Annotated in this window: 56 protein-coding genes (1 of these 56 cut by a window edge); 17 read left to right on the top strand and 39 right to left on the bottom strand. The window is 58.4% G+C overall.

The annotated features are described in order from the left end of the window. The 4 genes in view from PM04_RS14400 to PM04_RS14390 are tightly spaced (at most 31 nt apart) and all read right to left on the bottom strand, a layout consistent with a single transcriptional unit that may run on beyond the window. Positions 1–1000: the 5' portion of a VWA domain-containing protein gene (locus PM04_RS14400; protein ID WP_038008136.1), read on the bottom strand. Its footprint begins 188 nt before the window's first position; only the first 1000 of its 1188 coding nucleotides appear in the window; its start codon is at positions 998–1000; its stop codon lies beyond the left edge, outside the window. Between the two features lie 6 nt (positions 1001–1006). After that, the gene (locus PM04_RS17915) at positions 1007–1177 is read right to left on the bottom strand and encodes an apolipoprotein acyltransferase (protein ID WP_116903954.1); all 171 of its coding nucleotides are present in this window, start codon (positions 1175–1177) and stop codon (positions 1007–1009) included. Between the two features lie 31 nt (positions 1178–1208). Further along, positions 1209–2558: a DUF2927 domain-containing protein gene (locus tag PM04_RS14395; RefSeq protein ID WP_234702885.1), complete on the bottom strand. Its 1350-nt coding sequence runs from the start codon at positions 2556–2558 to the stop codon at positions 1209–1211. A gap of 14 nt (positions 2559–2572) precedes the next feature. Beyond that, on the bottom strand, positions 2573–3034 hold the full coding sequence (locus PM04_RS14390; RefSeq protein ID WP_081946129.1) for a GNAT family N-acetyltransferase: 462 nt from the start codon (positions 3032–3034) through the stop codon (positions 2573–2575). A 141-nt stretch (positions 3035–3175) separates the two neighbouring features. On the opposite strand from PM04_RS14390, the gene PM04_RS14385 reads away from it, so the two are divergent. The 5 genes from PM04_RS14385 (at position 3176) to PM04_RS14365 (ending at position 7307) form a co-directional block, all read left to right on the top strand. Continuing rightward, complete coding sequence (locus PM04_RS14385) at positions 3176–3871, top strand: M48 family metalloprotease (protein ID WP_038008134.1); 696 nt, start codon at positions 3176–3178, stop codon at positions 3869–3871. 161 nt (positions 3872–4032) lie between these two features. Then, positions 4033–4635 carry a LysE family translocator gene (locus PM04_RS14380; RefSeq protein ID WP_038008132.1) on the top strand — a complete coding sequence of 201 codons (603 nt, stop codon included), beginning with the start codon at positions 4033–4035 and terminating at the stop codon, positions 4633–4635. Next, positions 4635–5513 (top strand): PfkB family carbohydrate kinase, encoded by an 879-nt coding sequence (locus tag PM04_RS14375; RefSeq protein ID WP_038008295.1) that lies wholly within the window; start codon positions 4635–4637, stop codon positions 5511–5513. Before PM04_RS14380 ends, PM04_RS14375 begins: the two co-directional genes overlap by 1 nt. A gap of 69 nt (positions 5514–5582) precedes the next feature. Next, positions 5583–6488, top strand: coding sequence for a pseudouridine-5'-phosphate glycosidase (locus tag PM04_RS14370; RefSeq protein WP_369793321.1), 906 nt, complete (start codon positions 5583–5585; stop codon positions 6486–6488). A gap of 75 nt (positions 6489–6563) precedes the next feature. After that, a complete protein-coding gene (locus PM04_RS14365; protein ID WP_038008128.1) occupies positions 6564–7307 on the top strand; it encodes a DUF502 domain-containing protein in 744 nt (247 codons plus the stop codon). A gap of 21 nt (positions 7308–7328) precedes the next feature. On the opposite strand, the gene thyX is transcribed toward PM04_RS14365, so the two are convergent. Further along, the gene (gene thyX, locus PM04_RS14360) at positions 7329–8252 is read right to left on the bottom strand and encodes an FAD-dependent thymidylate synthase (protein ID WP_038008126.1); all 924 of its coding nucleotides are present in this window, start codon (positions 8250–8252) and stop codon (positions 7329–7331) included. Between the two features lie 246 nt (positions 8253–8498). Here thyX and PM04_RS14355 point away from each other — a divergent pair, with 246 nt between their 5' ends. The 3 genes from PM04_RS14355 (at position 8499) to PM04_RS14345 (ending at position 9953) form a co-directional block, all read left to right on the top strand. Further along, positions 8499–8927: a VOC family protein gene (locus PM04_RS14355; RefSeq protein WP_038008124.1), complete on the top strand. Its 429-nt coding sequence runs from the start codon at positions 8499–8501 to the stop codon at positions 8925–8927. Further along, a complete protein-coding gene (locus PM04_RS14350; RefSeq protein WP_369793320.1) occupies positions 8894–9664 on the top strand; it encodes a DUF1194 domain-containing protein in 771 nt (256 codons plus the stop codon). Before PM04_RS14355 ends, PM04_RS14350 begins: the two co-directional genes overlap by 34 nt. 88 nt (positions 9665–9752) lie before the next feature. Next, entirely contained in the window at positions 9753–9953 is a 201-nt protein-coding gene (locus tag PM04_RS14345) for a hypothetical protein (protein WP_038008122.1), read from the top strand. 6 nt (positions 9954–9959) lie between these two features. Here the strand turns inward: PM04_RS14345 and PM04_RS14340 are convergent, their stop codons facing one another. The 6 genes from PM04_RS14340 to PM04_RS17465 all read right to left on the bottom strand — a co-directional run bounded on the left by PM04_RS14340 (position 9960) and on the right by PM04_RS17465 (position 14923). Next, on the bottom strand, positions 9960–10325 hold the full coding sequence (locus PM04_RS14340) for an Mth938-like domain-containing protein (protein WP_038008115.1): 366 nt from the start codon (positions 10323–10325) through the stop codon (positions 9960–9962). Then, entirely contained in the window at positions 10325–11071 is a 747-nt protein-coding gene (locus PM04_RS14335; RefSeq protein ID WP_038008113.1) for a sulfite exporter TauE/SafE family protein, read from the bottom strand. The genes PM04_RS14340 and PM04_RS14335 overlap by 1 nt, the downstream gene beginning before the upstream one ends. Continuing rightward, entirely contained in the window at positions 11064–12032 is a 969-nt protein-coding gene (secF, locus tag PM04_RS14330; RefSeq protein WP_038008111.1) for a protein translocase subunit SecF, read from the bottom strand. The genes PM04_RS14335 and secF overlap by 8 nt, the downstream gene beginning before the upstream one ends. Before the next feature lies 1 nt (position 12033). Next, on the bottom strand, positions 12034–13695 hold the full coding sequence (gene secD, locus PM04_RS14325) for a protein translocase subunit SecD (RefSeq protein ID WP_038008110.1): 1662 nt from the start codon (positions 13693–13695) through the stop codon (positions 12034–12036). A gap of 4 nt (positions 13696–13699) precedes the next feature. After that, positions 13700–14020 (bottom strand): preprotein translocase subunit YajC, encoded by a 321-nt coding sequence (gene yajC / locus PM04_RS14320; RefSeq protein ID WP_038008109.1) that lies wholly within the window; start codon positions 14018–14020, stop codon positions 13700–13702. A 96-nt stretch (positions 14021–14116) separates the two neighbouring features. Next, positions 14117–14923 (bottom strand): NYN domain-containing protein, encoded by an 807-nt coding sequence (locus tag PM04_RS17465; RefSeq protein ID WP_161785712.1) that lies wholly within the window; start codon positions 14921–14923, stop codon positions 14117–14119. Positions 14924–15023: 100 nt separating this feature from the next. Here PM04_RS17465 and serS point away from each other — a divergent pair, with 100 nt between their 5' ends. Then, the gene (gene serS, locus PM04_RS14310) at positions 15024–16316 is read left to right on the top strand and encodes a serine--tRNA ligase (protein ID WP_038008108.1); all 1293 of its coding nucleotides are present in this window, start codon (positions 15024–15026) and stop codon (positions 16314–16316) included. A gap of 9 nt (positions 16317–16325) precedes the next feature. Here serS and PM04_RS14305 read toward each other — a convergent pair whose 3' ends face one another. Further along, positions 16326–16949, bottom strand: coding sequence for a glutathione S-transferase (locus tag PM04_RS14305; RefSeq protein ID WP_038008107.1), 624 nt, complete (start codon positions 16947–16949; stop codon positions 16326–16328). A 2-nt stretch (positions 16950–16951) separates the two neighbouring features. After that, positions 16952–18388, bottom strand: a complete 1437-nt coding sequence (gene xylB, locus PM04_RS14300; RefSeq protein ID WP_038008106.1) for a xylulokinase — start codon at positions 18386–18388, stop codon at positions 16952–16954. 386 nt (positions 18389–18774) lie between these two features. Here xylB and PM04_RS14295 point away from each other — a divergent pair, with 386 nt between their 5' ends. Genes PM04_RS14295 through PM04_RS14280 form a run of 4 tightly spaced genes read left to right on the top strand, consistent with a single transcriptional unit; the run spans position 18775 to position 24793 of the window. Further along, complete coding sequence (locus tag PM04_RS14295) at positions 18775–20865, top strand: hydantoinase/oxoprolinase family protein (protein WP_038008103.1); 2091 nt, start codon at positions 18775–18777, stop codon at positions 20863–20865. Beyond that, positions 20862–22541 carry a hydantoinase B/oxoprolinase family protein gene (locus PM04_RS14290; RefSeq protein ID WP_038008101.1) on the top strand — a complete coding sequence of 560 codons (1680 nt, stop codon included), beginning with the start codon at positions 20862–20864 and terminating at the stop codon, positions 22539–22541. The genes PM04_RS14295 and PM04_RS14290 overlap by 4 nt, the downstream gene beginning before the upstream one ends. Continuing rightward, entirely contained in the window at positions 22538–23749 is a 1212-nt protein-coding gene (locus PM04_RS14285) for an FAD-binding oxidoreductase (RefSeq protein ID WP_038008100.1), read from the top strand. The genes PM04_RS14290 and PM04_RS14285 overlap by 4 nt, the downstream gene beginning before the upstream one ends. Positions 23750–23800: 51 nt before the next feature. Next, on the top strand, positions 23801–24793 hold the full coding sequence (locus tag PM04_RS14280) for an aldo/keto reductase (RefSeq protein WP_038008099.1): 993 nt from the start codon (positions 23801–23803) through the stop codon (positions 24791–24793). On the opposite strand, the gene PM04_RS14275 is transcribed toward PM04_RS14280, so the two are convergent. Further along, positions 24790–25815, bottom strand: coding sequence for an endonuclease/exonuclease/phosphatase family protein (locus PM04_RS14275; protein ID WP_369793319.1), 1026 nt, complete (start codon positions 25813–25815; stop codon positions 24790–24792). The two genes, PM04_RS14280 and PM04_RS14275, sit on opposite strands and share 4 nt — an antisense overlap. On the opposite strand from PM04_RS14275, the gene ggt reads away from it, so the two are divergent. Further along, entirely contained in the window at positions 25814–27607 is a 1794-nt protein-coding gene (ggt, locus tag PM04_RS14270; RefSeq protein WP_038008098.1) for a gamma-glutamyltransferase, read from the top strand. The two genes, PM04_RS14275 and ggt, sit on opposite strands and share 2 nt — an antisense overlap. 6 nt (positions 27608–27613) lie before the next feature. Here the strand turns inward: ggt and PM04_RS14265 are convergent, their stop codons facing one another. After that, entirely contained in the window at positions 27614–28456 is an 843-nt protein-coding gene (locus tag PM04_RS14265; protein WP_234702884.1) for an isoprenylcysteine carboxylmethyltransferase family protein, read from the bottom strand. A 28-nt stretch (positions 28457–28484) separates the two neighbouring features. After that, complete coding sequence (locus PM04_RS18015) at positions 28485–28649, bottom strand: hypothetical protein (RefSeq protein WP_161785711.1); 165 nt, start codon at positions 28647–28649, stop codon at positions 28485–28487. 269 nt (positions 28650–28918) lie between these two features. Here PM04_RS18015 and PM04_RS14260 point away from each other — a divergent pair, with 269 nt between their 5' ends. Next, positions 28919–29389: a Dps family protein gene (locus PM04_RS14260; RefSeq protein WP_038008095.1), complete on the top strand. Its 471-nt coding sequence runs from the start codon at positions 28919–28921 to the stop codon at positions 29387–29389. 59 nt (positions 29390–29448) lie between these two features. On the opposite strand, the gene PM04_RS14255 is transcribed toward PM04_RS14260, so the two are convergent. Together PM04_RS14255 and PM04_RS14250 are read right to left on the bottom strand one after the other, a co-directional pair. Further along, on the bottom strand, positions 29449–30246 hold the full coding sequence (locus PM04_RS14255; RefSeq protein ID WP_038008094.1) for a xanthine dehydrogenase family protein subunit M: 798 nt from the start codon (positions 30244–30246) through the stop codon (positions 29449–29451). A gap of 28 nt (positions 30247–30274) precedes the next feature. Then, a complete protein-coding gene (locus PM04_RS14250) occupies positions 30275–30772 on the bottom strand; it encodes a (2Fe-2S)-binding protein (RefSeq protein WP_038008093.1) in 498 nt (165 codons plus the stop codon). A 193-nt stretch (positions 30773–30965) separates the two neighbouring features. On the opposite strand from PM04_RS14250, the gene PM04_RS14245 reads away from it, so the two are divergent. Continuing rightward, positions 30966–33401 carry an FAD-dependent oxidoreductase gene (locus PM04_RS14245; RefSeq protein ID WP_038008092.1) on the top strand — a complete coding sequence of 812 codons (2436 nt, stop codon included), beginning with the start codon at positions 30966–30968 and terminating at the stop codon, positions 33399–33401. A 92-nt stretch (positions 33402–33493) separates the two neighbouring features. Here the strand turns inward: PM04_RS14245 and PM04_RS14240 are convergent, their stop codons facing one another. From PM04_RS14240 to PM04_RS17455, 8 genes are all read right to left on the bottom strand, one after another. Then, positions 33494–34303: a hypothetical protein gene (locus PM04_RS14240; RefSeq protein ID WP_152594047.1), complete on the bottom strand. Its 810-nt coding sequence runs from the start codon at positions 34301–34303 to the stop codon at positions 33494–33496. Then, positions 34300–34569: a hypothetical protein gene (locus PM04_RS14235; protein WP_152594046.1), complete on the bottom strand. Its 270-nt coding sequence runs from the start codon at positions 34567–34569 to the stop codon at positions 34300–34302. The genes PM04_RS14240 and PM04_RS14235 overlap by 4 nt, the downstream gene beginning before the upstream one ends. Positions 34570–34770: 201 nt before the next feature. Beyond that, positions 34771–35601, bottom strand: a complete 831-nt coding sequence (locus PM04_RS14230) for a dynamin family protein (protein WP_038008084.1) — start codon at positions 35599–35601, stop codon at positions 34771–34773. Next, a complete protein-coding gene (locus PM04_RS14225) occupies positions 35598–37655 on the bottom strand; it encodes a dynamin family protein (protein WP_161785710.1) in 2058 nt (685 codons plus the stop codon). The genes PM04_RS14230 and PM04_RS14225 overlap by 4 nt, the downstream gene beginning before the upstream one ends. Positions 37656–37715: 60 nt before the next feature. Then, on the bottom strand, positions 37716–38699 hold the full coding sequence (locus PM04_RS14220; protein ID WP_038008082.1) for a hypothetical protein: 984 nt from the start codon (positions 38697–38699) through the stop codon (positions 37716–37718). Continuing rightward, positions 38696–39610: a PP2C family serine/threonine-protein phosphatase gene (locus PM04_RS14215; RefSeq protein ID WP_052068498.1), complete on the bottom strand. Its 915-nt coding sequence runs from the start codon at positions 39608–39610 to the stop codon at positions 38696–38698. The genes PM04_RS14220 and PM04_RS14215 overlap by 4 nt, the downstream gene beginning before the upstream one ends. Then, a complete protein-coding gene (locus PM04_RS17460) occupies positions 39594–40565 on the bottom strand; it encodes an FHA domain-containing protein (RefSeq protein ID WP_052068497.1) in 972 nt (323 codons plus the stop codon). The genes PM04_RS14215 and PM04_RS17460 overlap by 17 nt, the downstream gene beginning before the upstream one ends. Before the next feature lie 51 nt (positions 40566–40616). Continuing rightward, complete coding sequence (locus PM04_RS17455; RefSeq protein ID WP_081946159.1) at positions 40617–42080, bottom strand: serine/threonine-protein kinase; 1464 nt, start codon at positions 42078–42080, stop codon at positions 40617–40619. 292 nt (positions 42081–42372) lie between these two features. Here PM04_RS17455 and PM04_RS14200 point away from each other — a divergent pair, with 292 nt between their 5' ends. Next, positions 42373–43455 carry an alcohol dehydrogenase family protein gene (locus tag PM04_RS14200; RefSeq protein WP_038008080.1) on the top strand — a complete coding sequence of 361 codons (1083 nt, stop codon included), beginning with the start codon at positions 42373–42375 and terminating at the stop codon, positions 43453–43455. Positions 43456–43508: 53 nt separating this feature from the next. Here PM04_RS14200 and PM04_RS14195 read toward each other — a convergent pair whose 3' ends face one another. From PM04_RS14195 to PM04_RS14135, 13 genes are all read right to left on the bottom strand, one after another. Beyond that, positions 43509–44570 (bottom strand): hypothetical protein, encoded by a 1062-nt coding sequence (locus tag PM04_RS14195; RefSeq protein ID WP_038008079.1) that lies wholly within the window; start codon positions 44568–44570, stop codon positions 43509–43511. Continuing rightward, a complete protein-coding gene (locus tag PM04_RS14190) occupies positions 44567–46003 on the bottom strand; it encodes a PucC family protein (RefSeq protein WP_038008078.1) in 1437 nt (478 codons plus the stop codon). Before PM04_RS14190 ends, PM04_RS14195 begins: the two co-directional genes overlap by 4 nt. A 111-nt stretch (positions 46004–46114) precedes the next feature. Continuing rightward, positions 46115–46462, bottom strand: coding sequence for a light-harvesting protein (locus tag PM04_RS14185; protein WP_038008077.1), 348 nt, complete (start codon positions 46460–46462; stop codon positions 46115–46117). Between the two features lie 13 nt (positions 46463–46475). Beyond that, positions 46476–46631, bottom strand: coding sequence for a light-harvesting antenna LH1, beta subunit (gene pufB / locus PM04_RS14180; protein ID WP_038008076.1), 156 nt, complete (start codon positions 46629–46631; stop codon positions 46476–46478). 426 nt (positions 46632–47057) lie between these two features. Further along, a complete protein-coding gene (locus PM04_RS14175; protein WP_038008075.1) occupies positions 47058–48563 on the bottom strand; it encodes an aldehyde dehydrogenase (NADP(+)) in 1506 nt (501 codons plus the stop codon). A 57-nt stretch (positions 48564–48620) separates the two neighbouring features. Continuing rightward, a complete protein-coding gene (locus PM04_RS14170) occupies positions 48621–49490 on the bottom strand; it encodes an NAD(P)-dependent oxidoreductase (RefSeq protein ID WP_038008073.1) in 870 nt (289 codons plus the stop codon). Beyond that, complete coding sequence (locus tag PM04_RS14165; RefSeq protein ID WP_038008277.1) at positions 49487–50491, bottom strand: 4-hydroxythreonine-4-phosphate dehydrogenase PdxA; 1005 nt, start codon at positions 50489–50491, stop codon at positions 49487–49489. Before PM04_RS14165 ends, PM04_RS14170 begins: the two co-directional genes overlap by 4 nt. Beyond that, positions 50491–51204 carry a GntR family transcriptional regulator gene (locus PM04_RS14160; protein ID WP_052068495.1) on the bottom strand — a complete coding sequence of 238 codons (714 nt, stop codon included), beginning with the start codon at positions 51202–51204 and terminating at the stop codon, positions 50491–50493. The genes PM04_RS14165 and PM04_RS14160 overlap by 1 nt, the downstream gene beginning before the upstream one ends. Before the next feature lies 1 nt (position 51205). Then, positions 51206–52117 carry a dihydrodipicolinate synthase family protein gene (locus tag PM04_RS14155; RefSeq protein WP_038008071.1) on the bottom strand — a complete coding sequence of 304 codons (912 nt, stop codon included), beginning with the start codon at positions 52115–52117 and terminating at the stop codon, positions 51206–51208. Beyond that, positions 52114–53289, bottom strand: coding sequence for an L-rhamnonate dehydratase (locus PM04_RS14150; protein WP_038008069.1), 1176 nt, complete (start codon positions 53287–53289; stop codon positions 52114–52116). The genes PM04_RS14155 and PM04_RS14150 overlap by 4 nt, the downstream gene beginning before the upstream one ends. Positions 53290–53292: 3 nt before the next feature. Continuing rightward, positions 53293–54789: a tripartite tricarboxylate transporter permease gene (locus PM04_RS14145; RefSeq protein ID WP_038008067.1), complete on the bottom strand. Its 1497-nt coding sequence runs from the start codon at positions 54787–54789 to the stop codon at positions 53293–53295. Between the two features lie 5 nt (positions 54790–54794). After that, on the bottom strand, positions 54795–55235 hold the full coding sequence (locus PM04_RS14140) for a tripartite tricarboxylate transporter TctB family protein (RefSeq protein WP_038008066.1): 441 nt from the start codon (positions 55233–55235) through the stop codon (positions 54795–54797). 82 nt (positions 55236–55317) lie between these two features. Further along, positions 55318–56262 (bottom strand): tripartite tricarboxylate transporter substrate binding protein, encoded by a 945-nt coding sequence (locus PM04_RS14135; RefSeq protein ID WP_038008065.1) that lies wholly within the window; start codon positions 56260–56262, stop codon positions 55318–55320. Positions 56263–56569: the final 307 nt, after the last annotated feature.

Raw genomic sequence — 56569 nt, 5'->3', positions numbered from 1 at the left:
CTTCTTCGTTCCAATGCTCATTCGCACCGCCTGCATAAGCGATCTCATAGGGTGACATACTCGCGTCACCGACAAAGATGCATTTGTAGTCCGGCCCATAAGTCCGCAGGACCTCCCACGTGGGCGTGACCTCATTCCAACGGCGTCGGTTATCACGCCACACGCCCTCATAGAGGCAGTTGTGGAAATAATAGTACTCAAGATGTTTGAATTCAGCGCGCGCGGCTGAAAACAGCTCCTCCACAACACGAATATGCGGATCCATAGACCCACCAACATCCAAAAACAAAAGCACTTTGACTGCATTGCGCCGCTCGGGGCGGGTTTTGACGTCAAGGTAGCCATTCTCAGCCGTGGCGCGGATCGTCCCGTCTAGGTCCAACTCTTCTGCCGCACCGTCGCGCGCCCAGTTGCGCAGCCTCTTAAGGGCGACTTTGATATTGCGCGTGCCCAGTTCAACACTGTCATCCAAGTTCTTGAATTCGCGTTTATCCCAGACCTTAACAGCACGCTGGTGGCGGCTTTCGTTTTGGCCAATCCGCACGCCTTCAGGGTTGTAGCCATAGGCCCCAAAGGGACTGGTGCCTGCCGTCCCGATCCACTTATTGCCACCCTGATGGCGGCCCTTTTGCTCCTTCAGACGCTCTTTGAGCGTCTCCATCAGCTTGTCAAAACCACCCAGCGCCTCGATCTGAGCTTTTTCCTCTGCGCTCAGGTGCTTTTCGGCCATCTTTTCCAGCCAATCGGCTGGTAGGTTCACCGCCTCGAGGACGGCCCCCATATCTAGCGCCTCTAACCCCTCAAAGGTCGCCGCAAAGGCGCGGTCGAATTTATCAAGGTTACGCTCATCCTTCACCATCACAGCGCGAGCAAAGAAATAGAAAGCCTCAACATCATAGGTCACGAGACCCGCGCTAAGACCTTCTAAAAATGTCAAAAACTCCCGCATCGAGACCGGCACATTATGCGTACGTAGCTGGTCGAAAAAGCGCAGGAACATCGCGGATTACCCTTCGATAACGCGGCCAATAATGATCGTGGCGAACATCCCGATCATAAAGCCGAGCACGGCCCAGACAGCCGCATATTGCGCGATATCATATCGGTTTCCACCCTTCTTTCGGGCGAAAAAACCGCCAATCAGGGCACCAAGGAGCGTCGTTGCGGAATAGAGCATGAAAGCCTCGTGTTGTGGGTTAGCTCGCTACTTAGACCCCAGGGCGCAGAGCGGCAACCTCTGCGACGTGGCGGCGCACTTCTGCCGCAGAGCCAAAGCCATAGAGTGCCCACGCCTTGCCTTCCTCGCGGACGGCTCGTGCTTCGGAAACGCGGCCTGTTTCCTCCAACGCCTCAGCGCGCAGCAACATCAACGTCGACAAAAGAGCCGCGTTTTGGCCTTTTTGCGCGGCAGGCAAGGCCCCCTCGACCAGTCGCAGCGTCACATCCGGCTGCCCAGATGTCAGGGCAAAGACCGCGGGTTGCACGATGGCGTGGGCAGTGTGTACTTCCTCACCGTAGGCGTCTCGAAACACAAACGCCGCCTCAACGATCGCGGCTATCGCGCTTTCGGGTTGAACGCCAAGTGCAGCACGACCGAACGACAAGAGCGAATAGCCCAAGCGCGTGTCATTCCATTCTGCCGCGCGGGCCAAATCAATCGCACGCGCCGCAGCAGAAGCCCGCAGCCGCGCAGGCAGTCCTGGCTGAAGGGATCGATTGAGCGCGCGTTTCCAAGCCTCAGAGCTGTCGCTTGCGAGTTGATCTTGCTCCGGCGCGCCGCGCTTGTTCACCCGCGCGACAATCTCTGGCAGGGCGGTTGCAACTTGCTCAGCGTCCATACCCGTGGCGAGCCGACGATCATACGTCATGCGCAAAATCGCCATGTCGTAGCTGGTCAGAATGGTGTGAAGGTTATCATCATTGAACACGCTAAAGGGCAGCCGATAGAGGTCATTCAATGGCCCCAAAGCTTGTGCAATTTCTTCGTGCAGACAGTCGCGAATTTCTTGTGGGCTGACATCAGATGGCAGAAAAACCGCTGCCCGCGTCCGCGCCGTCAGCGTCCCCCAATCCGTTGAGCGCGCGCGCCGCTTGGACAGGTAGTCTTCCCAATTCTCAACATTTGGAACCACGAAACAGGCCGCTTGGGGAACGAGCCTTTGCAATTCTCGACGCGGGAGAGCCTCAATTGTGATCGAGGCGGCACGTCCTTCTTGCGCGCGAGAGATGTCGATGCCAGCCTCGCGCCGTAGGCGCACCAAAAGGTCATCCAAATCAGTGGCGAGTGTATCAGGCGCATCCCCCAGAACCGCCACGGTAACTGGACCCTCAAACCGTGTGAACACTGGCAGTACACGGCCGCTTTCGAGTTGAAAGCTCAGATCTAGAAAATCTTGCGTCAGTTGGGCATTGCCGGGCATGGGAACGGGGCGAGGCAACGCGCCATCGAACCGCTTCATCGCGGGAAGGGTGATGGCGGCAACCTCAGCCTCAAGTGCGGCGTCGGTCAAAGGCGATGCGACTGGCGCACAGGACGCAACCACAAGCGCCGCAGCCAAGACCCAACGCCCCCTCACTTCGGAGGCCTGTCGTACCGAATAAACGGTGTTTTGGTGCCAACCTGATCGTAGAGCATCCGCCCCTTGTAGTTGAACTCTTGGGTCAGCCAATAAACCCGCGGGGCCCCAGCCGCATCGGCCGCGTCATAGACCGATTGGATAAGCGCACGAGCAACGCCCTGCCCCCGCGCCTCAGGCAATGTGTAAAGGTCTTGCAGGTAACAAACCGGCTCGACCCGCCACATGTGAGGATGAAAAACATAGTGCACGAGGCCCGAAGCCTGTCCGTCCCGGAGGGCAAGGCACCCCTGAAACGTTGTGGGATCATCTGACATCAAACGTTCAAACGCTGTGTCGATCACCGCGCCCGGCAATGATGTCTCATAATAGGCAAGGTACCCCGCCCAAAGCGCGCGCCATACGGAATAATCCTCCGCCCCTATGGGACGAATAGAAAGGGGTTGAATGCCTGTCACGCTTTGCCTCAGCGGTATGATATTGTTCGCATTATATTTTTTACTGCAAGGGTCAGACTAGGGCCAGAATATGGCGCAAATAGGGCGTGGCGCGTGGCACTCCCCCTTTGCAACCGAACGCGGGTGCACCATATCAGACAGATGCTAAAGTTTTCCCCCATTCTGCTCGCGCTCATCTATGGGCTGGTGATGTATCGCTTCTCCGCGTGGCGGACGGCGAAAATGCTGGACCAGCAATCAACGGAATTGGCCGACCCAGAGATTGCGCGGCTGACCAAATCCATGGCCAAAGCGCTCGATATCCCGCGCATCCGCGTGCACATCTATGAGATTGAGCCGGTGAACGGATTGGCCGCACCAGACGGGCGGATTTTTCTGACCCGGGGGTTTTACCGCAAATTCAAGGCGGGCGAAGTCACCGCGGAAGAATTGGCCTCTGTGGTGGCGCATGAATTAGGGCACGTCGCGTTGGGGCATTCTCGCCGCCGGATGATCGACTTTTCCGGTCAAAACGCGATCCGGGTTGTGTTGGCGACGGTATTGGGGCGGATTTTGCCCTTTGGCGGCGTGTGGGTTGCCAATGCGCTAACCTCTGTTTTATCTGCCCGGCTGTCGAGGCAGGATGAATATGAGGCTGATGCCTATGCCGCCGCATTGATGGTTAAGGCAGGGCTGGGCACCGGGCCACAAAAACGACTGCTGGAAAAGTTAGAGACATTGACCGGTATGGGTGGGCGCGGCGCACCGGCTTGGTTGATGAGCCACCCAAAGACCGCGGACCGCGTGGCAGCCATTGAGGCGTTGGATGCCCGTTGGACCAAGCTGCCCGAAGGATAAACGGAAAGCGCCGCTCACGCGGCATGACATTCTTGCGCGGCCTTCGGCCCCGCGAGGTGAGTATTTTGGGAACAAAGGAGATGGCCAGGGTAGGGTTTATCAACGCTCGACAATATGGTGCCATTTTGGTGTTGTGCGCTGATTGGTGAGGGAGAGCCGCTTTGAGTTTTGAACATGTTATTCTGTTTAATTTGACCCTACTGGCGGCGATCCTGTCCCCCGGACCAGCGTTGGTTATGGCCATTCGCACGACCCTATCAGCGGGGCGTCGTGCTGGGATCGCCATGGGATTTGGGCTGGGACTGATGGCGGCCGTTTGGACGGCTGCTGCATTGCTCGGCCTAGAGACAGTATTTGCGGCGTTTCCATGGGCCTATTGGGCGGCCAAAACGCTAGGTGCGGCGTATTTGATCTGGATTGCGATCCAGATGTGGAGAGGCGCGCGCACCCCCATTCAGACAGATTTACGTCCTGCGGGGCGGGCCTTTCGGGACGGAGTATTGCTGCAAGCGGTTAACCCCAAGTCCGCTTTGTTTGCTGCTGCCGTTCTAATTGTGATTTTTCCGCCGGGATTAAGCCTGATGGATAAGGGGCTGATTGTGCTAAACCATTTCGCGGTGGAAATTGCGTTTTATACCGGGCTGTCCATGCTTTTGAGCACGCAAGCCGCGCAACGGCGGTACATGGCGGCGAAGCTGTATCTTGATCGCGGCGCGGCGGTCGTGATGGGGGCCCTTGGATTGCGATTGGTGTTGGGCCGATGATGCCGCAAGCCGTAGACGTTTTGTGCATAGGCTCGGTTTTGTGGGACATCATCGGGCGGTCATCATCGCACATGCGCGCGGGCTCAGATGTGCCCGGACGGATCACGCGTATCCCCGGCGGTGTCGCGATGAATATTGCTATGGCTCTCAAGGCGTATGGAATGCAGCCCGCGCTTTTGTCGGCCGTCGGGCGTGATCCGGAGGGTGAGGAATTGGTCGCGGCTTGTGCGCGATTGGGCATGGTGACGACGCACCTGTACCGATCAGAGGACCTGCCAACGGACACCTATATGGCGGTCGAGGGTGGCAACGGTTTGATCGCAGCAATTGCAGACGCTCACTCACTTGAACAGGCTGGTGCCAAGATACTGCGCCCCTTGGAAAGTGGCGCGTTAGAGGGCTGGGCGGGCATCATCGCGTTAGACGGCAACCTGACCGAAGCGTTGTTGTCTGACATCGCGGTCAGTGAAACATTTGCGCGGACGGACCTGCGGATTGCGCCTGCCTCCCCCGGCAAGGCCGAACGTCTAACCCCCTTTCTACACGCAGGGCGCGCCACGCTTTACGTAAACCTAGAAGAGGCGAACCTACTTCTCCGCGAAAGTCATGGGTCCGCTGCAGAGGCCGCGCGCGCATTGGTCGGACGTGGGGTCCACCGGGTGCTGGTCACCAATGGCGGGAACGCGGCAGCATGTGGATCGCAAAGCGGGACATTCACCGCACAGCCCCGCGAAGTGATGGTCACTCGCGTGACCGGCGCAGGCGACACTTTTATGGCCGCTCATATCGCGGCGGAGGCCAAGGGTGCCGCGCCCGACGCCGCCCTTGAGCGGGCGTTGGAGGCTGCAGCTATTTACGTCTCAGGCGAGACCTACTAGGGCAATCGGGACCATCGCATCCGCGAGGTCAAACACGTGAAAAGGACCGAGATGATGTTAGACGTGCCAATGCAAATGAGCGCAGAAGTTGCAGCCGCCCACGCCCAGAACGCACCGATTGTCGCGCTTGAGAGCACCATCATCACCCACGGCATGCCCTATCCGCAAAACCTTGAAACAGCCCGCGCGGTTGAGGGCGTGGTTCGCAATGCCGGTGCGGTGCCCGCCACAATGGCCGTGCTGGATGGCACGCTGCATGTGGGGCTTGAGGATACAGACCTAGATGCGCTTGCCCAGCGGAGCGATGCGCGCAAGCTGAGCCGGGCCGATTTGGCGCACTGCCTTGCAACAGGTGAGACCGGCGCCACCACGGTTGCGGCCACTATGATCTGCGCACGCCTCGCGGGGATCGCGGTCTTTGCGACCGGGGGCATCGGCGGCGTCCACAAGGGTGCGGAAACCAGCTTTGACGTCTCAGCCGACTTGACGGAGCTGGCGCGCACGCCGGTCACTGTTGTCGCCGCCGGCGCGAAAGCAATCCTTGACGTGCCAAAAACGTTGGAGGTCCTAGAGACCCAAGGCGTTCCGGTCCTATGCTACCGCACCGATACCTTTCCAGCGTTTTGGTCCGCGACCAGCCCACTGCCCGCGCCCCTACGCGCCGAAACCCCAGCCGAGATTGCCAAGGCACATTTGATGCGCGCGGCCCTCGGGTTGCCCGGCGGACAACTCGTGGCCAATCCAATCCCGACGGAGGCCGAAATCCCGGCAGCCACCCTCGCCCCTCTCATCGCCACGGCTCAAGCCGAGGCCGACGCCGCAGGGATCAGCGCAAAGGCCGTCACCCCGTTTCTGCTGCGGCGTTTGTTTGAGCTGACAAACGGGGCCTCGCTTGAGGCGAACATTGCCCTCGTGATGAACAATGCACGCCTCGCCGCTGAAATCGCGGGCGAAATTGCGACACAGCGGCGCTAAATTCCGCGCTTCCTTGTGCGGCCCACCGCGCACCGCTACATATGCGGCTAGGACCGAGGAAAGACCGACCACCCAATGCAAATTCCCATGCCCGAAGACCCCAAACCCCCACGCGTGGGGCTGTTCGCGCGGCTTCGCAACAACTTCCTAACCGGACTCATTGTGATTGCGCCCATTGGGCTGACCGTCTGGCTGATTTGGACGGTTGTCGGTTGGATCGACGGATTTGTTTGGCCGTTTGTACCCGACGCCTACCAACCCACGCAGCTATTGAATCGTATCCTTGGATTTGAGGGCGTGGACCAGATTGAGGTGAACGTTCGCGGCGTTGGCGTGGTGGTCTTCATCATCTTTGCCATGCTTGTGGGCTGGGTGGCCAAGGGGCTGATCGGCCGGTCCCTGATTGGTTGGGCCGAAAGCCTTGTGCTAAGCGTGCCTGTTGTCCGCTCAGTCTATGGCGGTGTGAAACAGATCGCTGAGACGATTTTTGCTCAAACCGAAACCTCATTCGAGAAAGCCTGCCTTGTGGAATATCCCCGCAAAGGTATTTGGGCGATTGCCTTTATCTCGACCGATGCAAAGGCCGAGATCGCGACCAAAACGGTGGGTGAGGACAAGATCGTCTCGGTCTTTTTACCGACCACGCCGAACCCAACATCAGGGTTCCTGCTGTTCGTGCCCAAAGAGGATATTATCATCCTCGACATGTCCGTTGAGGACGCAGCAAAATTGGTGATTTCGGCAGGGTTGGTTTATCCGAATGGGGATGACCCAACCAAACCGCCAAAAAAGCGGAATGGGCGCACGCCCGAGGCCTAGGCCCCGAGCGTGCAAATCTGATTAGGCGTCGCCCCAGACGGCTTCGAACTCACGCCATTCACCTTTGGACATGCCTGAGTTTTCTTGTGTCACAACCTCGCCCGCCAGGCGGCGCTTGAGACACTCAACGCCCTTGCCCGAAAGCTGTTGCGCGCCCATGCGGTAATCCTCGAACGCGCCATATGCGAAGGGCACCCAATCGCGGACCATTTCACAAATCGCATCCGCATAGACGCGGATTTCGTATTGCGCATGAGGGTCAGCACGCAGCCGTAGGAAGTGGAACAGGTTGTGCAAATCCACCTTCCAATACCACTGCGTGTAGATGTTGGTCGGCAGGTTCATGCGCGCCAATTCGCGAGCCAGCCCGGCCTGACCATCCTGTGAGATCATCGCCTCATAGCTGTCGTAGGCCTGATTGCTATCACGCTTCAGGATTTCGAGAACCCGCGCGGCCTCTTCACCCTCAAGAACATCGCCGCGGCCTTGGTTGTTCACCACCGACTGTGCCGCCAGATGCTCAGCCGGCGGAATGTAGAACTCACGATCAAGGATCGAGTAGCGGGCTGAATATTCGTTCACATTCGCGGTCCGGTGACGGATCCACTGACGCGCAACGAACACGGGCAGTTTGACGTGCAGTTTGATCTCACACATCTCAAACGGGGTAGAGTGCCAATGCCGCATCAAATAGCGGATCAGGCCCTCATCGTTTTGAACCGATTTCGTGCCCTTGCCATAGCTGACGCGCGCGGCCTGCGTGATGGCGGCATCGTCACCCATATAGTCGATCACACGGACAAACCCGTGATCCAAAACCGGCTGCGCGGTGTACAGGTGTTTCTCCATGCCCTCGCTTACGGCCCGCAATGTGGGGCGCGGATGGCTGCGCATTTCGGCGATTTCTTCTTCGGGGGTCATCGGTCGACTGGCCTGATCATTCATGAACTGTTCTCCACGCATGTTCGCGCCCGCAACGGGCCACAAAAGCCGCGAATCGGGCTTTTACGAACGTATTCGGATTATAATCGCACGTGAACACTAGATGTGGTCAACTTTTGTCAGGATATCCACAAGATATATAAATCACAGCGGCTTTGCGCCCTGCCGCCCGCATCAGACACAGCCATTGGTTGCGTCCACAGCCCCCGGCCCTATCTTGAGCGTAGAGTTCACTCACGAAAGTTCCCCATGCCTATTACCTATCTGCACACAATGGTTCGGGTCCGCGACCTTGATGCCTCAATCGCGTTTTACAAGCTGCTCGGTCTCGAAGAGACCCGCCGCTATGAAAATGAAAAGGGCCGCTTTTCCCTGATTTTCATGTCGCCCCCCGGTCAGGAAAACGCCCATGTGGAGCTGACCTATAACTGGGATGGTGATGAGGGCCTGCCCTCGGACAGCCGCCACTTTGGCCACCTCGCGTATCGGGTCGATAATATCTATGAGACCTGCCAGCACCTGATGGACAACGGTGTCACTATCAACCGCCCTCCCCGCGATGGGCATATGGCGTTTGTCCGCTCGCCCGATAACGTCTCGATCGAACTGCTGCAAAGCGGGGATCATCTGGCCCCAGCAGAACCTTGGGCATCCATGGAAAACACAGGCCATTGGTAAGCCGCGCGGCGGCCCTTGCCCTTGCGGTATTGATACACGCGGGGGCAGCTCAGGCCGCCTGTCGGCAGGCGCTGTTGCTGGCCTTGGACGTCTCTGGCTCAGTTGATGCCGATGAATACATACTCCAGCGGGAGGGGCTGGCCGCAGCCCTGACCGCGCCCTCTGTGCGCGATGTTCTGCTGAGCACGCCGCAGTTCCCCGTCTATATCGCTGCATTTGAATGGGCGGGACAGTTCGATCAATTCACCCTGCTGGAGTGGACGCCCATCACCGATTTAGCCACGCTAGATCAGGCCGCCAAGACACTCCGCGCGCCGACCCTGCGGCCAGCCTCACGGTCCACCGCATTGGGTGCGTCTATGGCCTATGCCGCGGCGCTGTTCCGCGATGCCCCGCCCACATGTTTGCAACGCACGCTCGACATCTCAGGCGATGGAAAAAACAACGACTGGCCCGATCCTAGCAGCCAGCACCGCAAGCTGGAGGGCGTCACGATCAATGCGCTGGTCATCGGCGCAGACAACCCCGCCGCAGGGGACCAGCGGCAGGCCGAAATCGCGGAGCTGAGCAGCTATTTTCTGTCCGAAATCATTCGCGGCCCCGGTGCCTTTGTGGAAACCGCATTGGGATATTCAGCCTATCAAGCCGCGATGGAGCGCAAATTGTTGCGTGAGCTAAAGACAATGGTCTTTGGCCAAATCGCCCCCACTGCCGGACGAACCACACGAACCCGTTAAAACTTGCGGTATTTGGCGGGATTCCAGCCCCATTCCGAACACGTTTACTTCGGCATATGCGAGGGACAGATCACAAAGGAACTGCCCCATGACATATTTCCAATCTTTCCTAACCGATGAAAACGGCGCCGTAACTGTCGACTGGGTTATCTTGTGCGCGGGCCTCGTGGGGCTTGGCCTTGCGGTGATGATGGTCGTCAAGGACGGGGCTGCCGATATCAGCGGCGATATGAACACGTCGATCAAAGCCGTAGAAACGCAGACCACGCTAGACCTGTCATCATCCTGACCGCGTTTAGTCCGTCGCGGTGACTGGCAAAGCCGCCAGTGCGACGCGGCGGCCTTCCCCCAGCAGCACATTGTAGGTGCGGCACGCGGCGGGGCTGTTCATCACTTCAAGCCCCATGCCCGCGCCTTCAACGGCAGCGCGCAGGCCTGCAGGCGCATGGGCGATCTCGGACCCAGTGCCCAGGAAAATCACATCAACCGCTCCCGCCAACTGCAACAAGCTGTCCGCATCCTCTAACCCTGCCCATGTCCGGGCTGTGGTTTCCGTCGCAAGGATTGCGCCATCAATCCGATCTCCGCCAACGCGAAAAAACCCGGGCCCATAGCTGTCGATCGGTTGCGCGCTGCCATAGTGGACTTCGTTGAGTTGCATTACGTGTCTCCCCACAATGGCAGGCCCATGAGGGCCGCGCCGGCGATAATGGTATAGGCGATCCGGCGGTAGAGCCGTTCGCGATCGGGGTGGAACATAGCTGCGCCGACCTGAATCGCCAAGAGGTTGGGCACGATCAAGATTGCACCAATCAGGAACGGCGTCAGCGTGACTTCGCCCTTTGCAGTCAAAAGCCCTAATGCCATCCCGTCGTAAATCAGCAGAAACAACGTCAGCGTCGCCCGTACGACCGAGGCAGGCAGCGGCCGCGCCATGTAGAACAGGATGACAGGCGGCCCCGGCAGACCCGCCGCACCACCCAAAAAGCCCGCGCAGGCGCCGATACCGTAAACCTTGGGCGGTGTCACTTGGCCCCGGTAACGCCAGCCCGACACGAGGGCCGCGAGCATCGCAAATGTCACAAGGGACACGGCGTAGCGAAACGCTTCAGCCGGGACACTCAGTAAGACCGCCAAGCCGATGGGCAGCGTCACCGCCAGCCCTGCACACAGCCGCAACACATCGCGCGGATGCCCGTCGCGCACTGCACGCGGTACGGTCGGGAGAGGCCCGATCAGATCCATAATTGTGAGTGTAACGATCGCCCAAACCGGGGGCAAAACCATACCCGCGATAGGCAGGTAGATCAGGGCCGTGCCGAACCCGGCAAAGCCCCGCACCAAGCCCGCAAGACAGGTTGCAAAGACCAGCCACCCCAAACCCGGGGTGGCTAAAATCTCAGGCATCGATGTTACCGAACTGTGTGCCTGCGCTGCTATCGGGCTTTTTCGGGTCGCGGTTCACGCCCAGCATCAGCACCACGTTTTTGGCCACGTAGACCGAGGAATAGGTCCCGACGATAACGCCCCACAGGATCGCGAACACGAAGCCTCGGATCACGTCGCCGCCCAGAATGATCAGCGCCAAAAGTGCGACAATCGTCGTGCCACTGGTCATCAATGTCCGCGACAGCGTTTCGTTGGTGGAGCGGTTCATAACCTCCATCAGCGGGGTTTTCTTGTACTTGATCAGGTTTTCGCGAAGGCGGTCAAACAGGACTACCGTGTCATTGATCGAGTACCCCAGCACCGTCAAAAGCGCCGCAATTGTTGCCAAATCAAAGCGAATTTGCAGCAGGCTGAAAATCCCGATGGTCAGGACAACATCGTGCACCAAGGCCGCAACCGCGCCGACGGCGAACTGCCATTCAAACCGCAGCCAAATGTAGAACAACATCGCGGCCATCGCAGCCGCAAGCGCGATCAGAGCCGTCGTCACCAACTCGCCCGAGACCTTGGGACCAACGGATTCGACACTTGGGAATGTGATCTCTGGGTCAACAGTGCGCAGCACATCCTCGACCAAGGCGATGACCTCGGGCGTCACGCTTTCAGCGCCATCTTGCGCCTGAATGCGGACCATGGCCACGTTTTGATCGTCGGCGAATGTCGGATCAAACACCTCGGTGATGGACACATCGCCAAGGTTCAAGGGTTGCAGCGCATCCCGATACGCGCCGACATTCACCTCAACCCGGCTCTCGGTACGGATGGTGGTCCCGCCCAAAAAGTCGATACCGAAGTTTAGGCCCATCACCAACCACAGCACGATTGACGCGATCACCGCGATCACCGAGCCGCCAAATGTTACTTTGCGAAAGCGGAAGAAGTCGAAGTTGGTCTCTTGCGGGACAAGTCTTAGGCGCATCTTACACCTCCAGTGTTTTGGGGCGGCGACGTTCAAACCACATGACCACAAAGACGCGCGTGACGAACAGCGCAGTAAAGACGGACGTGATGATCCCGATGCCCAGCGTCACCGAGAAACCCCGCACAGGGCCAGAGCCCAGCACAAACAGGATGACTGCGATGATGAAGGTCGTCAGGTTCGCGTCCACAATAGCCGACAGAGCGCGTTCATAGCCCAGCTGAATGGCCCGCGCTGGCCCTTTGGCCGTGCGTAATTCTTCGCGGATACGCTCAAACACCAGCACGTTAGCATCCACCGCCATACCCACGGTCAGAACGATCCCGGCAATGCCAGGCAATGTCAGGGTGCCGCCAATCAGGCTGAGGATACCAACGATAAGCGCTACGTTGATCAGCAAGGCCACCGTCGCAAACACGCCAAACAGGCCGTAGCTTGCGATCATAAAGACGACAACACCTGCCATAGCGATGGTCGCAGCGATGCGGCCTGCATCGATGGAATCTTGGCCCAGTTCGGGACCAATTGTCCGTTCCTCAAGGAATGTCATTTCAGCCGGGAGAGCACCTGCACGCAGCAAGATCGACAGCTGCGTCGATTCCGTGACATCAAAGTTACCCGTAATCTGGCCAGTGCCGCCGGGAATGGCAGATTGGATGACCGGGGCTGTGACCACCTCATCATCCAGCACAATGGCAAAGGGGGAGCCGATGTTTTCAGCCGTATAGATCCCAAAGTCCCGTGCACCCGCACCGTTAAACCGGAAGGTCACAGCAGGCAGGCCATTTTGATCGAACGCGGGCTGGCTATCGACCAGATCGTCGCCCGTGACCACCGGAGTTTGCTCAAGAATATAAAAGGTGCCCGCATCATCCATGTCCGGGACTAGGATTTGACGCCCATCAAGGCGCGCATTCGCGTCAGACGTTTGGCCAACCACCGGGTGGAACGTCAGCTTGGCGGTCGTCCCGATCAGGGATTTCAGCTCCTGCGCGGAGCCGATGCCCGGCACTTGGATCAGGATGCGGTCTGCACCCTGACGCTGGATCGTGGGTTCGCGTGTCCCGGCCTCATCCACACGGCGGCGGATGATTTCGAGCGATTGTTGCATCGTCCGGTCGTCCGTCGCGGCGCGTTCCGCCTCCGACAGCTGAACGGTTAAAACGTCGCCATTGGCTGACACGTCAATGTCGCTGGACCCTACGCCTGTGAATGTGGTGATCGGTTGGGCCAAGGCCCGCACGGCGGCAACAGCGGCTTCCATGCCCTCAGGCTGGGAAATCCGCACCCTCAGTTCACTGTCGGGCCCCGGCTGGCGGCGGATCGTGCCAACGGTTGCGCGCTCCTCACGAAGGGCGTCGCGCACAGCGGGCCAGTAGCCGTCCATCCGGCTACCATAAACGTCCTCAACCTGCACTTCGGCCAGCAAATGCGCGCCGCCCCGCAGGTCCAAACCGAGGTTCATCAAGTTTGAGGGCAGCATGCTTGGCCAAAGCCCCGCATCCGCCTCAAGCTCTGGCGAGGTGATCCCCCCCTCCATCGCAGACACGGCGTCATTGTACCGCTCTACGTTCGAATAATTCGCGTTGGGCAATGCCATCAGCAGCCCGGCCGCGCAGATGCCTAGGATCAGCACCTTCTTCCAGAGGGGGATATCAAGCATCAGGTCAGGTCGCCGGTTCGGATTTTGTCAGAACCGTCACGATGGTCGAGCGCACGACACGGACTTTAACACCGTCTGCGATTTCGACTTCAACTTCGTCACCCTCTTTGACCTTGGTGACTTTGCCAATCACACCACCTTGGGTGACGATCTGGTCACCGCGGCGCAGCGCCTCGACCATGGCTTTGTGCTCTTTGAGCTTTTTCTGCTGCGGGCGGATCAGCAGGAAGTACATGATCGCAAAGATCAGAATGAGCGGTACAAAAGACGCGAAAGTGCTGCCTGCACCTCCGACGGCTTGGGCATATGCGGGGGTGACGAACATCAGAATTTCCCTGTGATTGCAGTTCAGGCTTTGACGCCTTTAAGGTTCGGCGCACGTTATAACTGGCAAGTAGGGAGCGCAAGGCGGCGGAACAAGCTATTGGCGCCCTGTCCCGGGGTTGGCGCGGCGATTAAGCCACTGTTGCCCGGTCAGATCACCGCTGAGCCGCACACCAAGCGGGCACAAGGTGTAACGATCGGCGTGCCCCGCCAAAAAACTGCGCCAGTTTGCGTTGGGCAGATCGGACGTGGTCACGCCAAGCTGATACATTTCGTGGCCAAAATTCGCGAGCGAGATGGGTTTTGTCGGTGTTTGGCCCAGAACTCCCGCAATTTTGCTATGCAAAGCATCCAGAGCCGCCTCGTTTGGCCCCATCGGCAGCCGGTGGAACTCACTACAACTGTTTTGAAAGAAATCCGAAGGCTTGCCCCCACTGACACCCAACACCCATTTGCCGTGGGTGCGCAGTCGTTGCGCCAGATGGGCAAAACCCTGATCAGCGCTCGCGATCACAAAGGTCGCGATATCGCTACTAAGCGCCAACTCCAACGCGTCCAGACACAGCGCGATGTCCGAGGCATTCTTGCTGCTGGCCATTGGCGCCAAGGTGATGCCCGGCGTCTTGCACCAACCATCAACATGGCATTCGTCAGCATAAACACGCACGGCATCGACCCGGCCCAAATGCTTGGCCCGTTCCAGAACGGGATCAATAAGCTTGGGCGGGACATTGTCCCCATCGACGAAAACCGCGACCCGCGTGGAGTGTATTTGGTTAAGCATGTTCATGCAGTCACCGTCGCGCCGCATCGCGGCAAGATCGTGACCGAGCCACGACAGTTTCACGGCATTAATACAACCCGCGCCCCGACAATTCACGCAGGTCACAACGAATGCGGACATGCCGCGCTGCATACGCCTAGCCTTACGCCCGAGCATCCATTAAAAGGCCCGCAAATCAACGCGTGCTTGCACGCCATGCCCCACCCAAGGAGCCACTTCCATGCATGACATTCGCATGATCCGAGACAACCCTCAGGCCTTTGACGCCGCTTTGATGCGCCGGGGTGGCTCTGCGATGTCATCAGAAATCCTTGCGCTGGATGAAGCACGCAGAACCTGCATTACCGCCGCTGAAACCGCACTTGCGGACCGAAATGCGGCCTCTAAGCAAGTGGGCGCTGCCAAGGCACGGGGCGATGAGGCCGAGTTTGAGCGCCTGCGCGCCCTTGTTTCTGAGAAGAAACAGGAAATTGCGCAACTAGAAGAGGACGCAAAAGCCAAGGATATGGCCTTGCGTGACCTTTTGATGGGCATTCCAAACCTGCCGCACCCGGACGTCCCCGATGGCAAGGATGAGGACGACAACATCGAAATTCACCGTTGGGGCACGCCGCCCAAACTGGATTTCACCGCTGTTGAACATTTTGAGATCCCAAGCGTTGTGCCGGGCATGGATTTCACCACTGCGGCTAAACTTTCGGGCTCACGGTTTGTGGTTCTGCGCGGTGCGGTTGCACGCATCCACCGCGCACTTGCGCAGTTTATGCTCGACACACATGTTGATCAAAACGATCTGACCGAAACGAACACCCCCGTCCTCGTGTTGGAAGAGGCGATGTACGGCACTGGCCAGTTGCCCAAGTTTGGTGAGGATAGCTACCGCACGCGTGAGGGTTGGTGGCTGATCCCGACATCCGAGGTGACCCTGACGAACACCGTTGCGGGCGACATTCTGGAGGCCGCCGACCTGCCCCGTCGCATGTGCGCCCACAGCCTGTGCTTCCGGTCCGAGGCAGGGTCCGCCGGGCGCGACACCACAGGTATGCTGCGCCAACACCAGTTCGAAAAAGTCGAAATGGTTTCTGTCACAAAACCTGACGAAAGCCGGGCCGAGTTGGACCGGATGACGGCCTGCGCACAAGGCATCCTTGAAGCCCTTGGCCTGCCCTACCGCACGGTCGTTTTGTGCACGGGTGACATGGGTGCCGGCGCGCAACGCACCCACGATATTGAAGTCTGGTTGCCCGGCCAAAACGCCTATCGGGAGATTAGCTCTTGTTCGGTATGCGGTGATTATCAGGCGCGGCGCATGAACGCTCGCTTCCGCCCCGAGGCTGGTGCGAAGCCCGAGTATGTGCACACGCTCAACGGCTCTGGTCTGGCTGTCGGACGGTGCCTGATTGCCGTGCTCGAAAACGGGCAGCGGGCTGATGGCTCGGTCGAACTTCCGGAGGTTCTGCACCGCTATCTGGGCGGTAAGTCATGCCTTACCGCTGAAGGTGTGCTCGCTTAGCTCGCGCACTCAAGGAAAGGCGACTTCAGGGTCGCCTTCCTGCCATTGAGGGTACTTTTTCATCGTACCCTCAAACCGCTCTGAAGCTAGAAACCGTTCCAGCCACGCCTGCACGCGCGGCCAAGGCTGCGCATCAAAACGCGGCTTATCCACAAATGCGAACTGCCGGACAAACGGCAAGATCGCATAGTCCGCCACGCTCGGGCGATCAAAAATCCACTCTCCCATCTCGGCATCAAGATCGGCCAAGAACCCATGCGCCTCTACGCGTGAAACCTCTAGGTCCGCATCTGGGTATCGGGGCGGATACTTTGTGCGATCAAGCGCGGATTTAAACGGACCATCGCAGCGTGCAATCCAATCAAATCCCTCGCTTGGCATGGTCAACCATCCCTCGGGATCGCGCTGACGCAATGCCCACAGCATAATGTCGAGGCTTTCATCTAGCACCTCATCTTCCGCCACAAGGCAAGGCACGGTGCCGCTGGCAGATGCCGCAAGAAACGCGGCCGGTTTATCCCGCAAGACAACTTCGCGCAGCGCGACGGAGATGCCCGACGCTGATACGGCCAACCGCGCGCGCATCGCGTAGGGACACCGGCGAAAGGAATAGAGAATAGGTTTCGACGCCATAATCACAGCGACCTGAGCGCATCATAGGCGGCACGGTATCGCGCGTGACCCTCAGACATTGCGTCACGTAGCGCCTCCACAGGTTCCGTGCTGCGGGCGATGGGTGGGGGTGTGACGACCTCTCGGCCTGCGCCGGTGCCTGCCATCATCCCCAAACGCGCCGCGCCCAACGCTGCGCCAAAGTCACCCGCCTTTGGCAGATCCAGCGTGACGCCCAGCGTCGTCGCCAGCATCTCAACCCAATGCGCGGACTTAGAGCCGCCGCCCAAAACAAGCGCTCGCGTGAGGGTCGTGCCTGTCTGAGCCAAGGCCAACTGGTTGTCCGCAAACGCGAAACTGACACCTTGCAACACGGCGCGCGCAGCCTCGGTCGCATTGGTTGCGTGGTCTAGGTGCAGGAATTGACCACGCATCTGCGCGTTATTGTGGGGCGTCCTTTCCCCGCCTAGATAGGGCAGGAACAACGTACGACTGGGGGCCTGAAGCGCGCCTAGATCAGCGGTCAATTCAGCGGCCGTTTGACCTGTTAACCGCGCAAGCCATTCAAGAGCATCGCTAGCCGCCAAGATAACACCCATCTGATGCCAAGTGTCTGGCACCGCATGGCAAAAACTATGCACGGCCGTTTCTGGCGCGGGGCGGTAGCCCGAAGTGGCAGCAAACAAAACGCCGGACGTGCCCAGTGACAAGAACGCAGCCCCGTCCTCAACAACGCCCACGCCAATTGCGGCCGCCGCATTGTCCCCTGCGCCCCCCGCAACAGGGACCACTGGCAACCCAAGATCTGCGGCCAATTCTGGACGAAGCTGGCCTGAAATTGCACTGCCCTCAACCAATCTAGGCATTTGGCTACGGTTCAAGTGGCAAGCCGCCAAAAGGGTATCAGACCAATCGCGCGCCGCCGTATCGAACCACGCGGTACCCGCAGCGTCTGACATCTCGGACACATGCTCTCCGGTCAAAAAGAGCCGGAGATAATCCTTGGGGAGCAGGATTTTAGCGGCCTTCTCAAAGACCTCAGGCTTGTTACGGCGCAGCCATTCTACCTTGGGCGCGGTAAACCCCGGAAAAACGATATTGCCCGAAATCGCGCGAAACCGCGGGTCCGCGTCCATCTCAGCGGCCTCATCCGCGCTACGCGTGTCGTTCCACAGGATGCAAGGATAGACGGGCTGATCATCCGCGCCGACAAGGCAGGCGCCGTGCATATGCCCCGACAAGCCGATCCCCTTCAACCCGGAACAGTCAACCTTGGCAGCCAACGCACCAAGGGCTTGGCGCACCGCAGCCTCCCACGTGGAGGGGCATTGCTCAGCCCAACCATCGTGCGGCCGCTGCACTTGGAGCGGTACGTGATGTTCGGCCAGAATATTCTGATCATCATCGATTAAGATGGCCTTGAGCGATGACGTGCCCAAGTCGAGGCCAATGAAACTCATGCGGCGGCTTTCGAATTTTTACGAATTGTTGCGAATAGAATATCGTTCTGTGTGACACCTACAACCCGTTCTCGCCAAGAGTTAGCCGATATGGCGATCCCGGCCTTGTGGTCAAACGGTGTAATGTCTGTGGGGCAGTTCCCTAGGCAAAAAATACCGCAGCGCGTGGACGACCAGCCTGCCTCTCGGTCCATAATCAAGGCCGCTGTCCCCGACTTGAAACAGCCCAGAACATGGAGGTCACCGGATCGAATTCGGAAAGCCAACGCGCCTGCGCCCTTCGCAAACATGCCTTTGGGAACGGTCCCAATACGCGCCTTGCGGCTGGGTTATTTCCGAGGCAGGGTCAGGTTTGGAAATAGCGTATGAGACTTGGGGAGAGCAGCATGGCGCAGGATGGTATCCGGCTGGGAGTAGATATCGGAGGCACCTTCACGGATGTCGTTTTAGAAGGGCCGGGCCTGTTCGCATCCACCAAAGTGCTCACGACATATGCTGCGCCTGAAGACGCAATTGTTGAGGGATTGCAAAGGGTTTGTGCAGCCGAGGGCATCGCGCCCAGCGCCATCACCCAAATCATTCACGGCACCACACTTGCCACCAACGCCCTGATCGAACGGCGCGGCGCGCGCACCGCTTTGATCACCACTGAGGGTTTTCGTGACGTAATCGAAATGCGATCCGAAAGCCGGTTTGAGCAATACGATCTGAACCTCACCCTGCCCGAGCCCCTCCTGCCCCGCCAACGCAGGCTGTGCGTGCGCGAACGCGTCAATGCACAGGGAGAAGTCATGATCGCGCTGGATGAGGCCGAGGTCGCCACCCGCATAGATGAGATCGCCGCCATGGGCGTCGACAGTGTCGCCGTCGGCCTGATGCACAGCTACCTCAATCCCGCGCACGAGCGGCGCATCCGCGAGATGATCGCCGCGCGGCTGCCCGATGTCTCAGTCTCGATCTCGAGCGAAGTGTCCCCGCAGATGCGCGAATATGAGCGGTTCAATACAACCGTCGCGAATGCCTATATCAAACCGCTCATCGCCTCTTATCTTGGCCGCCTTGAAGCCCGCCTAAAGGCCGAAGGCGTAACAGCTGATGTATTCCTTATGCATTCGGGTGGTGGAATTATCAGCCTCCAAAATGCTGCCGACTTCCCCGTTCGTTTGGTTGAATCTGGTCCCGCCGGGGGGGCCGTGTTTGCCGCCGATATCGCCGCGCGCCATGGCCTTAATAAGGTGCTGAGCTTTGACATGGGCGGCACCACAGCCAAAATTTGCCTCATCAAAGATCAAACCCCCAAGACCGCGCGCGTTTTTGAGGTTGCGCGCACGTACCGCTTCAAAAAAGGCTCTGGGATGCCGATCTCTATTCCAGTGATCGACATGGTTGAGATTGGCGCAGGGGGCGGCTCACTTGCGTCCGTCGATGCGCTTCAACGGATTGCAGTTGGCCCAGAAAGCGCCGGGTCCGAGCCGGGGCCAGCATCCTACGCGCGCGGCGGCGATCGGCCCGCGGTGACAGACGCGGACCTTATGTTGGGCAAGCTTGACCCAGCGGCCTTTGCAGGTGGGCGGATCACGCTGGACCGTGACGCCGCGGCGGGCGCGCTGGATACCGCTGTCGCTACCCCCCTCGGCATGACCCCACAAGAGGCTGCCTTTGGCGTGACAGAAGTTGTCGACGAAAACATGGCCAACGCCGCGCGCGTTCATGCCGTTGAGAATGGCGAGGACCTCAGCGACTACACCATGATCGCCTTTGGCGGGGCCGCGCCGCTGCACGCCGGACGGCTGTGCGAAAAGCTGGGGATCAGCCGGTGCCTTGTGCCGCCCGGTGCGGGTGTCGGCAGCGCGATTGGCTTTCTGCGCGCGCCCTTCAGTTTTGAGGCGACGCGATCGGTATACATGCGGCTCAGCGCGTTTGATGCAGACACCGTGGCACAATTACTGGCCGAACTCGCGGATGAGGCGACCGCATTTGTGCGAACCTGTGACGCAACGGCCCCGATTGAAACGGCGGTTAAGGTCTATATGCGCTATGCAGGCCAAGGCTGGGAAATTCCCGTAACGCTGACGCCCACGCAGGCCGGGGCACCCGATGCCGCGACGTTTGTTGCCCGGTTTGAGGAAGACTATGCCCAGTTGTTCGGGCGCACCGTCGCGGGGCTGGACATCGAAATCACGGTCTGGTCGGTCAACGCCTCTACGCCGAAATCTCCGCCCCTACCGATGCCAGAACGCGCGGCCCCAACAACACTGGCACCGCACCAAGCAACCAGACAGATGTTCGATCCCGCGCGTACCACAACGCTCGAGGCCGCAGAGATAGCCCGGCGCGCGCTGGCCCCGGGGATGCGCTGCCCGGGCCCCGCTGCCATCGTCGAAGAAGAAACCACCATCATCGTCCCCGCCAGCCGCACGGCCCTATGTCACGCCGACGGCTGCATTGAGCTTAGCCCTGAGGGAGCCCAGCCATGAGCCTGTCATCCGTCGCCGCACAAGTCATGTGGAACCGCCTGATCTCAATCGTAGAAGAACAGGCCCAAGCGTTGGTGCGCACTGCCTTTTCGACCTCAGTCCGAGAGGCCGGGGATTTGTCGGCTGGCGTCTATGATGCGCAGGGCCGGATGCTGGCCCAAGCGGTCACGGGCACGCCGGGCCACGTCAACGCAATGGCCGATGCGGTCGCTCATTTCCTTCGCCGCATCGGGCGCGATACCATGGCCGAGGGCGACGTCTATATCACCAACGACCCGTGGGAGGGGACCGGCCACCTGCACGATTTCACCATGGTCACACCCGTGTTTCATGGCGGTAAATTGGTCAGCTTCTTCGCCTGTACCGCCCATGTCGTCGATGTTGGCGGGCGTGGGTTTGGGGCCGATGCACATAGCGTCTACGAAGAGGGGCTGCACATCCCCATCATGCGTTTTGCGGATCGCGGCACCGTCGACCAAACGCTTTTGCGGATCGTGCGCAGCAACGTGCGCGAACCCGATCAATTGGTGGGCGATCTCTATGCTTTGGCCAGTTGTAATCAGATCGGCGTGCAGCGTTTGAGCGATATGATGGCAGAGTTCGCCCTGTCGGATTTGGCCGAAATCGCGGGCTTCATTCTAGACAACTCACGCGCGGCGACCCTCGCACGGATCGCGGCCCTGCCGCGCGCCACAGCAACTGGTGAAATGACGGTCGATGGCTTCGACACGCCAATCACATTGTGCGCCACGGTTACGGTCGAAGATCAGCGCATCGTTACCGATTTCACCGGCACATCGGGCGTAGATCCAAAGGGGATCAACTGCCCCCTCGTCTACGCCAAGGCCTACGCATGTTATGCGCTTAAAGTCGCGATTGCGCCGGATATCCCCAACAACCACGCCTCACTAGAGCCGTTTGAAGTCACGGCCCCCGCAGACACAATCGTCAACGCGGTCCATCCTGCGCCCGTCGCGTTGCGCCACATCGTCGGCCACTTCGTGCCGGACGTGGTTTTCAACGCATTCGACCAGATCGTACCGGGCGTTGTCCCTGCCGAAGGGGCGGGATGTTTGTGCAATTTCCAGGTCTCCCTCCGGCCCGCACCGGGGGCGGCAGAGGCCCGCCGAGCAGAGGTGTTGACCTTCAACTCCGGCGGCTCCGGCGCGCGGCCCGGCCTTGACGGTTTAAACGCGACCGCGTTCCCCTCGGGGGTAATGACCATGCCCGTTGAGGCAACCGAGCACGCAGGCCCGGTCATCATCTGGCGCAAGGAACTGCGCCCCGGGTCAGGCGGCGCAGGGACTGCACGCGGCGGATTGGGCCAAGTAATGGAGGTCGGCGCCCTTCCGGGCCATGAATTTGACCTGCAAGCCATGTTTGATCGCGGCGCCCACCCCGCGCGCGGACGACGCGGCGGGACGGACGGCGCACCTACGGTCATCACCCGTGAAGACGGCACGCCGATGCGTGTCAAAGGCAAACAGTTTGTGCCCGAAGGCGGGCGCGTGCACATGGCCTTTCCCGGCGGGGGCGGATACGGGCCCGCGTCCGACCGTCCGCTCAGTGCGATCCAACGCGACGTGGCTCGGGGCTATATCACGCCCGCAGATGCCCAGCGCGACTACGGCCTAACCCAAGCCCAGATCGACGCCGCAGAGGAGTTAGATCCATGAGCCAAGCCACACAAAGCCCCGCGCATTCCAGTTACGACGTCGTCATTATTGGCGGGGGCATCATGGGGGCATCCACCGCGTGGTTCCTGACGGATGAGCCCGATTTTAACGGACGCGTTTTGGTGATTGAGCGGGACACGAGCCTCGAATTTGCGTCGACCACGCATACCAATTCCTGCGTGCGGCAACAATTCTCAACCGAGTTAAACGTGCGCATCAGCCAGTTCACAGCTGAATTCGTCCATTCCTTACGGGACCGAATGGGCGGTGATGAACGTGTGCCAGAGCTGCGCATTCAGTCATTTGGGTACATGTATCTTGCGGCGGGTGAGGGCTTTGCCGACACCCTGCGCGCGAACCAAACGATACAACATGCGGCCGGTGCGGCCACCCAGCTTCTTACCCCCGATCAGATCAAAGCCGCCTACCCGTTCTACACCGTAGACGACATTGTCCTTGGCTCGATCAACACGGTGAACGAGGGCTATTTCGACGGCAGCACCGTTAACACATGGTGGCGACGGCAGGCGATTGAACGGGGCGTTGAATGGCTCCAAAACGAAGTGGTCGCGATCACCCGCACAGGCGATCAGATCGAGAGTGTGACACTCGCCTCTGGAGAGGTCATCTCCTGCGGGCAATTGGTCAATGCATCTGGTCCGCGCGGGGCACGCACCGCAGCCATGGCCGGGCTGACGCTGCCGATTGAGCCGCGCAAACGCTATTCCTGGGTGGTCAAGGCTGATCAACCGTTGGACCGCCCCCTGCCCCTGACAATCGATCCCTCCGGCGTGCATGTACGCGAAAACGGTGGCGGAACCTATCAGGTCGGCGCCCACAGCGACATCGACCCTGCCGCCGATTTCGACGATTTCGCGATGGACCCGGATATCTGGATGGACAAAGTTTGGCCCGCCATCGCGCACCGCATCCCAGCGTTTGAGGCCGTACGCATTCAGGCCGAATGGACCGGGCATTATGCCATGAACACCTTTGATCACAACGCCGTCCACGGACCGCATCCTGAAGTGCGCAATTTCCTGTTCATCAATGGGTTCTCAGGGCATGGGTTGCAGCAATCTCCGGCGATGGGTCGGGGGATGGCTGAGTGGATTACACATGGGGCCTACCAGACCTTGGACCTATCGGAGTTCGGCTACGATCGGCTCATGCACAATCGCCCAATCCATGAACGCGCTGTGATCTAGGCCAAACCCCGAGGCGAGCTATGTTGTTGTCGGGACAAGAGGAATACCGAAATGAAGACAATTACATTGGGCGCAAGCGGCCCACAGGTTTCGCAGTTTGGCATCGGGGCGATGTCGTTTGCGGGCATCTATGGTGACGCCACTTTCGCAGAAAGCCATGCCGTGTTGGACGCGTGCCGCGCGGCGGGGGCCACGCATATCGACACCTCCAACGTCTACGGTATGGGCCGCTCCGAGGAGATCATCGGTAACTGGTTCAAGCAGCGCCCCGGTGCACGAGCCGATATGGTGTTGGCGACCAAAGCAGGCATCGCGCGCGGCAATGAACGCCCGCGCAACAATGACCCCGACTACCTTGAGGCCTGCTTGGATGAGAGCCTCACCCGGCTTGGCGTTGACCATGTGGATCTGTTCTACATCCACCGCTACGACGCCGCCCACAGCCCCGAAGACGTGGCAGGCACGCTTAAGCGGCTGATCGATGCAGGCAAAACACGGGCCGTTGGATTTTCCGAGATTGCGCCCAGCACGTTGCGCCGGGCGTGGACGGAATGCCCTATCGCGGCAGTGCAATCCGAATACTCGCTTTCGACGCGCGCACCCGAACTGGGGCTGAGCCAAGCTTGCGCAGAATTGGGCACCACCTTGGTCGCATTCTCGCCAGTGGGGCGTAGCTTTTTGACAGACGCCCCATTCAGCCATGCGCGCGCGCAATCTCATGCGTTTTTGGCCAACAACCCGCGCTTTATGGAACCGAACTACAGCGCCAATATCACCGCCACGGATCGCTTCCGCCGCTTGGCTGCAGACATGGAGCTTCCCGCGGCGGCGCTTGCGATTGCTTGGGTTATCTCGCGCGGCGAGCATGTGCTGCCCATCCCCGGCACGAAAAACACCGCCCATCTGGCCGAACTGTTGCGCGGGACTGAGATTACGCTCACGGCTGAGGATTTGGACCGAATTGAAGCCGTACTGCCTGTTGGCTGGGCACACGGTGACCGATACTCTGACGTGCAATGGCAGGGGCCAGAACGCTTTAGCTAAGGCGCGAAATCAACAACGACGGGGTAGTGGTCTGTAGGCCATTCCCCGTCGAACTTTTGGCGCAGTACGACAGGTGCGCCAAGCGGCTGAGCGGGCCCTGCATACCCAATGTGATCAATCGCCCCAAACAAATTGAGGCCGCGATTGAAGTGAAACGTCGCCCCTTTGACGGGTGTAAATGTGACGCCCACGTCCTCCATGATCGCCAGCTTGCGCGCACCCAATCGCGCATTCATATCGCCGATGACATACAGGGTTTCTCCGGCCTCGATCCAAGGCTTAATCCGTTCCGCGATCAACTCGGCTGATTGCAAGCGATTTGATCGGCTACTGAAATCCGTATGGACATTCACCACACGAAACACCCGATCAGACCGCATATCCCGGAACTCGGCCCATGACGCAAAAGCAGGATACGACCCGTTGAACGTACGGGCGTAAAGGACATCCGGCGTTTCAGAGAAAAAGAACCACCCCTGTCCCAGCATTTGCAAGCGATCCCTGCGATAGAGGATGGGCTGGGTGGAGGGGAATGCGCGCGGGTCCCCTGCGGCTGCGGCCCCGTAGTTGGGGTTGTTGGACAGCAGCCAATCCAAAGCGAGGTTGTCGAGACTAATGGCACTGCCCGCAAAGCTCTCCATCTCTTGAAAGCCGATCACGTCAGCCTCAAGCGCCTTGAAAGCCATATCCAACGGACCCTTGCGCCGTTCCCAATCGGCCATCGACCATGGTCCCTCAGCGCGGGGCACAACGATGTAGTGCACATTATAAGTCGCCATGCGCAACGCCTCAGGCGATGCGGGCGGCAACGCAGGCGTGCCAGAATTGCGCAAAATCTGGGTGCAGCCGATGACGAAAACGCCCAGCGTCAAGATGAGTAGCGATTTGAGGATACGTCGGACCATGCACCAAACGTGGGGCATCACGTTCAGAAAGCCAGCACCACGCCATGAATTGTGACTTCGCGCAACGCTTAGCCCATGCAAAGCTGGCTGTGTCATTTGCTCCGGAGGTGTTTTCATGAAACGTACTGTTTTAGGTGCCGCAATATGGGCCGTCTTTTGTGGACCCGTCATCGCGCAGCAGGCGGCCGACGCCGTCGCACCAGAGCCCGCAAGCGCGCCGTTGGCGTTCGAAGCCATCTCACCGGAACTACGCCCCGCATTTGATGCCAAAGCCAAGGGTGCACCCGTCACAGCCCAAGACTGGATGGTCGCCGCTGCCAACCCTTGGGCGGTTCAGGCAGGTGCGCGCGTCTTGTCCGCAGGTGGAACCGCCGCGGATGCGATGGTCGCGGTACAGGCCGTTTTAGGTCTGGTCGAGCCGCAATCCTCAGGCCTAGGAGGCGGCGCGTTTTTGGTCTGGTATGATGGGGCATCGGGCGCGATCACCACGTTGGATGCGCGCGAAACCGCGCCATTGGCGGCCACTCCACGGCTGTTTCAGAACGAAAACGGCGAGCCGCTCAAATTCTTTGACGCCGTCGTGGGAGGGTTGTCCGTCGGCACGCCCGGCACGCCAAGGCTGCTTGAGGACGCGCATCGCCGCTGGGGCCGCGCCAACTGGGCCGGGCTGTTTGACGATGCAATCACCCTGGCGGAGGATGGCTTTCCCGTTTCACCCCGGCTGGCCGGCTTGGTCGAACGCGACGCGGACAGGTTGCAACGTTTCGCACCGACTGCTGCGTATTTCTTCCCGGATGGCGTAGGGCTTGCGGCTGGCGACACCCTAATGAACCCCGACTACGCGGACACCTTGCGCGCGTTGGCAGACCATGGCGCGGACGCGTTCTATTCGGGTCCCATCGCACAGGATATCGTCACGACAGTGCGCACGGCACCCGGCAATCCCGGCGTGCTAAGCACCGATGACCTAGAGCTTTATCAAGTGATTGAACGCAACGCAGTTTGTGCCGAATACCGCGCGCACGAGGTATGCGGCATAGGGCCACCATCCTCAGGTGGGCTGACCGTCGGGCAAATCCTTGGAATGCTTGATGGCTTTGATCTCGCAGCCCTCGGCCCCACATCGCCCGAGGCATGGCGTCTGATCGGCGATGCCTCGCGTCTCGCGTTTGCAGACCGTGGCCGCTACATGGCCGATAGCGATTTTGTGCCCGTCCCCGCGCGCGGCCTGATCGCCCCGGAGTATCTGGCAGAGCGGCGCAAGTTGCTCGAACGCGATGATGCGCTGCCAGAAGTAGTCCCCGGCATACCCAGCTTTGATCATGCCAGTTTGATCTGGGCCGATGACGAAAGCCTTGAGCTGCCATCAACCTCACACATCTCAATCGTAGACGCATACGGCAACGCATTGTCGATGACGACGACCATCGAAAACGGCTTTGGCTCGCGCCTGTTTGTGCGCGGCTTCCTTTTGAACAATGAGCTGACAGATTTCTCATTCCGCACGCATCGCGATGGGGTGCCGATTGCAAACGCGCTGGCCCCGGGCAAGCGGCCTAGGTCCTCAATGGCACCGACGATTGTTCTAAAGGATCGGGCGCCCGTATTGGTAATCGGCAGTCCGGGAGGCTCTCGGATCATCGGATACGTGGCCAAGTCGATCATCGCCCATCTGGATTGGGGTATGGATGTGCAACAGGCCACCGCTTTGCCACACCTTGTAAACCGCTTTGGTACTTATGACCTCGAAGAAGGCACCAGCGCCGAGGCTCTGGGCGGCCCATTAACCGAACTTGGGTATGAGGTTAATGCTCGCGCCCTGACATCTGGGCTGCACATGATTGCCATCGGCAACGGCATCACTGGCGGGGCTGACCCGCGCCGCGAAGGGATTGCGTACGGCCGTTAGACAGCCTCAGGCGTCGTCGGATGGCCGACGGTGCAAGGCTGGCATGGCGTAAGGCACCCGAGCTTTGTACGCCGCGAACCGGTCCCCATAACGGGCAGTGAACCGACGCTCCTTTAGGATGGGCGCGCCGAGGCAATAAGTCGTAAGGATTATAGCCACCGCAAGCTGGTCCGGTGTCCAAACAGGCACGGTCCACAGCGTCAACGCAAAGGCCACATAAATTGGCTGACGGATCAACCGAAACAGCCCGCCCGTTGGCATGTCTGGGAAAACTGGCTTGATCTTGGCCATCAAAGACATCCAGCCCAATGCGCCCGATTGCACCTCGGCGCCGGCATCATAGCTGGCCTTGATCAACAGCAACCATGCGCTGGTGTAGAGGCTGCACATCAACCAGAAAACGCCCCCCTCAGCCCGCCACCAGACCACACCACTGGGCGTCCAGAGCGCGAACAGGAGCAGCAATTGGCCGGACGCAACAATCGCGTAAGTGGTTGTCATGAGTGTCGATGCATACTCGCGAGGGGCCAACCTTAACAGCCACTTGCCCCCCCGCGTGGTCAACAAAATGGAATGCGCGAGCGGGAATTGGATCAGCAAAAGCGCGTTGACCAAATACGACACGGGCGCGGGCACGGTCCCCAAACTTTCACTCATCCCAAAAAACATCGCAGCGATCATCGCAACAACAGCCAGCCCAAAGATCGCGTGGCATACCGCGCCAAATGCGAGCGCAACGGCGATGCGGCGCAGCCCCCTTGGCGGTCGCAGCGCTCCAGAGATCAATCGCAAAAGGCGCACAATCGGGGTGGGTTCGGGTTCAGTCATGTACGCAGAGTTAGGCGGCATGGACGGGATTTCAAAGACAGCCTAACTATTACCGCTGCTCACCCTCATCTGATTGATCCCAAACGTATTGCCCGGTCTTTTGATCCAGCGTCAGTCGGACACCCTGACGGGGGCGCGCAGCCTTGGTGGCTACAATGACAGCCACAAGCAAAAACACCACAAAGGCCACTGCAATGGTGAGAATGACCTCCATGTTTTGCTCCCTTACCCTCAGATGCCTCGAAATTCTTGATATCCTTACGGTAGGCCCCCGGGGCCAGATTTCACAGACTTTTCGCCCCAGCCAACGGCTGCATGTGCGCAACAACCGCTATGCGCTTTGGAATTTATCGAGCCTTCACTCAATTTAGAATAATTCTAAAAACGTCTTGGAATGGCACATAACATCCCTATATCCAAAGGCATGGAACGGCCAACACACATTCAAAAACGCACAAATTTACCCCAAAACAGGAGAAAATCATGACGCAGACAGCGGCGACACTTACGACAAACGCGCAAGCAGAGATCGTGAATGGCCTGAACCAATGTGTGGCAGAAACGGCTGTCACCACAATGCTCGCACAAAACTTCCACTGGAACGTGACCGGCATGGCCTTTGGCCCCCTGCACGACCTGTTTCAGCAAATCTACGAAGACCATTTCGTAGCGCAAGATGACCTCGCGGAGCGGGCCAAGGCCCTGCACGGTCACGCTGAAGGCACCCTTGGAGGCATGCTGAAACGCTCAAAAGTGACTGAAGTTGAGGGTGTTCCAGCTGCCGAAGATATGATCCGCCTGATGATGGAGGCACAGAACACTGTCGCCTCAAGCCTTGCGGAAACCGGCAGTCTAGCTGCAGATCACGGTGACACACTGACCGAAGATTTGTGCATCGCACGCGGTCAGACCCACGAGAAATTCGCGTGGCTGCTGCGCGCGCATATCAGTTGATAAACAGAAACGGGGCGGGCTGATGGTTTCAGCCCGCCCCATTTTACGGCACCCCGGGCTTAGCCCGCAGCAATCACCGCGCGCTTTGCCATCACCTTGATCAGTTGAGCCCTGTATGCGGCGGAACCGTGCAAATCACTCATGAGCTCTTCTTCCGACACATCAACGCCATCAACAGCAGCTGGTGTGAAGCGAGCTGCGAGTGCGGCCTCTAACACTTGGTGGCGAAAGACCCCGTCTTCGCCCGCGCCCGTGACAGCCACACGCGCATCGCCGTCCAAAACGGCGACGAAAACACCGACCATCGCGTAGCGCGACGCAGGGTTGGGGAACTTTGCATAGGCCGCCTTTTCAGGGATCGGGAACCGCACGGAGGTGATAATCTCGTCCTCATCCAGATCGGTCGCGAACATACCGGCAAAGAACGCATCGGCATCGACCTCGCGACGATCTGTGATGATCGTCGCGTTCAACGCAAGTGCCGCCGCCGGATAGCAAGCGGACGGATCATTGTTGGCTAATGAGCCACCAATCGTGCCCATGGCGCGCACGGCAGGGTCGCCAATGCCGCCCGCAAGCGTCGCAAGCGCAGGAATATGCGTCTGGACATCCGTGTGTAGTGCCACATCTGCGTGGCGCGTCGCGGCCCCAACAACCAGCGCGTCGCCTTTGATGCAAACGCCCTGCAACTCAGCCAAGGCACGGATATCGATCAGGTCACTTGGCGCGGCAAGGTGTTGTTTCATTGTGGGCACAAGCGTCTGACCACCCGCAATTACTTTGCCATCTTCCGCATCACCCAAAACCGCGACCGCGTCCGCGACAGAGGTCGCTTTGTGATATTTCAACTCATACATCGACGTATCCTTTCTCAGCCAAACCCATCTACTGGGCCGCCTTGGCCGCGCCCGACATGGTCTGTGCGGCGTCTGCAATGGCTTTGACGATGTTGTGGTAGCCGGTGCAGCGGCACAAATTGCCCTCTAGCTCTTCGCGAATAGCGGCCTCGGTCAGAGGCTGGCCCATGGCCTGATAGCGCGTCACGATGTCGATGCCCGCCATCACCATGCCCGGCGTACAAAACCCGCATTGCAGCCCGTGATGCGTGTTGAACGCCGTCTGCATTGGATGCAAATCATCCCCGTTCGCAACGCCCTCAATCGTCGTGACGTCTGCTCCGTCCAGCGACACCGCAAGCGTCGTGCAGGCCTTAATCGCCCGCCCATCCACGTGGACCAAACAGGCCCCACATTGACTGGTATCGCAGCCAACATGCGTTCCCGTCAGACGCAAATCTTCGCGCAGGAACTGTGACAGCAAGGTATTGTCTGGCACCTCCCGGCTCACGGTTTGTCCGTTGACCGTCAGTTTGACGCGACTCATGGCTTTCTCCCTGTGGCTTGGCGCGGTTCGCCACCGAAGCCTACCCTTTCAAAGTTCAATTGCAACGCGATCGTGACGACGCACTGGCCGCACTACGATCTGGACCTAATGAAACCGCAAGATTCAACTTTTCAACGGGCTTCGTTCGTGATGCCTTGAAGCATAGATCGTAGAGTGTCGGAGGCCGACCCCCATGAAATCGCGCACAAAAGTCGCCGTCATCGGTGGTGGTATCGCTGGCTGCTCAACCTTGTATCACCTAACCCAAGAGGGTTGGAGCGACGTTGTCCTGATTGAGCGAGACGAGCTGACAAGCGGAACGACTTGGCACTCTGCCGCGCAGGTGACGAACTTCGGGATGAACCAGACGATGGTCGGGCTCAAGTCGCACTCCATCGCGTTATACAAAAAGCTGCGCGACGATCCGGAATACCCCGTGGGTTATCATCATGGCGACGGCGGCATTCGGTTGGCCAATACCGAAGGCCACATGCAGGGCTATCGCCACTTTGCCTCGATGGCGCGCGGCATGGGCGTTGAGTATGAGATCTTGGATGCCGAGGAATGCGCGCGTAGGCATCCGCTGATCTCAACCGAGAACCTGCTGGGGGGCTTGTGGGATGGGGAAGACGGTGACATCGACCCCGCCCAACTGTGCCAGGCCCTCGCGTTTCATGCGCGCAAAGCGGGTGCTGAGGTGTACCGCAACACTGCGGTGACCGGCCTTAAGCAACTGTCTGACGATACTTGGGTCGTGCACACAACCAAGGGCGACATTGCCGCGGACATCGTTGTGAACGCAGGCGGCTACCGCGTAAACGAAATCGGTGCGATGATGGGCGTTCGGCACCCCGTGGCGTCGATGGAGCACCAGTATTTTGTCACCGAAGACATCCCCGCCATCGCCGAGGCCGGTCACAGGATGCCGCTCTTGCGGTGCCCGATCTCCGACTACTATTCGCGCCAGGAAAAAGGCGGATTGCTGGTTGGTTTCTATGAACAGGATTGCAAAACGTGGGGGATGGATGGGATCAGCCCCGACTTTTCCAACGACCTCTGCCCAGATGACCTAGACCGCGTGATGGACGTCCTAGAAGGCGCGTTTGAGCGGATGCCTGTCTTGGCTGACGTGGGCATAAAGCGGGTGGTTAACGGCCCCATCACCTACACCATCGACGGCGCACCTTTGGTGGGCCCGATCCCCGGCAAGCGGAATGCATTTTGCATCATCGGCCTGCGTGCTGGGCTCGGAGAAGGCGGCGGGCACGGCTGGCTTTTGGCGCAACAGATCGTACATGGCGAAGCGTGTTATGACACTTGGTGTATCGATCCGCGCCGGTTCACGGGCCACGCAACAGTCGAGTTAACCGCGCTCAAGGCTGTCGAAGATTATCAAAATGAGTTTCGCTTTCACTTTCCCCACGAACACCGGCCCGCGGGACGGCCTGCAAAAACCACCCCCCTTACCCCTGTATTAGCGGCCGAGGGCGCGGAATTCACAGTTGTGAACGGGTGGGAGCGCATGGACTACATCAAGCCGACGCCGGACTTTGTGGCGAGGCATTCCTTTGCGTTTGACAACACGTTTAAAGCCGTCGGCGCCGAAGTGGCACATGTCCACACCAAGGTGGGCCTATGTGAGGTCAACGGCTTCACCCGATTTGAGATTACCGGTGTCGACCGCCACGCATTCATGGACCGGATGAGTTGCAGCTTCGTGCCCAAACAGGACGGACGCGTAGGCTTGGTCTATCTGCTCAATGAGCAGGGTATGGTAAAATCAGAGGCCACTGTGGCCAACCTGCCAGCCAGTGACCGTGGGCCTGAACGCATGTGGTATGGGTCTGCTGCGGCAAGCGAATACCATGATATGGATTGGCTGTGCGCGCACATGCGTTCCGATGAAGACGTTCAAATTCGCAGTCTTACCAACGACATGACGATCCTTGTTTTGGCCGGCCCGGATGCCCGCGCCGTGCTACAGGCTTGTGCGCGCGGCGATTGGTCAAACGACGCATTCCCGTTCCTGCGGGTGCGCGAGTGTGAAATCGGCTTTGTACCAGCCACTGTTATGCGGGTCAGTTTTTCCGGCGAATTGGCCTATGAAATCCACGTGCCCAACGCATCATTGTACGCGGCCTACCTAGCACTGCGTGCGGCTGGAGAGAACTTTGACCTACGTTTATTCGGCGCACGCGCAGTTGAGTCTATGCGGATGGAAAAAGGATTTTTGCACTGGAAAGCCGACCTCATCACCGAGTTCGATCCCTATGAAACGGGCCTCACCCGGTTTGTACGTATCGACAAGGGCCCGTTTGTTGGCCGCGGAGCTTTGAAGGAGTGCCTTGCGAAGGCGCCTCGCAAGCAACTCGTAACGCTGCATGTCAAAACAGATCACGCGCCCGCACACGCTGGCGCATCCCTGATGGAGGCCGGTCGCGTTGTCGGTACGATCACGTCTGGGGCGTGGGGGTATCGGATCGAGAAAAACTTGGCCTACGCGTTTGTTGAAACTGAATTTGCCAATGTAGGTGCCACGATGTCGCTCGATCTTTGCGGAGATCTGATTGAGGCCGAAGTCATAGCGCCGGGTGCTTTTGGCCCAGAACACAAACGTATGCGTGGGTAGAAGCCGTTGATTGCGTTTGGCATTCTTGGTGGCTAGAGGATTTCTCGGGCAAGGGGCGTACAATTCATTTGGTTAAAGCAAAAGAACCCCCGCTATTCCGCCAAATAACTTTTCCAAAGTGCAATCAACTCGGTCGTTTTTTCGTATTTGCACAAAGCCAAAAGAATTGCGCCCGACTGAGTTGCACAGAAAACGGATCGGCCGCCAGCAGGATGCCCACTGTAGATTGCGCACGCCGGCTTAGGCGCATCTTCTAATCCGATGCAAGCTTGCTCATCGTGGCTAGCCCCCTCTTCAACTGCCAAAGACTTGAGCGAATTCAACAAACTAGGATCACCCCAGAGCACGTGAAAATCTCCACCCTTCCAGACCACCAATGCCTCTACATGCGTGCGAAATTGATCGGAGAAAGCGGCAAGAGGCGATGGTTGGATGGCATCACTTTCGCCTATATCACCCGATGTTTCGTGCAACGCAGGGGGGGCACGCTCTTCATTGTTTTGAAATGTGCTAAGGTCAAAGCGCTGCGAACGAACCGTTATGCGAGCGGTGCTGTCCAAAAAACGCTCCAATGCCTCGGCGACAGGCTCTGCACGAACAGCTTGATGGGGAGCCTCAGTTTGAGCAGGCTTGTAGAAACGATTTTCGCCTGAACAAGCGGTGTACTCGACGCCCAACAAGCGCCCTCTGTTTACAAAAAATGAAATTGCCTCTGATCGGTCATTTGTGAAGATAAGTCGCCTCGGCAGTTGGGTCTCTGCTATTTTAGCGATCAAGTTCTCTCTCGGATCATCCGTACCCAAAATGGGTCCACTGGAAACGATTGCGGATTGAGGACGCGATAAGGCCTGTAGCCGAGACACCAGCACCGAAATATCAGAGCATTCTAAGCCGCTCTTCATTTCGGCATCTCCAATGCATCAAGCGCAGCGCGCACTGCAGGCAAAAAACGCTGAAGGGAAATGCGACCCGTACATACGCAGCAAAACACATCACTTTGCTTGATCGTCGATTTAAGAAAAACACCCACTTCTTCAGGCTCAATCAGTACCGCTTCGAAAACCCCGGCATCAGAACCGTTGGAAATAAGAGCCTCTATGGGGCCGTTTGCTTGGTGGTCAAGAACGGCCTTTGCGGTAGAACACAGACTGCTAATCTCTTCCTGCATGCGAGACGTATCCGCGCTCACAGAGAGGACCATTCCCGCCTCTAGGTCGGCGAATGCCATCAACGTGCATTCAGGAAACTGATCCCGAAGTGACTGCATTCGTTTTGCGACGTCCATGCCGACAACAAGCCTCTCGCCCTAAAATGTAAAGCAGGCACGATACGCCATGAGGGATTGCAAAAAGGTAAACGCAACCGCTCTTCAATCGGATTTGGGTCGCGGCGTCACTGCGCGCACTCTGCCGATACGGCGCGGCACAATGCGCTGCGCGATTTCCTCAGATCTAGTCTCTGCAGCAACACACGTTGCGGTCTCAGCACCGGATCGTTCGGAGGAACGTAAATCAGAATTAGGCCTCAGATCATCCAAAATTTGCTTGAAATACCGCGCAAAATCGCCGGCCCCAGTCCGCAACCAAGCGGCATAGTCATTCTGCTCATTCGCGGCTTGCAACAGTGAAATTGGAAGGCACGCACGAAACTGATCACCGACCTCCATGCGAACCCGCCGGATAATCTTCTCGCGGTCTTTCTCATTCGTGATTTTATCAATCCGGGTGAGCAGAAGAAGGCTGTTTGAATGCAACGTATCCGGTAAACTGCTCCAAACTGCAGCCTCACTCTGGCGCCATGCCTGCGTTGCGTGGCTACACCAAAGCACACCATCAGCCCGTGCAATCATCCTTTGCCAGACTTGTGGCGACATATTGGGGTCAGAAATCCCCGGCATATCCAACAGATCACAGCTTTCGAGCACATCCGCCTCAGAATAAATCTGAATATAGGCCGTGTCTTTGAGCGGAGCGGCAGAAATGTGTGACAAATCAATCGGATGCTCTTCGCCATCAATATCCACGCGAACGGGATCCTCTGAACCAAAAGAAATCATCACAGGTGGTACATGGCTCGCGACGACCTGAACCGGCAAAGGCTGGCTGCCAATCAACAAATTGGCCAGCGTACTTTTGCCCGCACTGAATTCGCCCATGAGAGCGATGCAGGGTTTCTTGTCACACGCGGCTGTTTGGCTCATGCCTCAATCGCCTCTAGGCTTCGGATCGCTTGCTGTACCTCGGCATCGCGGGCAATCAAGGTCTGGCGATCAAACAACGCGTCCACTCCATCCTCGGCCAGTAGAGGTGCGGAAAGAGTATTCAGTAGGATTTCTGCTTGCTCGTAGACAAATCGCTCCGCCTCCTGAACCGCCTGTTCACGCAGCGCATCCCCATGCTGCGATTTCAGATCTTGGATTACTCCAATGGTTTCGGCGTGGATCAGCTTTCGAAAATCTGTAGCAAATGACTGATATCCTCGCCGCTTATACCACCAGTTGCGCCACCAGGTGCCCTTCAAATCCAGCGCGATTGTCTGACCCAAAGTTACCGGTGGCGGCACAGGCAAGGGCGGCGGGACTTTGATATCAAACAACTCAGCCGGAAGGTTCAACGCATTTTGATAGAGTGAGCCGATCTCCTCCGCTGCCTGACGTACACAACGATCAAAAGCTGATTGTACCGTTTTTCCATAAGCTTGGTACGAGGATCGAAGCAAAAGGCGCAGACCGGCCGGATCATATTCCCACACTTCGTCGTCACCGAACTGCTCTAGATGAGACAACAAAGCATCCGTAGCACGCGCCAAAAAGCTATCGTGCACACGATCCAAACGGGTTGAAAAAGCCGATTGCGCCTCATCAAGTTCAGCCATCAATGTCGTGTTTGAACTCTCTTTGATTACGGCAACTGCTGTGCTGATCTCTGACGCGCTGATTTGGACCGGAACTTCGCCGATTTGCGCTTTGGCCTTAAGGTTATCTGCCTGTTGCACCCCGGCCAGTAGGTTCCGGGCACGCGCCCCAATGTGCCTCACTAGGCCCTGCCCCTCACCATGCATAATTCGGTTAGCAATAGCTGCATAAAGCGCGGGCATGCCCGACAATTCCCACAACACACAGCGTGTTGTTTGATGTTGTAGGGTCGCGTCCTCGCTCGCATTCACGAGTTGCATTAGCGCAGCCTTGCTTGCCTCGGGTACGCGAGAAAAAGACCCCATCATCGCACCTTGTGCCCAGATCGCGCTGCCAAAGATAATCTCCGCGTCTTTTGGCCCATCTATTTTTGCCAGTGTTGCGATAATGCTGTCGCGGATTTGGCCAACTTGAGTGCTGGGCTCAGACAACTCATCGACGCGGTTCACGAAAATAATGACTTCGTTTGACTTCACATTGGATATCAACCGAACCAGCGCCAAGTCCGTTGAAGACAGTGCCTGATGCGCGGACAATACCACGACGCAGATGCGGCTATCCCGGATCGCGCGAATAGTAATCTGCTCACGCATCATAAAGGTGTCGTTTACGCCCGGCGTGTCGCGAATGCATAGCCGAACTGGCAGCGCAGGCTGGTGGAAAAACAGGTCGGCAGATCGCGTTATATCCGCAAATCGACCTTGCTGCTCAGATGCGCTGTTATCGAAATCATCACCAAGGCAGACGTACCTCTCGACCAATTCGTGATCGAAATAGCCGTAGTCATGCTGCTGCCCCAGCAAAAGTTCAAACCTCTCACCAAGGCGCAGCTTTGATTTTTGGCGCATCTGTTCAACCTGCGCTTTGATCTTGGCCAGTTCCTCATCCGCGCCGGCGCGGTCCGCCAATTCACCGATGCGGCCACCGCCTGCGATCAGTCGATCCCACTCATTTTCTTCGAAAAAGCAAAACTGCGCGCGCGTTTTAGCGGTAATCGGTTTGGGTGACATGTGCAGTGATGTCACAACCGAGGTCCACGGGTTCACATCCGTTGGCAGCAAGTCCGCGCGGCCAATCATGCAGTTCACAAGTGACGTTTTGCCCGACTTAATCTGGCCAATCATCGTAACGCTCGGCTCGAAGGCTTCAATCTTCGCCTCAAGCTGCGCCGCGATCTTGGCGGTGCTGTCATCCCCAAGGTTTTTGGCGGTAAGCACGGCGGCTTTTATCGGCTCCACCGCCAGCGCAAACGCGTCCAGCCCCGCGACGGCGGATTTCAAAAGCCGATCCGATGCACTCAGGCCATCATCAGGGCCCGCGGACGGTATGGGAGGAGCCATGTTCATATCAGAACCAGCCAGTAGAGTACGGGGGTTAATACTCCGTGTAGCGCCGCCCAATTATGCAGCATCGAGCATTTCTAACTCACGCCGCAATTGGAGTAAGGTGGTGACCGCACAGATCGTCTGCGAGAGTCCACCCTCAACCGACAACAATAAGATGTTGTCTGCAGCAGTGCGCGCATCCTCGGACAAAAGCGCGAATTCGCTTGATACGCCTGCCCCCCCTAGATGTGTTTGCATGGCCTCTGCCAGTGCCTCGGCAGCCGCCGAACAAGTCGTCAAAATTTGCGTGAGCGCTTCTGGGGCTTCCCCCGCCATTTCAGGGGCCAAATCCGTGGCATAGCCAGCCAAAACCGAAAGTGCCTGTTGAGCCGCGCCTTGAGTGGCTTGGTCGTTAGCATTTTGGTTCGTATCGGCCGCAAGATTTGGGGCTGCGCCTCGTTCAGCCGCCTCATCTCTGTGGCTGGCGAGAAAGCTCTGAGCATCCACATAAGCTGCTGCCCGTTGTGCGGACACCATATCTACAATTTCGCGCAGCAAAGTGGACGATAGCTCGGCGTTTTGCGCACCCGGCGGTGCGCCCAATACAATCGGGAATAACCCATAGAACTCACTGTCCGCGATGCTTTGGAAGTAAGATATTTGCGCGTCATTGAGCCGCTCAGAAAACGTCATGGTATCAGCAACTGGCACCAAAAAACTGAGCATTTTCAAACGATCCGGAACTTTTTGCCAAACCTGCAACTCTGACGAGGAAAAGATAGCCGTGCACCAGATGCAGATATCTGCGTTGTTAGGGTCAAACGCGGCGGGCGTGTCCGCAACGAACAACTCAACCTCAGAAATGGCGCGTGCGCACATAGCATTCGCCAGCGCATCTCGCCCCGCACTTTCAGGGCCCGCGATCAACAGACGTGTTTTGGATGTCATCGCCTTCAAGAGACCCTCCGCCACCTCCCGCGCGTTCGTAGAAAGTCCACCAGACTGGAGCAACGCATGCATTGCCGCCAAGGCCGTGCCATGGTCACCGTCCCTGCTCACCCCGCTGCCCCTTTTGTGCGTGGTCCAATGGAAAACATCGGCTGGACAAAGTCAGGAATGCTACCAGTTTCGATAACTCTTAACGGTACAACTGGCCTGACGCCTGAACCGGTACGCGCGGTTTTCACCTGAACCACGGAAAGGGAAACGTTGTCCAAATCCGGGTCCTGTAGGCGCTCTAACCCCTCCATCAGACTGTCGGATATCTCGGCGCTTCCGCTGAGGGGCTGATCCCGGAGGACCGCCTCAATCTCCACGTTGGGCAGAAATTGCAGCCCATCGCTGGCGACAATCAGCGTGTCGCCCCCCTTCAGCTTCAGGGGCACCTCCGGACAATCCATATGCGGGATCGGTTTCCCATACAGCACGGAGGTCAGCACATTGCGATCTGGATGATCCTTACCTTCAGCCGCACTCATCGCGCCCGCGGCAACCATGGTGTCAATCGCACGGCTCATGGAGTGATCTTCGTTGAGCTGCGTCAGCTCATTCTCACGAAACAGAAAAAGCGGGGAGTCCCCTATGGATATCCAATGCAATTCATCACCGACCAGCACGGCGACCACCAAGGTAGAGCCCATCCCGCTACATTCCGAATGCATCTCAACATGAGAGCGTAAACGACTGTTGGCCGCACGCGCAGCGTCCCTAAGCGTTTCTGGGATGCACGTCCTGTCTGCCACCATTTCACTGCGCATAAATGTCAGCGCGCGAAACACTTCTGTCAGGACAATCTGGCTGGCGACGTCGCCTGCGGCGTGCCCCCCCATACCATCCGCCAAAATCACAAACCCTAGGTCCGCCCCGTTGGCGATATTTGCCAACATGGCGTCTTCTTGATAGTCCCGAGCACCGCGCGACATCGCAGAGGTAACATCAAAGGCAAATACTGGCTCACATTGTTTGTGCATGACCCGCGCCTTCCCAGACGAATTCGTCACCGCACAGAGCCACAAACCGCAGCGTTGTTTCACCGATGCGGATCATGTCACCGTGGCGCAGATCTTCGGTGCTTAGGACCGGGCGACCATTCAGGCGAACAATGTTCGACTTTCCCCCGTGCCCAAGGAAAAATCCGTTGGCTTCCTCATCGTAGGCGATGGCGGCATGTTTCTCGCGTGAGATACTGGTATCACCGAGGTCCAGCACCACGGTTTGATCGTCACCACGACCGATGGTCGACACACCCGAATGCAGCGTAAAGCTGTGCCCCCGGCCCGGCCCATCCGCCACAACAATCCATGCGACCGGAAAGCGTGCGCCCTTTGGGCTGGCTTGGGCTGCGGCTTTGTCGATCGGATCGACGATCGCGGCCTCTTGATCAAACCCCAGCATCCGCGTCCGAACCCGCCGAGCTGAGCGATCATTTCGTTGCGGCGGATCAACCTCTGGCACAAGCGTTGGTCCTTGAGGTGGCGTCGTAAACTGAACCTCCGACACCGGCGTCCGATGCAGGGCCTGAGACTGCCGCGCCTCCTCTATTGCCTTTTGTTTTTCGGCGATACGCGCCTGAAACGCGGCGATTTCTTGGGCCGCAAGCGCTTCTTGCTCAGCGAAGGCATCGGAGGGGTCTAGCGCCGCAGGCGCACGCGCGGGGGCAACCAAGTCCTCGGCGCGAGCCAGTGTATAGTCCTCATCCCGCGGGATAGGGTCGATCTCACGTGGCGAGGTCTCTGTGGGTGTCGTGCAGGCCATGGAGTGCGGGCTCGGCGGATCAGATAACTGGGCACCTTCCTCTACTCGGGCCACGACCTCAGACAATGCCCGTGTGTCCAACACTTGATCCAATTCAGGCTCTCCCATGTCGACGGGCGCTATAGGCTCGCTTTTGGGCGGCGTATTGAAGACGCGTTTAAACAAAGTCATCTCGGAACCTCATTTCTTTTTGCTTTCAACGCGATGACGTCGCGCACGGGGTTACAGCACATCGTCACTGTCCAGGGTCAGGATCGGCGGCGTGCTTGTCTGAGCAGGAGCCGTTGCAGGCGAAACCAGCGCCATGATCTGTTTGCCGTTCAGACCAAGAACCACAGCAAAGACCAGCGCGCCCATCACCGTTAAGATCATCGGCAACTTCGAAGCGCCCGGCACAGCCAATGGCTGCGATACGGCCTTAGGCTTTGACTTGGCCGTGTACATTGCGTCGATTGCCGCTTCGCTGGCGGCAACACGCGCGACCTGTTTGAGGCGCGCTTTTTCAATCCAATCTGGGGCTTCATCTTCGCCGGTATAGCCTGCGGGTTCTGGGTCGGGTTCAAGCGGGTGAGCCAATTCCGCAAACCGCTGCTGATAAGACACCTCGGCCCGCTTGGGCGCGGGATCAACTTCCACAGGTTTGGGTTGCTTCGGCTCTGCCGCTGCACTGCCACCATCATCCTTCTGGGCAATCGCGATCAACTGCGTAACTGTCCGTTCGATGTCTCGCTCTTGGGTTGCTGCGGGCGTAGGCACGGGTGACCCGCCTTCACCACCGATGCGCGCCATCCAGTCCTGCGCGGATTGAATCCGATCCTTCGGCAACACTGCCATTGCCTGATCCAAGGCCCGCAGAAACGCATCTGGATACCCCGCGATACGCCCTACCAAGGGCACGTAGGGATCAGGCTTTTTGTCGGCGATAGCAGCCAAACGCATCTGGCTGTTGGGTGGAGCGCTACCTGAAATGACATGCACAAAGGTTGCCGCAAGCGCGTACAAATCGCTGCACGGCCCCTGCTGACTGCCCGCAACATAGAACTCTTGTGGGGAATACCCGTCCTTGACCACCTGCACCGCCGACAATGCGCGGCTCTTTTTGCTGGCCTCTTCCCGCGCGGCCCCAAAATCGATCAAGACGGGGCTGCCTGACGTATCAATCAAGATGTTGTCGGGGGAAATATCCCGATGCAGCATATCCTCTGCATGAACGACCGCGATGGCATCTAATATCCGCCAGAGCACCGATTTGATCTCTGCATAGGCGAGGCGTTCCCCCTTTGCGTCAATGATATCAAGCAGATCCTGCCCTTCGATCAGATCCAACGCCATGTAGGCTGTCTCATTGTCCTTAAAGACCTGATGCACGCCCACAATGTTGCGGTGGTCTAGTTTCGCGAGGCTCCGCGCCTCTCGGACAAACATCTCAACAATCGAATGGAACTGCCCCTTTGAGGTCCGCGACCGCTCGACTACGGTGCGATTTTTCCGCTGGCACAGCGCCTCAGGGAAGCATTCCTTGATGACAACTTGCCGGTCCAAACTGTCCCGCGCCACATAGGTTATCCCGAAACCACCGCTGCCCAAATACCGTTCAATGACGTACTGCCCGCCCAACAACCGGGTGCCCACCGGCAGGAATTCTGCCGAAGCATGGGGGTCGTTTGGGGCATTGTTGGGTCTCATTGATTTCCGCACCCCCACGGGCTGTTGCAAGCGTGCGCTCATCATCGGGAGCGCGCTTTTCCTGCGGCTGAAATCGCGGCGAACTGTGTCCAAAGCTCGGCAAAAGGGTGGCTCTGCTCTGGAGAACATCTGCAATTCGAATTGCTTTTGAATGGCCTTGGCAGCGGCATGCCATTTGAAGCTGAGGAAACGGCCCTGTGGCCTTGCCCCTAGACAGCCTGCGACTGACCTGATCGAAGGGTGGGCGAGCAGAGCCGCCACCCTCGCGAAGTACAACACCGGAGCACCCGAGATGACACTACCAACCACAATGAACGCAATGGTCACTATGGGACACGGCAACATGGATCAGATGGTTTGGCACCCAGATTGGCCCTGCCCCACGCCCGCCGCGGACGAAGTTTTGGTCCGGGTCAAGGCCTGCGGGCTGAACAACACCGACGTGAACACCCGTGTGGGTTGGTATTCCAAAGCCGTAACGGAGGCCACAAGCGGCGATGGCTATGCCAAAGTCGACGACGAAGACCCGACATGGGGGGCCGCGCCGATATCCTTTCCACGTATTCAGGGGGCTGATGTCTGTGGCGAGATCGTCGCCGTCGGCATAGGCGTGGACGCCACCCGCATTCGTGAACGGATCATCACCGACTGCTGGCTGCGGGACCCGCAAGATCCCAGCGACATCAACAAAACCGGTTACTTCGGCTCGGAGCGGGATGGCGGCTTTGCGCAATACACCACCATGCCTGCGGTCAACGCGATTGCGGTAAACAGCCCCCTGTCTGACGCCGAATTGGCCACGTTTTCATGCTCCTACTCCACGGCTGAGGGAATGCTGACCCGCGCTGGCGTGACGGCGGCAGACACTGTTTTGGTACCGGGCGCTTCGGGTGGCGTGGGCACTGGGCTAATCCAGCTGGCCAAGCGACGCGGCGCCCGTGTGGTCGCACTCGCGTCCGAAAACAAACATGCCGCCGTGCGCGCCTTGGGCGCTGACATTGTGCTCCCACGCGCGCCAGAAAACCTGAGGGCGGCCCTCGGGGGCGAGAAAATCACCGTACTTGCGGATGTCGTGGGTGGCCCTAATTGGGGCACCCTTCTCGATGTTATCGAACGTGGTGGGCGGCTCACATGCTCCGGCGCGATTGCGGGCCCGATCGTCGCGTTTGATCTGCGCACGTTCTACTTACGGGATCTGACGTTCACGGGCTCTACCGTCATCGCACCCGAGGTCACAGCCGCACTTGTCCGCTACATTGAAGCCGGTGAGATCAAACCCGCCTTGGCCGCCACCTATCCGCTGCGCGAGCTGCACGCTGCACAATCCGCGTTCATCGAAAAAGCCCACACGGGCAATATCGTTGTAGTCCCATAAGCTCCGAGCCATTGGGGCGGCCTGCTCAGCCGACCCCAGTGCGTAAGTTGTGACTAACGCTGCATCAAAGTCGGCATGCCCAGCATCCGAGAAAACGAAAAGCCGTCTCGTTGGGGGCGGTCAACTGGATCCTGACGTTTGATCACGAGTGGTAGGATAAAGTTCGCCATCCGCGCGTGTTTGGGAAAAATCGAGCCGGTAAAGGGTTTACGGCGGCTCAACAAACCAATCGGGAAATTCGCCATCCGCGCGTGGCGCGAAAAGATGGACCCTGTGAACGGTTTGCGCGTGCTCAACAATCCGATGGGAAAGTTCGCCATGCGGGGGGCGCCGGGCATCAATGCGTTGCTGCCGGTTTTGCTGTTGATCAACAGGGGGAACGGCACCGTGGCCATTCGCTGATGCCGTGGAAAGATGGATCGGTTGAACGGCTTACGCCGGTTGGTCAACGGCAGAATGACATTCGCCATCCGCCCATGCCGCGGAATAATCGAGCCCGTGAATGGCTTGCGCTGAGAGATCAACTTGATCGGAAAACTCGCCATACGCTGATGTCGTCCAAAGATCGACTTGGTGTAAGGTTTGCGTTGGCTCAGCAGGCCAAATGGCCAGTTTGCCATGTGCGCGTGGCGATAAAACAGGGTCCCGTCATAGGGCTTGCGCTTGGACAAAAGCGGAATGGGCCAATCAGCCATGTGATGATTGCCGCGTGCACGCGAACTACGCTCAACCCCCGACATGAACCGGGGATGGCTTTGCAGAACGCTCAACCCACGGCGCCCGTAGGTTGGATCCTTAACCTCAACCTCATCAACGACGCCATCAAGAGCCACGGCCCCGTTGGCCACGGCGGCTTCGCGCGTCATCCGCGCAACGCCCAAGGGGCGGCATCCGGCCTCTACCAGCATCACAGCGCCGCCCTTAGCAAGGCGCTCTTGATAGACTTGCGCCGCTGCTGGCGTGACTTGCAGCGCAGTCAGTTTATCCGCAAGGCCCTCCGCATCCGTGAATGTCCGAATGATCTGTGGCGCAACCTTTTGCTCAAACACGAGCGCATCGCGCGCCGCCATCGCCTGGTCCGCGTGTTCAAAATACCGCGTGATGATCTTTGTCATTGTGCCTCCACTGGCTTTGGTTGTGCGGTCGCTACAGGGCGCGACGTCCGGGAAACGCCACGTCGGATCACGAGCGGAATAGCAATGAGAATAGCCATAACAAGGAATGCCATCTCGATCGTGAAGACTACATTATAGGGCGTGCTGGGCTGAAGTCCCGCAAGGCTTGGGGCCGTCACAAGGATGTCACGGACAATTCCGGCCAGTGCGACGCCAATGCCGGCACAGGTTGCCTGCACCGCACCCCATGCCCCAAGCGACAGACCGATCTGGTCTGGCGGAGCATTTCGGATCGTGGCCGTAAGCGTGCCGTGCCCAAACAGGCCGGCACCGAGCCCAGTGGCCAACGTGCCCACGCAAAAGACAAACGCCCCACCATGGACCGAAGAAAGGATAATCGCGGCGAACCCCGGCAAGCCGATCATCGCACCGAATGTGGCCAAACGCACAGGGTCCCCGCCAATCGCGAGCGCACGCGATGCGATACCAAACCCCATCAACGTGCCACCCGCGAACAATGCCGTCAGGCGCGTCGTCTCAGCCACTGAGAACCCAAGCGCTTGGCCGCCATATGGTTCCAGCAGGACATCCGCCATGCCAAAGCCAAATGTGCCTAAGCCGATCACAACCAACAGCCGCATCGTCCCGGGTAAGGCAATCAACCGCCCCCATGCATCTAGGAATGACACCTTGGGCGTCTGCCCCATGCGCAAGGCGCGCGACCGGTCACGAGATTCCTGTTTCCACATCGCAATCATATTGAGCGCGACAGTCACCACCGCAGAGCCCTGGATCACTTGGATCAGCCGGCCCGGCGTATAATCAGCCAGTAATGCGCCATAGATAAGCGCGCTCACGACCATCCCGAGCAACAGCATGACATACATCAGGCCCACGACCTTTGGGTGGTCCTCTTGCTTGACCAAATCCGTCGCAAGCGCCAACCCCACCGTCTGCACGATATGCAGACCAGCCCCCACCAGCAGAAACGCAAGCGCCGCAGACGACAAGCCCAGCCAGCGGGGGGCATCCACCGCCTCGCCATAGCCCGAAAGGACCAAAAGCGCGAAAGGCATAATCGCAAAGCCGCCGAACTGGTACATCGTACCCTTCCAGATGTAAGGCACGCGGCGCCAGCCGAGGGCAGACCGATGTTCATCCGATTTAAAGCCGACCAATGTTCGAAATGGTGCAAACAGCAATGGCAGCGCGAGCATACCTGCCACAAGCGCCGCCGAGACATCTAACTCAACAATCATCACCCGATTGAGCGTGCCCATCAACAGCACCAATGCCATCCCAACCGTCACCTGAAACAACGACAACCGCAGCAATCGCGACAGCGGCACATCCTTGGTCGCGACATTCACAAACGGCAGATAGCGCGGCGCGATAGAGGCCAGCTTGTTAAGGGCAAAGGCGCGATACTTCATGGGTCCATTTACCACCACGGGTCGATGATCAGCTGACATACGCGGCCAGCCAAGCGCTCAGACAAAAAGAGAGCGCCCTCAGGCGAAATCGCCCGGGGCGCGGATGATCGACTAAAACGTGCCGATCACAGGGGGTGCATCTGCGGAAGCCCGAATTGTGCCGGGTTGCAGGATGGCCTTTGCTGATGTGCCATCAGCAAGAACGATGGTCACTTCACGTGCGCCGCCGTCCAGATCTTTTGTATAGGCCACTTTCGCGGTATCCGCGTTTGGTACTGTCATGGCAGACGCCATTTCATCCCCGGAGCCAAGAGGCTGACCGGACAAGAAGTCCGACACCCATGACGTGTTGCTTAGAACAGCAACGTGGACCGCGAACGACCCAACGGCGACTGCGCCAAGAAACAGGGGGACCCCGACGGACGGGGACACAACAAGCCACATTTTTGCATTGTTCATTGTCTATCCTTCCTTAGCCGAGCCAAGGCGTTGCAGACGCCACAAGAATGTGTGCCAGAAGCGCGATAGCCCCGAATACGCGGGTGCCATCAATGAGGTAGCTATGCACTTCCTCGGCCTCTTTTAGGGTCAGACCGGTTGGCCAGACCTTCTCTGGATCATCGGACATGTCCAAACTCCTCCATGGTTAGGTTTCGGAACCCACACGAAGACGGCTTGGCAAGATGCGATGGCCACTCTCGTGGATTCACGGCCCAGCCCATTATTTAGGCCACAGCCGATAGGAAAACTGTGTACTTTTTTATTTACATTGTAAACTGTCTATATAAGTTTACATATTTTAATAAGCATTAACAAATATTTAACAAAAGAATTACCGCAGATCACATTCAAATTCGGAAATTATCCACAACCCTGCGGTGATCCAACGAACACCCCGTCGCAACCAGAGATGGGCCAGTCTAATCGATAGCGGCGCCGAATCCAGTGACAGTCAAACCGCCATAAACCACCCAGCAAAAAGGGCGCAGCGGTGGACCATTTCAACTATGGAACCGCTGCGCCCTGCCATTAGATTTGGCTGAACAGGAAGCCCTTAGAACCCGTCAGGCAACAAGGCGTCAGGCATGTTTTGGTAGCACACCGGCCGTACGAACCGACGAATAGACATCGTCCCGACCGAGGTCGCGCCAAAGTTGGTGGAAGCCGGGTAAGGTCCGCCATGTACCATCGTGTCTGACACCTCAACGCCAGTGGGGAAGCCGTTTACCAAGACGCGGCCAGCCTTACGTTCTATGATCGGCATCAGGCTTTGAGCCATCTGCGTATCAGCGTCATCCATATGGATCGTACAAGTCAGTTGCCCCTGCAATGCCTTGGCAACAGACGCCATTTCATCCGTATTTTGCGCAACGACCACAATGCCCAAGGGTCCGAAGACTTCTTCCTGCAACGCGTGTTCGGCCAACCAATCCTTAGCTGACACTTGATACAAATAGGGCTTCGCTTCGCGGCCTTCACAGGCCGTGCCGAGAAGTTCGCTCACACCAGCGCCTTGAGCTATGCGAGCAGCCCCGCTGCGGTAGGCATCGGCGATCCCGTCAGTCAGCATTGTCTGGCCACCCATCTCGCTTAACGCGCCCTGTGCGGCATCAATGAACGCATCCGCACCCGGAAGGACAACCGCAATGCCGGGGTTCGTGCAGAACTGCCCTGCCCCCATACACAGCGAACCAGCCCAAGCTGCGCCCATGTCCGCCCCGCGCGCTTTGATTGCTTCGGGCATCATGAACATCGGATTGACCGAGCCCAATTCACCAAAGAACGGGATCGGCTCTGGCCGTGCTGCGCACAGATCAAACAAAGCACGCCCCCCACCAAGCGAGCCGGTGAACCCAACGGCGCGGATCAGCGGGTGTTGGACCAGTGCGGTGCCGACGTCGCGCTTGCCGCCTTGAATCATGCTGAACACGCCCGGATGCATGCCCGTCTTTTGGATCGCCGCGTGGATCGCCTCAGCCACAATCTCGCCCGTGCCGGGGTGGGCCGAGTGGCCTTTGACCACGACCGGACACCCCGCAGCCAAAGCCGCAGCCGTGTCCCCGCCAGCCGTAGAGAACGCCAATGGGAAGTTCGAGGCGCCGAACACGGCGACGGGCCCGATCGGGCGCTGCACCAGCTTAAGATCAGGGCGCGGCAGTGGCGCCCGGTCGGGCAGTGCTGGATCATGCGCTTGGTCCAGATAATCGCCCTTGAGGATATGTGACGCAAACAACCGAAGCTGGCCAGTGGTGCGACCGCGTTCGCCCTGAAGGCGCGCCTCCGGCAGGCCGGTTTCTTGGGTGCCAATTTCCGTGATCGCCTCACCGCGGGCCTCAATCTCATCAGCAATTGCGTTTAGAAACGCGGCGCGGTCCTCGCGGGAGGAGTAGCCAAAAGACCAAAATGCCTCTTCGGCCGCTTCGCAGGCTTGTGCCACCAAATCGGGTGTTCCGACCGAATAGTCATGGGCAGAGCCATGGGCCGGATCAGATGCAAAGGTCCGGTCACTCGCGACCCATTCGCCAGCAATCAGATGTTTTCCGTGGGGCTTAAAGCTCATCTTGGGTATCCGTTTTTATGGGGTTTCAAATGTCGGGCGCGATCTAGGGCGCCGGGATTAGGGGTCCTCGGGCGCAAGCATGGTGCTAACGAAATGGTCGCCGCGCCCATCCGAGACCAGCGTCGCAAATCGATCAGCGAGCAGGGCCGCCAACGCCGTCCGAGAGGGCGCCGCGTGTTCGATCAAATCACGGGCATACCGCAAGTCCTTTGCCGCGTTGGTTATCGTAAACTGCGCGCCGTCGTAATTGCCGTCTAGCGCAGGACCAACGGCCTTTTGCAGCGTGCCGGAGCGGGCCGCCCCGCTCATCATGATGTCATATAACGCGCGGGCATCAACGTTCATTTTCTCGGCGCATTGGAATGCATCCGCCAAAAGCATCGTGGTGCCCTGCGTGACCAAATTATTCAGCAGCTTTGCAGCATGCCCGGTACCAGCATCGCCAAAACGGCGCACCGTTTTTGAATAAGCGCCAACGATCGCTTCAACCTCGGGAAAATGCGCGGCATCGCAGCCGACAAGCGAGGCGAGGCTACCTTCGCGCGCTTGCTGTGGCCCACCCGTTAGCGGCGCATCCGCAAAAAAGGCACCCCGCGCCGCCAGATCATGCGCCAACTGCGCGCTGGTTTCTGGCCGGGACGTGCTGGTGTCGATCCACATTTGTCCCGCACTGAAATGGGGCACCAATTCATTAGCCAGATCAGCGATGACCTCTGCGTTCGGTACACAGGTGATCAAGACTTCGCAGCCCTGCAGCAGTTCCAGCGCACTTGCCGCTTCAATCGCGCCCTCCGCCAAGAGGCCCTCGACCGGCGCTCGGTTTTTATGGGGCAAAACCACAAGCGGATGGCCCGCCGTCAATAGGCAAGACGCCATGCCGGCGCCCATCAGTCCAACGCCGATAAAGCCTATGGCGGGCAACGTCATAACGCGGCTTCGGTCTTTGCTGTTGTTGCCATACGTACCAATAGATCAAAGGCTTGGCGCGTGGCGCTCACGTTCGCGATCCCTTGGCCTGCGATATCAAACGCGGTGCCGTGTGCGGGCGTGGCGACGGGGATGGGCAAGCCACCGGCGACGGTCACGCCCCTTTCGAACCCCATCAGCTTGATCGCAATCTGACCCTGATCGTGGTACATTGTGACCACGGCGTCGACCTCACCTCGCTTGGCTTTGAGGAAAACGGTGTCCGAAGGCCAAGGACCGGTCACATGCATTTGCCGGTCCTGACAGGCTTTGACGACCGGCTCGATGATATCGATCTCTTCACTGCCGAACTTACCGTTGTCTCCCGCATGCGGGTTCAACGCGGCAACCGCGACGTGTGGCCGTGCTTTGCCCGAGCGCGCGAGCGTGGCATGCGCCAGCTCAATCGCACGCTGGATGCCCGGAGCGTCGATGTTGGCCGCCACATCTTTTAGCCCAATGTGGCTGGTCACGCGGGTGGTCATCAAATCGTCCAAGACGTTGATTTCCGAATGATATCCCGTGAACCCAAGGTACCGCGCCATATAGCGATGCTCGTCCTCGGCGTTCAGCCCAGCAGAGGTCATTGCAGCCTTGTTGAAGGGTGCAAACAACACGCCATCCACAAGGCCCGCTTGCGCAAGATCAAGCGCCTTATCCAAGCACCTCAGGGACGTCGTGCCGCCCGCTACGGTTACTGCGGCCACTTGGACCTGATCGGGATCAACAGTCGCAAGGTCAAGGTGGGCAAGCCCTTCAAAACCTCCGATCGCACCCTCTTCAATCGTGTTGAGCGTTACCTCAATGCCCGCTTGTTCGGCCCCGCGTTGCCAAAGATGGGCATCGCCAACCAAAATGATATCTGCGGCTTGGCACACGCCATCCTCGGACAGCAGTTTAGCAATCAATTCAGGACCAATTCCAGACGGATCACCCGGGACAATAGCGAGTTTGGGGCGCATCATTCGGCCTCTTTTTCAGATTGAACTTCTGCAACCGAGGCGGCGATGTTTTTCTCTGCCGTCTGTAGGTGCAATTTCAGGGCGCGACGTGCGGCAACCGGATCACGGGCTTTTAGCGCCCGAACGATATCCAAATGCTCCTGCCGGGTGGCGTCGCGGCCCGCATCGCGCTGCGACGACAAAAACCGCACGCGCCATAGCCGAGCGTTATAAGTGGCATGTGTTTCCGCCAAGGCGGCATTGTTCGCGGCCGCTACAATTGCTGCGTGAAACGCCATGTCGCGCCGAAATGCCTCTAGCTTGCCTTCGGAATTTCGGGCCTCTTTGATCGAGGCGTTGATCCGCTCAATTTCAGCCAACTCAGCGTCGCTCGCGTGTGTACAAGCCAACTCTCCGGCTAGCGCCTCAAGCGCGCCTTGGACCCGCAACCAGTCATTGATTTCATCAAGCGAAGGGTCCGCAACGCTGGGGCGGCGGGTCGGGCCGTACGCAATAAGCCCCTCCCCCTCAAGAATACGCAAAGCCTCTTTCAGCGGGGTCCGGCTGATCCCGAATGCCTCGGCCAGATCACGTTCCCGCACGGGCATACCGGGCGCCAATTTTCCCAGCATGATGAATTCACGCAGATTGTCCGCCGCCTCCGAAGCCAGCGACTTGCGCGGCTTGAGATCGGCGAAATCACGCAGTTCATTTCTCCAGGCAGGATCTTCCATGCTATTTCCCCCACCGCAGAACGAGCGGATCAAGCGGCCGCAGCAGATCAATCATCCGCGAGCGAATATCGGGGTGCAAGGGCGGGATCGGGTGGCGACAGAACTCAGACTTGATCACGCCGCCCTCTACCATCGCGGCCTTGCACGACTGCCAACCGCATTGCCGATTTTCATGATTAATCGCCATTGCGACCCGGCCATAAGCCTCTGTCGCACCAGAGATGTCACCCGAATGATATTTGGTGATTACCGGTTTGATCTGATCCACGATCATGCCGCTGGTCATTGACCCCGTCGCGCCGGCGTCCAGATCGGCCAAAAGAGTAATCGCCTCTTCGCCATCGAACGGTGCCTCAATCGCGTCACCGCCCTCTGCGATCAGGGCACGGATTTTATTGGCCGCGCGGGGGCATTCGATCTTGAACAGCTTCACGGCCTCAATCTCACGCGCCATGCGCACCAGTAGAGGAACCGGCAAATCCACGCCTGACAAAGGCGCGTCCTGAACCATGATCGGAATACCGACCTCACCCACAGCGGCAAACTGCTCAAAACTTTGCTCGGGCGTGCCCTTAAGCAATGCGCCATGATAGGGCGGCATCATCATAACAATGTCTGCGCCCAAGTCCTTGGCGAAACGCGCACGCTCAACGGCAATTTGGGTGGCGTAGTGGCTGATCGTGATGATCACCGGCACCCGGCCTGCGATATGCTCAACGCTCAGCCGCGCCAACACCTCACGCTCCGCGTCCGAAATCAGGAACTGCTCCGAGAAATTGGCAAGAATGCAAATTCCGTCCGCGCCTTGATCGATCAGGCAATCAAGGACACGTTTCATGCCCTCCAGATCGGGGGTGCCATCGTCATGAAACGGGGTCGGTGCGACGGGCCATATGCCGGTGTAGGTGCTCATTCGGTGATCTCGAAGTGTTCCAGGTATTTATCAGTGATCGTGATCCCAAGACCCGGCTTTTCCTCGTCCAGTTGCAAGAAACCATCTTGCGCCTCTGCATCACCCTCAAAGATGTAATAGAACAGCTCGTTGCCGACTTCGACATCGAAAACCGGGAAATATTCCGACATTGGGCAGTTCGTGTTGGCCATCGTGACGTGATAATTGTGCATCTGGCCGGCATGCGGGATGACGGGCACCTGATACGCCTCGGCAATGGCGTTGATTTTTTGGGCCGCCGTGATCCCGCCAACGCGGTTCGTGTCGTACTGCAAAACGCTCACGGCGTTGGTCTGCAACAGGTTCTTGCACCCCATGACCGAAAACTCATGCTCACCGCCAGAAATAGGCACGATGTTCATGGCGTTCAGCTCTGCGTAGCCGGTGGTATCGTCACCGATCACCGGCTCTTCCAGCCAACGCAACTCAAATGGGGCCAGCTTTGGCAGCATGCGTTTGGTGTAGTCGAGGTTCCAGCCCATGTAGGCATCAGCCATCAAATCCTTGTCGTAGCCGATCACTTCGCGCACGCATTCGATCCGCTTGAGGTTTTCGCGCATCCCCGCCATGCCGTCCCGTGGACCCCAGCCAAAGCGCATCTTGAACGCTTGATATCCGGCTTTCATCGCCTCTTCGGCCTCGGCCTGCATCACATCAATAGGGCCGGAATACAGCTTGGAGTAATAGACTGGGATTTCCTCTTTGGTGCGCCCCCCGAGCAGTTTGAACACTGGTTTATCGACGAGTTTACCCATCAGATCCCAGATCGCGATATCAATGGCCGACATTGCGGTCATGCCCACGCCTTTGCGGCCCCATGCTTGGGTGCGCCGGTACATCTTTTCCCAGATGTAGGCATAATCGAACGGGTCCTCACCCACGACCAGCGGCGCATACCAATCATCAATCGCCTTCTTCGTGACCGAGGGCGCAAGTGCTGCATTGCCGATGCCAATGGTGCCGTCGTCGGCCTCTACCTCACAGGTCAGCCATTGGTGAAAGCGGAACGATTCCATCGCGTCCCCCTTCATGCCCAGCGCATCAGAGGCGTTGGTGCAGAAGTTCCCTTGTGGCGGGACCGTAGGCCCCGTCCAATTCCAGACACGGGTGCGGATCGATTTAATTTTGGTCATGGGTTATTCTCCCGTAGATTGGAGCGGATCGCGTTGGCGAAACAGGCGCCAGAAATAGGGCCCGAACAACGCGAGTACGGTTAAGACAAAAAACAGAAGCGTCAGGGGGCGCGTGAACATCAGCCACCACTGGTCATCGAGCATGATCAGAGATTGGCCGAGCCGTTTCTCCAGCATCCCCCCAAGGATCAACCCGATGGCTAATGGCACAACCGAATAGCCAAAGCGGCGCATGAAATAGCCGATCACGCCAGACCCGATCGCGATGTAGACATCCAGCATAGACTGATCGAGCGCATAGGCCCCAACGATCGAAAACGTGAAAACGATAGGCCATAGAATTTGCACCGGAACAAAGGTCACGCGTGCAAACAGCTTGGCCCCAAACAGCCCCACAAAGATGAACGTGATGTTGACCAGCAGCATTGACCAAAAGATCGCATAGGCAAATTCGGCCTGCTCGGTGAACATGGTTGGCCCGGGCTGAAGCCCGTGGACCATCAGCCCCGCAAGAATAACGGCGGCCGTCGGGCTGCCCGGAATGCCCAAGGCCAAGGTGGGCACCATCGCTCCGCCCGTGGCTGAGTTGTTCGCCGCCTCGGACCCAGCGATGCCCTCTATCGCGCCCTTGCCAAATTCCTCAGGCGTTTTGGACCAACGGCGCGCTTCATTGTAGCCAATCATTGAGGCAACGGTCGCGCCCTCGGCGGGCAAGATGCCAATAAACGTACCGATGCCCGAACTGCGCAAAATCGTCTTCCAGACTTTGCGGTAATCCGCGCGAGAGGGCAGCTTGATCGCCTTGAGCAGGATTTGACGCCGCTCAACGCTTAGACGTTCTGCCTGTACCAACAGCTCGGATATTCCGAAAATTCCGATCATGACCGGCACAAAGCCGATCCCTTCGGACAGCTCATTGAACCCAAACGTAAAGCGCTCAACCGTGGTCAAAAGGTCCTTGCCCACCGTTGCCAGCAAAATACCGATGCACCCCGCGATGATGTTTTTGAGCGGCGTGCCATCCCCAATGGTAGCCAGCATCGAAATCCCAAAAACCGTCAGCGCAAAGTATTCTGGTGGCGCAAAGTTATAGGCCATCCGCGCAAGCAATGGCGCGGCAAGCATCAGGCAAAAGACCGAGATAATCCCACCAATTGTCGATGAAACGGTCGCCATGCCCAGCGCCCTGCCCGCTTCACCGCGCTGGGCCATTGGAAAGCCATCCAAGCAGGTCGTGGCACTTGCGGACGTGCCGGGAGTGTTGATCAGGATCGCTGTGATCGCGCCTGCGAATGTGGCCGCGCAATAGATCGTCGTCAGGATGGCAATCGCGGGGATCGGCTCCATCGTAATGGTGAACGGCAGCAATAGGGCGGCACCGGTTGTGGCATTCAACCCCGGTAGCGACCCAATGATGACCCCCGCCAGCGTGGCTGCAAACAGCAACACAAGCAGCTGCGGGTCCATCAGTGCGAGAAGTCCGGCAATAAGCGGTTCCATATGGGTTATCCGTACCAGAGGTTCGTCAGAAAGCCGCGCGGGAAGCGGATCCGGAACACCAAATCAAAGAGAAGAAATACGAGTGCGGGGCTGATGAAAGCGACCAATCCGATGCTCCAAAGCCGCCGTTCGCCCCAAAGCCAAGCAAGCCCCCCAGCAAAGACCCCCAAGCCCAAGAACAGGTCGATTTGGGCGACCAGTGAAAAGACCACAAACATGCCAATGCTGCGCCAGACGTTTGCGCCCACGACGCCGTGCTCAATCGGCTTGTCAAAGATCATCACCAAAACAGACAGCGCGATGATCAGGATTAGCACCATCTGCGGGAAATCTTCCGGCTGCATACCGCGCAACAATATCGGCGGAACACGGTCAAACTGGGTGCTTAGCCAGTAAGCGAGTAGGCAAAAGACGATCGTGCCACAGGGCACCGCGTAGCGCGTCATGGATGACATCCTAGAAAAATGCGGAAAGCTCAGCCCGACCCGCAATACATGAGTTTGCGGGTCGGCAGTTTAGTGCGCGTGCTTACTCGATGAAGCCCAACTCACGCAGAGCGGCGTCCATATCAGCCTGCATCGACGTCAACTGGTTGCCCCAAACATCAGAGCCCGCGACCGAATTCGCATCAAGCCCAACCGATGTCAGGAAACCCTGGTAAACGGTGTGACCCATTGCATTCATTAGTGAAGCTTCGATTTTTTCAGCCACCGCATCTGGTGTGTCGGCATGAACAACAAACCCGCGCACGGTTGAGAAGTTCGCATCAATTCCCAGCTCTTGGGCGGTTGAGACATCGGGCAACCCGCTCATCCGCTCTGGCGCCAGAACCACGATGGGGCAGATATCGCCCGCTGCAATCTGCGACCCGGCTTCTGCGAGGTTAAGGACCGCCACATCAACGGCGCCAGCAACAAGCTGCGTGGCCAGTTCGCCGCCGCCGTCAAACGGGATGATTTTGGGGGTCGCAAGCTCACCGCGACGTGCAAACATAAATGCCGACACGTCATCGATACCGCCAAGGTGGGTTGTGCCGTAGGTCAGCGGGTCGTCTTTTTGAGCGGCCACAAAGGCCTCTGCATTGTCGTACACGCCGCAACGGGTCATGAGGATTTGCGGATCATCGGTGCCGCGCGCGATTGGGCGGACGTCATCCAGAGTCATATCGGTTTTGCCAAGTGCCACAGTCGCCGAGTGGCCGATGGTAAATGTTAAGATGCTGTGACCATCGGCTTCTTGCGTCAGGTAGTAATCCATCGCAGTGGCACCACCGCCCCCACGCTTATTGACGACGACCATGTCCGTGCCAAGCTCGCGCCGCGCGCGGATCATCATCATCCGTGTGGTCACATCTGTACCGCCGCCATTTCCGGCGTGGGTGATCACTTCAATTGTTTTAGTTGGGTATTCTTCAGCGAGAACCTCACCACCGAGGAGCGCTGCGGCAGATGCCAAAGCCAAAAGTTTCTTCATAATTTCCTCCCATGCGTTCGGCGCTTTCTGCGCCTTGCGTGGCGGATATCATAATATTCAAAATTTTGGAATACCAAATATTGTTGTGAAAATTGGGTATGACCTTCTGATGGAATGCAAGCGCCCTAGGGACACGCGTTGGACGTTGGCTGCAAAGGATGGCACGGCCGCAAATTCGACATCGACAAAGGGGCACTGCTAGCACGGCAGCGCAGAAAGTTTCGGTAGCCTGAAAGCGGTGCATTACCCCAAGCCAAACCTCCTGGGCTCGCTGGAAGCCCTACTCCAATGAAAAGATCACCACCAA

The organism is Thalassobacter sp. 16PALIMAR09 (genome assembly GCF_000765485.1).
Taxonomy (GTDB): domain Bacteria; phylum Pseudomonadota; class Alphaproteobacteria; order Rhodobacterales; family Rhodobacteraceae; genus Thalassobacter; species Thalassobacter stenotrophicus.
The sequence above is the reverse complement of the archived record's forward strand: the minus strand, read 5'-3'. Positions and strand labels throughout refer to the sequence as shown.

What these genes read in the sequence shown, in the direction of transcription:
- PM04_RS14215 (WP_052068498.1), bottom strand. Translation starts at nt 39,610, where the DNA reads ATGCACAAACAATGTGAGCCAGTATTTGCCTTTGATGTTACCTCTGCG.
- PM04_RS14365 (WP_038008128.1), top strand. Translation starts at nt 6,564, where the DNA reads ATGCAAATTCCCATGCCCGAAGACCCCAAACCCCCACGCGTGGGGCTG.
- PM04_RS14255 (WP_038008094.1), bottom strand. Translation starts at nt 30,246, where the DNA reads ATGTATGAGTTGAAATATCACAAAGCGACCTCTGTCGCGGACGCGGTC.
- PM04_RS17915 (WP_116903954.1), bottom strand. Translation starts at nt 1,177, where the DNA reads ATGCTCTATTCCGCAACGACGCTCCTTGGTGCCCTGATTGGCGGTTTT.
- PM04_RS14275 (WP_369793319.1), bottom strand. Translation starts at nt 25,815, where the DNA reads ATGAAAACACCTCCGGAGCAAATGACACAGCCAGCTTTGCATGGGCTA.
- PM04_RS14135 (WP_038008065.1), bottom strand. Translation starts at nt 56,262, where the DNA reads ATGAAGAAACTTTTGGCTTTGGCATCTGCCGCAGCGCTCCTCGGTGGT.
- thyX (WP_038008126.1), bottom strand. Translation starts at nt 8,252, where the DNA reads ATGAATGATCAGGCCAGTCGACCGATGACCCCCGAAGAAGAAATCGCC.
- PM04_RS14250 (WP_038008093.1), bottom strand. Translation starts at nt 30,772, where the DNA reads ATGAGTCGCGTCAAACTGACGGTCAACGGACAAACCGTGAGCCGGGAG.
- PM04_RS14305 (WP_038008107.1), bottom strand. Translation starts at nt 16,949, where the DNA reads ATGGCGTCGAAACCTATTCTCTATTCCTTTCGCCGGTGTCCCTACGCG.
- PM04_RS14245 (WP_038008092.1), top strand. Translation starts at nt 30,966, where the DNA reads ATGAAATCGCGCACAAAAGTCGCCGTCATCGGTGGTGGTATCGCTGGC.
- xylB (WP_038008106.1), bottom strand. Translation starts at nt 18,388, where the DNA reads ATGAGTTTCATTGGCCTCGACTTGGGCACGTCATCGCTCAAGGCCATC.
- PM04_RS14335 (WP_038008113.1), bottom strand. Translation starts at nt 11,071, where the DNA reads ATGCCTGAGATTTTAGCCACCCCGGGTTTGGGGTGGCTGGTCTTTGCA.
- PM04_RS14355 (WP_038008124.1), top strand. Translation starts at nt 8,499, where the DNA reads ATGCCTATTACCTATCTGCACACAATGGTTCGGGTCCGCGACCTTGAT.
- PM04_RS14345 (WP_038008122.1), top strand. Translation starts at nt 9,753, where the DNA reads ATGACATATTTCCAATCTTTCCTAACCGATGAAAACGGCGCCGTAACT.
- PM04_RS14175 (WP_038008075.1), bottom strand. Translation starts at nt 48,563, where the DNA reads ATGAGCTTTAAGCCCCACGGAAAACATCTGATTGCTGGCGAATGGGTC.
- PM04_RS14155 (WP_038008071.1), bottom strand. Translation starts at nt 52,117, where the DNA reads ATGAGCACCTACACCGGCATATGGCCCGTCGCACCGACCCCGTTTCAT.
- PM04_RS14285 (WP_038008100.1), top strand. Translation starts at nt 22,538, where the DNA reads ATGAGCCAAGCCACACAAAGCCCCGCGCATTCCAGTTACGACGTCGTC.
- PM04_RS14340 (WP_038008115.1), bottom strand. Translation starts at nt 10,325, where the DNA reads ATGCAACTCAACGAAGTCCACTATGGCAGCGCGCAACCGATCGACAGC.
- PM04_RS18015 (WP_161785711.1), bottom strand. Translation starts at nt 28,649, where the DNA reads ATGGAGGTCATTCTCACCATTGCAGTGGCCTTTGTGGTGTTTTTGCTT.
- PM04_RS17460 (WP_052068497.1), bottom strand. Translation starts at nt 40,565, where the DNA reads ATGACTTTGTTTAAACGCGTCTTCAATACGCCGCCCAAAAGCGAGCCT.
- PM04_RS14240 (WP_152594047.1), bottom strand. Translation starts at nt 34,303, where the DNA reads ATGAAGAGCGGCTTAGAATGCTCTGATATTTCGGTGCTGGTGTCTCGG.
- PM04_RS14370 (WP_369793321.1), top strand. Translation starts at nt 5,583, where the DNA reads ATGCAAATGAGCGCAGAAGTTGCAGCCGCCCACGCCCAGAACGCACCG.
- PM04_RS14170 (WP_038008073.1), bottom strand. Translation starts at nt 49,490, where the DNA reads ATGACGTTGCCCGCCATAGGCTTTATCGGCGTTGGACTGATGGGCGCC.
- PM04_RS14195 (WP_038008079.1), bottom strand. Translation starts at nt 44,570, where the DNA reads ATGACAAAGATCATCACGCGGTATTTTGAACACGCGGACCAGGCGATG.
- PM04_RS14140 (WP_038008066.1), bottom strand. Translation starts at nt 55,235, where the DNA reads ATGACGCGCTACGCGGTGCCCTGTGGCACGATCGTCTTTTGCCTACTC.
- PM04_RS14225 (WP_161785710.1), bottom strand. Translation starts at nt 37,655, where the DNA reads ATGGCTCCTCCCATACCGTCCGCGGGCCCTGATGATGGCCTGAGTGCA.
- PM04_RS14235 (WP_152594046.1), bottom strand. Translation starts at nt 34,569, where the DNA reads ATGCAGGAAGAGATTAGCAGTCTGTGTTCTACCGCAAAGGCCGTTCTT.
- PM04_RS14260 (WP_038008095.1), top strand. Translation starts at nt 28,919, where the DNA reads ATGACGCAGACAGCGGCGACACTTACGACAAACGCGCAAGCAGAGATC.
- PM04_RS17455 (WP_081946159.1), bottom strand. Translation starts at nt 42,080, where the DNA reads ATGAGACCCAACAATGCCCCAAACGACCCCCATGCTTCGGCAGAATTC.
- yajC (WP_038008109.1), bottom strand. Translation starts at nt 14,020, where the DNA reads ATGTTCGTCACCCCCGCATATGCCCAAGCCGTCGGAGGTGCAGGCAGC.
- PM04_RS14160 (WP_052068495.1), bottom strand. Translation starts at nt 51,204, where the DNA reads ATGGAAGATCCTGCCTGGAGAAATGAACTGCGTGATTTCGCCGATCTC.
- PM04_RS14385 (WP_038008134.1), top strand. Translation starts at nt 3,176, where the DNA reads ATGCTAAAGTTTTCCCCCATTCTGCTCGCGCTCATCTATGGGCTGGTG.
- PM04_RS14150 (WP_038008069.1), bottom strand. Translation starts at nt 53,289, where the DNA reads ATGACCAAAATTAAATCGATCCGCACCCGTGTCTGGAATTGGACGGGG.
- PM04_RS14230 (WP_038008084.1), bottom strand. Translation starts at nt 35,601, where the DNA reads ATGAGCCAAACAGCCGCGTGTGACAAGAAACCCTGCATCGCTCTCATG.
- PM04_RS14375 (WP_038008295.1), top strand. Translation starts at nt 4,635, where the DNA reads ATGCCGCAAGCCGTAGACGTTTTGTGCATAGGCTCGGTTTTGTGGGAC.
- ggt (WP_038008098.1), top strand. Translation starts at nt 25,814, where the DNA reads ATGAAACGTACTGTTTTAGGTGCCGCAATATGGGCCGTCTTTTGTGGA.
- serS (WP_038008108.1), top strand. Translation starts at nt 15,024, where the DNA reads ATGCATGACATTCGCATGATCCGAGACAACCCTCAGGCCTTTGACGCC.
- PM04_RS14290 (WP_038008101.1), top strand. Translation starts at nt 20,862, where the DNA reads ATGAGCCTGTCATCCGTCGCCGCACAAGTCATGTGGAACCGCCTGATC.
- PM04_RS14145 (WP_038008067.1), bottom strand. Translation starts at nt 54,789, where the DNA reads ATGGAACCGCTTATTGCCGGACTTCTCGCACTGATGGACCCGCAGCTG.
- secD (WP_038008110.1), bottom strand. Translation starts at nt 13,695, where the DNA reads ATGCTTGATATCCCCCTCTGGAAGAAGGTGCTGATCCTAGGCATCTGC.
- pufB (WP_038008076.1), bottom strand. Translation starts at nt 46,631, where the DNA reads ATGTCCGATGATCCAGAGAAGGTCTGGCCAACCGGTCTGACCCTAAAA.
- PM04_RS17465 (WP_161785712.1), bottom strand. Translation starts at nt 14,923, where the DNA reads ATGTCCGCATTCGTTGTGACCTGCGTGAATTGTCGGGGCGCGGGTTGT.
- PM04_RS14265 (WP_234702884.1), bottom strand. Translation starts at nt 28,456, where the DNA reads ATGCCGCCTAACTCTGCGTACATGACTGAACCCGAACCCACCCCGATT.
- PM04_RS14190 (WP_038008078.1), bottom strand. Translation starts at nt 46,003, where the DNA reads ATGAAGTATCGCGCCTTTGCCCTTAACAAGCTGGCCTCTATCGCGCCG.
- PM04_RS14185 (WP_038008077.1), bottom strand. Translation starts at nt 46,462, where the DNA reads ATGAACAATGCAAAAATGTGGCTTGTTGTGTCCCCGTCCGTCGGGGTC.
- secF (WP_038008111.1), bottom strand. Translation starts at nt 12,032, where the DNA reads ATGCGCCTAAGACTTGTCCCGCAAGAGACCAACTTCGACTTCTTCCGC.
- PM04_RS14295 (WP_038008103.1), top strand. Translation starts at nt 18,775, where the DNA reads ATGGCGCAGGATGGTATCCGGCTGGGAGTAGATATCGGAGGCACCTTC.
- PM04_RS14200 (WP_038008080.1), top strand. Translation starts at nt 42,373, where the DNA reads ATGACACTACCAACCACAATGAACGCAATGGTCACTATGGGACACGGC.
- PM04_RS14165 (WP_038008277.1), bottom strand. Translation starts at nt 50,491, where the DNA reads ATGCGCCCCAAACTCGCTATTGTCCCGGGTGATCCGTCTGGAATTGGT.
- PM04_RS14280 (WP_038008099.1), top strand. Translation starts at nt 23,801, where the DNA reads ATGAAGACAATTACATTGGGCGCAAGCGGCCCACAGGTTTCGCAGTTT.